Source organism: Exiguobacterium sp. s127, assembly GCF_018618695.1.
Taxonomy (GTDB): domain Bacteria; phylum Bacillota; class Bacilli; order Exiguobacteriales; family Exiguobacteriaceae; genus Exiguobacterium_A; species Exiguobacterium_A oxidotolerans.
On record NZ_JACSMO010000007.1, the window covers coordinates 1 to 57,671 of the forward strand.

Consider the following 57,671-nt stretch of genomic DNA (forward strand, 5'->3'; position numbering starts at 1 on the left):
GGTGAAGAACATGCAGAAGAATCGCAAGTTGAGCAAGTCCATCTCCGAGGTCAGTTGGTCGGAGTTCTTCCGCATGCTCGGATACAAGGCGGAATGGTACGGGAAGACCATCGTGAAAGTCGGCAAGACCTTCGCCTCTAGTCAACTGTGCTCCAGTTGCGGGCATCAACACAAAGACGTGAAACATCTTGGCTTGCGTGAATGGACATGCCCGAGTTGCGGGATCCATCACGACCGGGATGTGAACGCAGGATTGAATCTTAAACAAGAAGCTGAACGTCTCTTAGCTTCTTCAACCGTCGGGACGACGGGGTTAGCCTGATCAGGTTTCGACCGTTAGGTCGGATCACTCAGGAATCCTCCACCTCTAAGCGAAGCGTAGGTGGAGGTAGTTCAAAAAATGATTGACTACAGGAGGTACGTGATTCCGCTATGCGGTTTCCTGGACATCTTTTTTCGCTAGGAGATACGATGTCTTTAGTGCATGCTGTTGCAAGCGTCATAGTTTAATCGAATCGTAAATTGACATTTCAGTAAATGTAGGGATAATGGAGATTAGCGCACTTTACAGAAAATTTACGTGAAAATGAGGGCTTGAACATGCAAACGAGATCAGCAAGAAAGAGGCAACCGAGCGCTGGTAAGATGTTCATAAAAGTGGTAGCAGCACTTTTATTACTTCTAACAGTGATTGGTTCTGGTTATGCTGGAGCGGTTTTTATAAAAACACAAGAAACTTTAGCAAAAACACAGATTACAATCCCCGGCTCAAAAGTGAGTTCGAAATATGATGATGTCCCGTCCGAATCCTTCTTGATTTTAGGAACCGATGAAACAAAAGCAAGTAAAGATCGGAATGAACCGGCACGTTCTGACGTCATGATTGTCGGTATCTTGAATAAAGAGTCGGAGCAACTCGTTTTAACGAGTATTCCGCGTGATTCACTCGTCAACATCGACTACTCGAACTATGATGTACCTTATGGAAAAACAGGGGTCGAACAAGATAAGATTACCCACGCACATTATTTTGGTTCGATGGATCAATCGAACTCATACAACGGGATTAAGTTAGCGCGTGAGACAACGGAGAATCTTCTCGGGATTCAAATTGATCATGTCGTCAAAGTAAATTTCCAAGGATTCGTTCAATTGATCGATGCATTAAACGGTGTCGATCTTGACGTCCGTTATGCATTTAAAGAACAAGATTCTGCACGTAAGGCAGATACGATTACCGTGGAAAAAGGGATGCAGCACCTGACGGGAGAACAAGCACTCGCTTATGTTCGTAACCGACATGATGATCCACTCGGTGACATCGGTCGTGGACAAAAGCAAATGCAAGTCATCCAAGCCGTTGCAAAAGAAGCCGCAAGCTTCCGCTCACTCGGTGCATACCGTGATATTTTGAACGCAGTCGGAGATAATGTTGAGACAAACTTAGGTCCAAATGACTACACGCGCCTCGCGGACTACACGACAGCTTTACAAAATACGACGGAATACCAGCTTGCTGGAGAAGGCTATATCGGAATCAGTGGGAAATGGGAGTACCATCTGGATCCGAATCAATTAGAACTCGTCAAAAATAATTTAGCGCAAGCCATGCAGGGGCAAGAAGTTGCGCCGATTAAAGAGGAAACAGAGTTACCGGCGGAAACGGACCAAACGACAGAAACCGATTCGACGATTCAATAAGTGTAAGTTTGATTCTCGATAACGATTTAAAAGACCCTGCCGGCTTTTGCGGCAGGGTCTTTTAAACTGTAGGCAAACTCTTATGAAACGTAAAAATGTGATATCGAGAAGCAACAGTTCGCGCTTCCCTGTCTCGCCTCGTCTTCAAAGCGGCAATCTTCCGCGCCGCTACAGCAAAGCTGCAGGGTCGCGACCGATTACTTTTCGCGGTTCTAAGCGATTCGAGACGAATCGCGGCGCTCTAAACCGTCTTCATGCCCGGCCTTCCGTCACGGTATTACCTAAAAAGCGTCATGTTTCGTTGACTCCTACGGGAAAAAGTGCGTTTTTAACGCACTTTCAGAGGCAGGCAAGACTCTGCTCGTTGGCCGTGAGGGCCAAGGAGTAACGGCTTGCGCCTCGCCCGAGGAAAGCAACGAAAAAAGACACTTTTATTTTCAGATATCACTTTGTCTACACGCTGAAAGACCCTGCCGGCTTTTGCGGCAGGGTCTTTTTGTGATATTAAACATTAGCGGCGGCGTTCCATTTCAACAGTAAACGTATAGCGATCGCCCCGATAAGCAGAAATGACATACTCGAACGGTTGATCCGTCGCGAGGAAAGTCAATTGTTCAACCGACAAGACGGGCGCAGCTGTCGTCAGTCCGAGATGTTGCGCTTCTTCTTTTGTCGCGAGGCGTGATTCGAACGTCTGGCTTGCACGACCGAGGTTGAGTCCGCTTGCTTCAGCAAAAGCATAGAGTGACGCCGTCGCAACATCCTGATTCAATCCAGGTAACAACTGTTCCGGAATATAGACGGTTTCGAGCGCAAGCGCTTGTTCATCAGCGATCCGGAGTCGTTTCAATTCATACACGGTCGCGCCTTCACGAATTCCGAGTTTATTGGCAATCGTCATTTCGGCAGCAATCATCTGATACGACAACAATTCGCTTGCAGGTTCGAGCCCTAAATGTTCCATTTCTTCCGAAAAGCTTGTCAGTCCAGATAATTGCATGACGATTTTTTTATTCGCAACGAATGTGCCGCGTCCTTTTTGACGAATCAAATAGCCGGCGTTGACAAGATTCGTGATGGCTTGGCGGACGGTCATCCGGCTAATTTGATGGGCTTCAGCAAATTCGCGTTCAGAAGGAATTAAATCGCCGGGTTGCAACACCCCGCCTTCGATTTGTTGTTTTAATGCAGCTTCAATTTGATAGTAGATGGGGAGTGGTGAATTTTTATTGATGTGCTGAATCACGGCATTTCGTCCCTTCGCGGTCGATAGTCTTTCATCTAGTGTACTAGGAAATGGACAAGTCGACAAACGATACTAGGCGAAATATGGCATAATAGCAAATGAATAGATTGAGAAAGGTGGGGTAGACATGCGACTGGAGCAAATTTATCCTGCGGTCCGAAAGTTCGTGACACGCGTGACGGATGTTAAAGAAGAACACGGATACTGGGTTGCTTTAGAAGAAAGTTATTTTTATCCGGAGAGTGGCGGACAGCCGGCGGATCGAGGGACATTAAACGATTTGAAGGTTCGTGACGTTCAACTTAAAGCCGGTATCGTGTGGCATCAAGTTGATCAAAAAATCGAAGGTACTGTTACGGGCGTCATCGATGACGCCGTTCGGACGGATCATGCGGCACAACATACGGCGCAACACGTAATCTCAGCGATTTTGCAGGACGAGTTCAATATCAAGACATTAAGTTTTCGGACGGGCTCTGAAGAATCGACACTAGATATTGAAGCAGGTGAATGGAATGATGCCTTGCAAGCGCGTCTTGAAAAAAGATTGCGTCACGTCATTACATCGGCGTTACCGATTACGGCGACTGAATACGATGAAGCAGCAGCGCTCGCACTTCCGTTACGGAAAACACCCCAAGTGACAGGAAAGATTCGTGTCGTCCAAATCGGTGAACTGGACTATAGCGCCTGTGGAGGAACACACCTCGAATCGACAGCTGATTTAGAATTGATTATCTTGACAGGGCAGGAGCGGGTTCGGGGGAATATTCGACTGATGTACGTCGCGAAAGGGCGCGCATTTGAGTTGTTAACGAAGGAAAGACGTGCCTTGCGTGAAGCCGCTCAATTGTTATCGGCTAAAAAAGAGCAGCTGCCGCAAGCCGTCGAAGAATTAAAACAAGATGTCGTTCGCTTGAATCGGATGATTGAAACAGTTCAAGCCGCACATGTCCGTACGGAACTCAATAAACTACTGGCGTCGACGGAGGATTGGATTTTCGTAAACCATGCTGACGAGGCATTGCCATTCTCTGAAAGACTAGTCAAAGCGATTGCGGAAGCAGGACGTCTCGGACTCATTTGGAACGAATCAGCTAAAAAATTATTGATGCAAGGATCAAGTCCGGTCCACCTTGGGAAATTTGCCAAAGTCCATTTGAAGACGTTCAATGGACGTGGTGGTGGTAGCGAGCACGTCGCACAGGCGATGTTCAACACGCATGAGGATGCAGTTGCTTACATAGAACGATTGAAGGAGGAACAAGTAACATGACAGTGATTCAAGTAAAAACAGCAGAGCAGCACCAAGCAGTCCGAATGATTCGCGAACGGGTCTTCGTCGAAGAACAAGGGGTTCCTCGTAATCTTGAATATGATACCCATGACGAAACAGCGATTCACTTGCTTGTCCTTGACGAACAAAATCGCCCTGTCGCGACAGGACGGACACGTCCCTACGACGATCAACGGATGAAGGTCGAACGTGTTGCGACGCTAGCTGCGACACGTGGGAAAGGCTACGGCGGTGAGCTGATGCGAGCAATGGAACGCGTGGCGAGACGAGAGGGTCGGAGCATCTTGACGCTTGGTGCTCAAGTTCAAGCGATTCCTTTTTATCAAGGCTTAGGATACAACATCATGTCCGACGAATTTGATGATGCCGGCATCCCACACCGAACGATGGAAAAGAAAGTTTAATTGAGAAATTTTAAAGAAATCCTGTAAAAAGGGTTTCTTTTTTTGAAAGTCTATGTATATATATAATTAATAATGAATTTTTATACAGACAGATGAATTCGAAATCAGGGAGGAATTAATAATGACGAAACAAAAATTAATTTTAGCGTATTCTGGGGGACTTGATACATCGGTGGCAATCAAATGGTTGAGTAAGGATTATGATGTCGTCGCTTTATGTATGGACGTCGGCGAAGGAAAAGATTTGACTGTCATCAAAGAAAAAGCGTTGCTCGTCGGAGCCGTCGAATCGATTGTTCTTGATGTCAAAGAAGAATTCGCAAATGAATTCGTCTTACCAGCACTTCAATACGGCGCCCACTACGAAGGCGCGTATCCACTGATTTCGGCACTGTCTCGCCCGCTGATTGCTGAAAAGCTCGTCGAAGTTGCGCATCAACATGGCGCAACGGCCGTTGCACATGGTTGTACAGGAAAAGGAAATGACCAAGTCCGGTTTGAAGTTTCGGTCGCAGCACTCGATCCTTCACTGGAAGTCATCGCCCCTGTACGGGAATGGAAATGGTCACGTGAAGAGGAAATCGCTTATGCAAAAGACAACAATGTCCCGATTCCAATCAATCTCGACAGCCCATATTCAATCGATATGAACCTTTGGGGACGGAGTAACGAATGTGGTGTCCTTGAAAACCCTTGGACAGAACCGCCGCAAGATGCTTATGCACTGACGGTCGCACCGGAAGAAGCACCGGATCAAGCAGAAGAAGTCATTATCGGTTTTGAAGCGGGTGTTCCGACTTCAATCAACGGAACAGTCTACCCACTGGCGAAGTTGATTACAGAACTCAACATCATCGCCGGAGCACATGGTGTCGGACGGATTGACCACGTCGAGAACCGTCTCGTCGGAATCAAATCGCGGGAAGTGTATGAATGCCCGGGAGCAACGGTCTTGCTAAAAGCCCATGCCGCACTCGAGACCATCACATTGACGAAAGACGTCGCTCACTTCAAACCGATTTTAAGTCAACAATATGCAGAAACAATCTACAACGGTTTGTTCCACGCACCGTTAACGAAAGGTCTGAAAGCATTCTTAAAAGCGACGCAACAAGACGTCACGGGCGAAGTACGGGTCAAACTCTACAAAGGGAATGCGACGGTCACAGGACGTCAGTCACCGGTGTCACTTTATGACGAGAAGCTTGCGACGTATACGAAAGAAGATGCGTTCGATCATGAAGCAGCGAAAGGATTCATTAAATTGCACGGTCTTGCGATTGCGACACACGCAAGTGTTCATCGGCAGGAAGGCGTGACAAAATGACGAAACTTTGGGGCGGACGGTTTACAGAAGGGGCTTCCGCTCAGGCTGAAGCGTTTGGGGCATCGATTTCATTCGACCAAAAGCTTGCGGCAGTTGATTTAGAAGGAAGTCTCGCCCACGCCAATATGTTGTATCAACAAGGTATCCTAGAAGAGACGGAATGGAAAAAAATCGAAGCGGGTCTCAAGACGTTACAAGCTTCGATTGGAACACATGTCTATTCGCTTGCTGACGAAGACATCCACATGAATCTCGAACGGTTGCTGACGGAACAAATCGGACCGGTCGCAGGGAAGTTGCATACAGCGAGAAGTCGGAATGACCAGGTTGCGACGGATTTACATTTATGGATGGAACAACATGTGGTTGATTTAATCGAAAGCCTACGCAACTTGCAGACGGTGATTACGGAACAGGCGGATGCACACATCGAAACCGTCATGCCGGGGTATACCCACTTACAGCGGGCACAACCGATTTCACTTGCACACCATCTACTCGCGTATTTTTGGATGTTCGACCGTGACGTAGATCGTCTGACAGATAATTTGAAACGGATTCGGATTTCGCCGCTCGGTGCGGGGGCACTCGCCGGGACGACATTTCCGATTGACCGTTTCAAGTCAGCGGAACTGCTCGGATTTGAGCACGTCTATCCGAACAGCCTCGATGCTGTATCGGACCGTGACTTCGTCATTGAATATCTCGGGATTGCTTCGACGGTCATGATGCACCTCTCACGCTTTTGTGAAGAAATCATCATCTGGGCGTCGCAAGAATTTTCATTCATCGAATTGTCAGATGCATTTTCAACGGGTTCGAGCATGATGCCACAAAAGAAAAACCCGGACTTCGCTGAATTGATTCGCGGAAAAACAGGGCGTGTCTATGGAAACCTGATGGGGTTCCTGACGACGATGAAAGCATTACCGCTCGCTTACAATAAAGACATGCAAGAAGATAAAGAAGGTGTCTTCGATACGGCAGATACCGTTTTACAATCCGTTCAAATCTTTACGGGAATGCTCGAATCAGCAACGTTTAAGACAGAAGCGCTCAAGAAGGCGACAATGCAAGACTTCTCGAATGCAACGGAACTAGCAGATTATCTCGTCACAAAAGGTGTTCCTTTCCGGGAAGCGCATGAAATCGTCGGAAAAGCGGTCCTCCATTGTGTTCAGACGAATTGTTTCTTAAAAGATTTAACGCTTGAAACGTATCAAACGTTCCACTCCGTCATCGCGGAAGATGTTTATCCGCTCCTCGACCCGGTGCAAGCAGTGGCAAGAAGAGGAAGTTACGGCGGGACAGGTTTTGCTGCTGTTTCTGTACAACTCGATCAAGCGAAGAAAAAACTCACGGATTAACGGAAAAATGAAAAAATTTTAGCAAATGACTGGATTTAACAAAAAATGTTTGCTATAACTGTAACTAACAACCGACAGATAGAGGCGCGGATGACATCAGTAACATCATTTATTGAAGCGAGCATGCTGAGTGATGTGAAAGGGGAAATCCGCCGAAGTGAATGAGAAAGATGCTTCTTCTCATTTGCTGGTACAACGGTTAAGATCCGTTGTACTGCCGAAACCGATGTTTCGGAGCGCTATCTTACGTAAAAGAACGAAAGACTTTGTCTTCGTTTGTCCGATCGTGATAACGACGGGCCGTAGGAACGCTCCTACCGGCCCGTCGTTTTTTTCTGTTTCGGGACAAAGGAGATAGGATTGTGACAACTGTACTTAAATTTGGTGGTAGCTCGGTCGCGACTGTCGAACAGATTCAGTCAATTGCGAATTATTTAAAAAATCGGACAGAACAAGGTGAAAAATTAGTGGTCGTCGTCTCTGCGATGGGGAAGATGACAGACTCGCTCATCGCACAAGCGCAAGCAATCACGGATCGTCCTGAACGACGTGAACTCGATCGATTGCTCGCAATCGGCGAAGAACAAACGATTTCGTTACTCAGCATCGCCTTAAATTCCGTCGGAGTAAAAGCCTTATCACAAACAGGTGCGCAGGCAGGAATCAGCACGATGGGGGTTCATACGAAAAGTAAGATTAAACAAATTGACGGGGACTTGTTACGAAAGAAACTCGAAACCTATGATGTCGTCATCGTCGCCGGATTCCAAGGTGTCAACGAGCTTGGGGATGTTACAACACTCGGTCGTGGTGGGTCAGACACAACGGCTGTCGCCTTAGCGGCCGTCCTTGATAAGCGCTGTGAAATCTATACGGATGTCGACGGTGTCTATACGGCGGATCCGCGGATTCATCAAGCGGCACAGCCGATTCCACAAATTTCATATGATGAAATGATGGAAATGAGTGCACTGGGGTCGAAGGTAATGGAGATGCGCAGCGTCGAACTCGGGAAAAAATACGGCGTGCATATCTTTGTTGGGAAAACACTTGAATCGGAAAGAGGGACTTGGATCATGGAGGCAACAGAAACGATGGAACAAAAAGCAGTCACGAGCGTCAGTGTAACGAAAAATGTTTTGACGGTTTCAATCAAACACGTTCCACAAACCAATTCAGCAGTCGCCGACATTTTTGAATTGTTATCGAATCGCCATGTCAATATCGACATGATCAGTCAAACGACCTTTGATAGTGACGTGTTCCTCTCGTTCTCTTGTCCACTCGATGAAGAAGAGTTTCTCGAAGAGGCACTGAAAGATATCATCGATCGTTTTCCGACCGTTAAAGTCGATCGTCATAACGAGCATGCCAAGTTATCGGTCGTCGGAATCGGAATGCGTGACGCAACGGGCGTCGCATCAAAATTATTTGCGACGTTCCGTGCCGAGAACATCACGTTTTATCAAGTCACGACATCAGAAATCAGTATCTCGTATACAATCGCACAAGCAGATATCGAACGAACGGTCGCGGCGATCGCGAACGCGTTTAGCCTGTAAGGAGGAATGAACATGTACCACGTAGCAGTCATCGGTGCGACAGGCGCCGTCGGACAAAAGATGTTACAAGTCTTGAAGGAACTCGATTTTCCAGTCGGTCAACTGTCGGCGTATGCTTCAGAACGATCAGCAGGAAAAGTCGTTTCGTTTAATGGAACGGACGTGACGATTACAGCTTTATCGGAAGACATCATCCATCACGGGATCGACGTCGCATTATTCGCAGCCGGTGGAGCAATCAGTGAACAGTATGCCCCCTTGCTGGCAGAACACGGAACACTTGTCGTCGATAATTCAAGTGCTTTCCGGATGCAAGAGACGATTCCGCTCGTCGTACCAGAAGTCAATCCGGAAGCGGTCAGCAGCACCGACCGACTGATCGCTAATCCGAACTGCTCGACGATTCAATCCGTCGTTGCCCTGGCACCACTCAAACACTTAGGTTTTGAACGAATCACGTATACGACGTATCAAGCAGTCTCCGGTTCCGGTCAAAAAGGAATTGAGGACTTGGCGCGAGGCAGCCGCGGTGAAGAACCGGTCAACTATCCGCACCCGATCCATGATAATATCTTGCCGCATATCGATGTCTTCTTAGAAGACGGGTACACGAAAGAAGAGCAAAAAATGATTGACGAGACACGGAAGATTTTTAACCAACCGAACTTACCGGTCAGTGCGACGTGTGTCCGTGTTCCCGTCACAAATTCGCATTCGGTTGCAATCAACGTGACGTTTTCAAACGAGACGACGGTCGAAGCGATTCGCACAGCACTTGCTGACGCGCCAGGCGTCGTACTGGTTGATGATGTTTCGCGAAATCAGTACCCGATGCCGCTTGATGCAAGCGGGACGGACGAAGTGTACGTCGGGCGGATTCGTCAAGATCAAACGCTCGCGAACACATTCCATCTGTGGTGTGTCGCGGATAACATTCGAAAAGGCGCGGCGTCAAATGCAGTCCAGGTCGCGCGTCATGCTTTAGAAAACGGCATCCATTCTTAATCATACTAAGGAGGAATTTAACATGTTCAAAGGAGCAGGAACAGCACTAGCGACACCGTTCAATTCAGCAGGTGAACTCGACTTAGTCGTTTTTGAACAGTTGATTGAACAGCAACTTGCAGCCAATATCCAAGCGCTCGTCGTCGCCGGGACGACAGGTGAAGGATCGACGCTTTCAAGCGAAGAGTTCGAAACGTTACTTGAGACAGCAGTCCGTGTCACGGCAGGTCGTGTTCCGGTCATTGCCGGTACGGGAACGAACAATACGGCACAGACGATTGAAAAAACGAAAACGGCTCAGCGGCTCGGAGCGGATGCAGCGATGCTCGTGACACCGTATTACAATAAAACGTCACAAGCCGGTTTGATTGCTCACTTTACCGCAGTCGCGGATGCTGTCGAATTACCCATCATGTTATACAACGTACCTTCACGGACGGGTGTCGCGATTGCAGTTGAGACAGCTGTAACACTCGCGGAGCATCCGAACATTCAAGCATTCAAAGAAGCGAGCGGGGATGTCAGTTTCATGGGTGAATTGATGACGGCACTCCCCGAAGGTTTTGCAGTCTTCTGTGGCAACGACGATCAAATCCTGCCGTACATGGCATGGGGAGCACAAGGTGTCATCTCGGTCCTGTCGAACCCGTACCCGGCAGAAACACAAGCGCTTGCTGAAGCCGTGCTCGCAAACGACTTAGTGACGGCACGACGCATTCAAAGTGATTTAATGCCTGTCATCGCAGCCATCTTTAGTGACGTCAACCCGATTCCTGTTAAAGCAGCACTCGAAGAAGTCGGGTTTGCAGTCGGTGCACCACGCTTGCCGCTCGTTCGCCAATCCGAAGCCGGGCATGCACACTTACTCGAGACGATGCGTGCTTATAAAGGAGTGGTTCGATGAAGCTTGCCATTCATGGATATGGTGCGACAGGGCATTATGTCGAGGAATTGGCACCCGCTGAAGTTGTCGCCGTTATCGATCAGACGAAGTCAGCGGAGAAAATTCCTTCGTATCAAACGGTGTCCGAGCTAACAGAAGAAGTCGATGCCATCATCGATTTCTCTCACCCGAGCTTGTTGCCGGATTTACTGGCGTATGGCCTCAAAACGAAAACACCGCTCGTCATCGCGACGACCGGATTTTCGGAAGCGGAGTTACAAACGATAAAAGACGCTTCGACTGAAATTCCAATTTTTCAGTCGTACAACATGTCGTTCGGGATCGCGATGATGCAGCAATTGTTACAGGTGCTCGTACCACTCGCCAGTTCGTTCGATATCGAACTATTAGAAAAGCACCACAATCAAAAGGTCGATGCACCAAGCGGGACGGCAGAACTCTTATTGCGGACGATTCAAGAACTCCGTGACGTCCAGCCGGTCTATGAACGTGAATCGACACGGGAAAAACGCCAAGCGTCTGAGATCGGCATGCACTCGATGCGTGGTGGAACAATTTTCGGTGAACATGAAGTGTTGTTCGCCGGGGTCGATGAATTGATTGAAATCAAGCACACGGCATTATCAAAAAAAGTATTTGCTTCAGGTGCGATTAAAGCAGCCGAAGCACTCATTCAAAAATCGGCGGGACTCTACACGTTAGAGACGCTCTACTCACAGGAGGATTCACATGTTACTAACTGATGCTTACGAAATTGCGAAATTCATTAAAGATGCTAAAAAACAGACACCGGTCAAACTTTACGTCAATGGCGATTTAGCGGGCTTGACGATTGAAGGGGCGACAGCTTTCGGATCGGATGAATCAAAAATTTTCTTTGCAGATGCAGGACTTGCTGCGACTTTCTTAGAAAAGTATTCAGACCGAATCACGGACGTCCACGTCGAATACGATCGTCGGAACAGTGCTGTACCGATGCTTGACACACGTCACTTGAATGCGCGAATCGAACCGGGTTCGTGGATTCGGGATCATGTCGTCATCGGCGATAACGCCGTCATCATGATGGGTGCAATCATCAATATCGGTGCATCGATCGGAGATGGTACAATGATTGATATGAACGCCGTCGTCGGAGCACGTGGCACGATTGGGAAAAACGTTCATGTCGGCGCAGGTGCCGTGGTCGCAGGTGTCCTTGAGCCACCTTCAAAAACACCGGTCATCATCGAAGATGGTGTCTTGATCGGAGCGAACGCTGTCATCTTGGAAGGCGTTCGTGTCGGAAAAGATGCAGTCGTTGCAGCAGGCAGTGTCGTCACAGAAGACGTCCCTGCAGGTAGCGTCGTTGCTGGAACACCAGCACGCGTCATCAAACAGAAAGACGAAAAAACAGCAGAGAAGACGCAATTAGTGGATGATTTACGTTCACTCTGATTGACGTCGAAGAGGAGGAAAACACATGGCAGTGGATACACAGTATGGTGAAGCGATTTGGTTAGACGGGATTTTTCATGATCCAAAAGAAGCGAATACGAGCGTCATGTCACACGCGATTCATTACGGAAGTGGTTTTTTCGAAGGGATTCGTGCTTACGCGACGCCTGACGGTCCGGCAATTTTTCAATTGACGGAACACATCGAACGTCTCTTCCGGAGTTGCGCGTTCTATCACGTCACGATTCCATATACAGTGGAAGAACTTGTCCAGGCAACGATTGATCTCGTTGCGAAAAATGGCTTTGAGTCTTGTTACATCCGTCCATTCGTTTTCCTCGGAACACCGTGGCAAGCCTTGATGGCAAAAGATACGACGGTTCACGTCGGCATCTCATGTTGGGAACTTGGTGAATACTTCGATAAAGGTGTCGGCATTCGTGCGAAAGTCGCCTCTTACCGTCGGGTATCGTCAACGATGATGCCGATGCAAGCGAAAGCCGCTGCGAACTATATGAACTCACAACTCTTAAAAGGCGAAGCCCTTCGTGATGGATTTGACGAAGCAATCGCACTCGATATGAACGGTAATGTCAGTGAGGCAAGTGTCGCGAACTTATTCATGTTGAAAAACGGGACAATCTACACGCCGTCACTAGACTGTTCTGTCCTTGACGGCATCACGCGTCAAGTCATCATGCGCCTCGCGCAAGATCAAGGGTACCCAGTCGTCGAACGTCACATCGGGCGTGACGAGCTGTATGTCGCAGACGAGATTTTCTTAACAGGGACAGCGGCAGAAATCACGAGTGTTGGTGAAATCGACCATATTACAATCAACGGCGGAACACGGGCTGTCGCGGATGAATTGCTCGAGCTTTACCGACAAACGGTCTCAGGACAACTCCCGCAATATGCAGACTGGTTGACACACGTCACACCAGCGGTAGCTGAATGAATACACGTACACGCGTAACAATCGATCGGGAAGCGGTGCGACAAAATGTCGCATCGGTCTTCGCTCGATCGCAAAAACAGATTTTCGCCGTGGTGAAGAACAATGCCTATAACTTAGGTATGCTTGAAATGGTTGGGACATTGATGGAAGCGGGCGTGCATCATTTCGCTGTCGCTGAAGTTTATGAGGCAATTGAAATTAAAACGAATTTTCCAGACAGTTATGTCTTAGCGATGAATCCAGCGACTCAGTTCGAGGCTGCTCGAGACTATGGCATCGCGCTTGGAATCCCGTCGGTAGATTGGTTGAAGCGGTATCAAGCAGACCTTTCGAACATCGAACTCCATTTAAAGGTCAATGTCGGGATGAACCGTTTTGGTGTCAGTTCACTTGAAGAAGCGCAAGCAGTCCTTGAAGTAGTGCAGGAGCAACAGCTCCGTTTGACAGGGCTATATACACATTTTCCGCTCGCAGACGAGCCGGGAGCGGACCATGATGGACAAGTCGAGCGTTTCTTAGCGATTGCGAACGTCGTCCGGACACAACATGAATTTACGTACATGCATGCTGAAAATAGTGCGACGATCGTCAAACATGACGAACGCCTCGCCTTTTGTAACTATGTTCGTCCCGGTATCTTTTTGTTCGGTTATTCACCGATTGAAAAGATGGACTGGTTAGTACCTTCCATGCGGATGACAACAGAAATTGTTGAAATTCGTGAAGTAGGGGCGGACGAACACGTCGGATACGGTACGTCTTACACGACGGATCAACCGCTTCGTGTCGCTGTCTTACCGGTCGGCTATGGAGACGGGGTCGTCCGGGGGCGGTCCGCTTTACCTGTATTGATTCACGGGAAACCGTATTCAATCATTAGTAAATTATTCATGAGCCATACGTTCGTTGCCGTTGATTCGACAGTCGAAGTCGGGGATGAAGTCGTCTTGTACGGGGACGGAATTGAAATCGACGACATCACACGGACGGGAACGGCAAATAATTCGGAACAGATGTGTGCACGCTCATGGCGATTGGCACACCGTTATCTATAAGGAGGAACTATTTATGTACGGAAGCTCGTATTTGACGGAACAAGACAACACGCTTCAAATCGATGGTGTCGCAGCAACAGATTTAGCAGCACAATATGGAACACCCCTTTACGTGATGGCAGAGCGTGAACTGACAGACCGTTTAGCGACCGTACGAGATGGTTTCTTAACGAAATATCCGAATACGTATGCTTCCTTTGCTTCAAAAGCGTTGACGATTGGTGCCGTCTATCAGCAAGTCGTACGTCACGGACTCGGAATCGATGTCGTGACGGGGGGCGAGCTTTACATCGCGCGTCAAGCGGGCGTACCGGCAGAACGGATCTATTTCCACGGCTCGAACAAATCGACGCAGGATTTACGGTATGCCGTCGAAGAAGGCGTCGGAAAAATCGTCATCGACCATTACGGTGAGATTGCACAGCTCGAACAAATTGCAGCAGATGCTTGTCAGACGGTAAACGTATTGATTCGAATCGTCCCCCAGGTCATCGGTGGGGCACATACTAAAATTCAGACGGGCGGCGTTGATACGAAATTTGGATTCTCGACCCATGATGAATCGTATCTTGAAGCCGTTCGGGCAATCTTAGCGTCGGAACATCTTGTCCTGCTCGGTATTCATTGTCACGTTGGATCACAAATCCAAGATCTTTCGTTGTTCGAGCGGACGGCGCGGACGATGATGGGGTTTGTCGAAACGATTCGTCAAGAAACGGAATTCACGGCGAGCGAAGTCAACGTCGGCGGTGGATTCGGGATTGCGTATACGAAAGACGATGTCCCGCTTGATTTTGAACAGACGATGGAGCATGTCATGGCAATCATCGAGGAAGAGTCGACACGACTTGGAATCGAACGTCCACGGATTGGGATTGAACCAGGGCGGTGGGTTGTCGCGAATGCCGGGACGACACTCTATACGGTCGGGGCGATTAAAGAAGTCCAAGGGGTTCGGACGTATCTGTCTGTTGATGGCGGCATGGCAGACAATATCCGTCCTGCGCTGTACGGTGCAGTCTACGAAACAGTCATCGCCAATCGGGTGACAGGAACGCTGCGCGAAGTGACGGTCGTTGGTGCTGCTTGCGAATCCGGCGATTTAGTCGCAGAAAAAGCGCAATTGGCGGAACCGGCTAGCGGGGATACGCTGGCGGTCTTCGGGACGGGCGCCTATAATTTCTCGATGGCGAGCAACTACAATCAATTTTTACGTCCGGCAGTCGTCTTCGTCAATCAAGGGGAAGCGCGGGAAGTCGTCCGACGCCAAACATATGCGGATCTCGTTACGTGTGATCTCGGTCTAGAAAACGTACGATCTTAATAAACAGCAAGCCTTCCCCGTCGACCGAAACGAGGAAGGCTTGCTGTTTTAAATTTCAGGAAACAGGTTTATCTGCCGAAAGATGGTGTTTCGAAACGTTTTGAGGGAACATCAAGTCAAATTATTTGGATGGGATGACCAATACTTGTCCGATTGAAATCAAGCTGACATTCGTAATCTTATTCGCTGCTGCGAGCGAGCTGACTGTCACATTGTACTTACGGGCAATCGCATAAAGCGTATCTCCACTTTTGACGGTATAAGAAGTCGTTGTTGGGGGAGGTGTTGTTGACGTACCGGGAATTTTCAACACTTGACCAACAGAAATCAAATTGAGGTTAGTGATGTTGTTTGCTGAAGCGAGTGCACTGACGGAAACGTCGTACTTCCGAGCGATAGAATAGAGTGTATCCCCGCTTTTGACGGTATAAGAAGTCGTTGAGGTTGGGGGAGGTGTCGTCGACGTACCGGGAATCGTCAAGATTTGTCCGACAGAAATCAGGTTAAAGTTGGTGATGTTATTTGCTTTAGCTAAAGCGCTGACAGAAATGTTATAGAGGTTTGCGATTTTATAGAGCGTATCGCCAGACTTGACGGTATACGTTTTACTACCTGAAGTCGGGAGTTGCAGTAATTCAGAAACCGTAACGAACGTATACCCTTTAGCTTTCAGTTGCGTAATCATTGAAGGAAGGGCGGTTGGGGTTCCGGATGCACCGGCACCCGTATGCATTAAGACAATCGATCCCGGAACGATGTTCGGAATGACGCGGTTCAAGATTGCGGTAGAACTGATTCCTTTCCAGTCCGTCGTATCGATGTTCCATTGAATCGTTTTCGTGTAACCTGCATTACCGACGGCTGCTAAAACAGCACTGTTGCTTGCACCAAATGGAGCCCGGAAAATTGGTTTTGTTGTCTGTCCCGTTAATGAGTTAAGCAGACTTTCCGTCCGTGTCAATTCACTTGTCATCTGACTTGCAGACAAAGTCGTAAAATCGGGGTGACTGTAGGAGTGATTTCCAATTTGATGCGTCGGTGTTGCATTCGCGATATTTTTGATCGACTGTGGGTGATTCGCGGCACCGGCACCGGTCAGGAAGAAGGTTGCTTTGACATTGTTACTTTTTAAGATACTGAGAATTTTACCGATGTTTGTACCATCCGCCCCGTCATCGAACGTCAATGCCACCACTTTGTTCGTTGTCGAACCTTTCGTGATGAATGTTGAGCTAGCTGCTTCGACTGGTAGCTGATAACTGGATAATGGAATGAACATCAGTAACAAGACAACAAGTAACCGAAGCCATTTTTTTCGCATTATGATTTCCTCCTTTTCAGTCCGCTGACACTTCCGCAAACGCTTTACTTATCATTACCCTTTTTTAACAAAAAAACAGAACAATTCCCGTTTATTTCGAGATTTAAACAAAAAAACGAAAAATATTGTTTGAATTCAAAAAAAATAGGGAAAACATAATATATGGAAATAGTAAAAGGAGTGAAATATGGATGATCGAATTTAAAAATGTCGGGAAGCAATTTAAGGACAATGTTGTCTTAAAAGGCTTAACGCTAGAAATCAAAGCGGGTGAACTCGTTGTATTCATCGGTCCGAGTGGCTGTGGAAAAACAACATCGCTCAAGATGATCAACCGTTTGATTGAGCCCTCTTCAGGAACGATTTTAGTGAATGGGAAGGACATCATGAAGACGGATACGATTGAACTGAGACGCCATATGGGCTACGTCATTCAACAAACCGGTCTATTCCCACACATGACCGTTCGTGAAAATATTCAATTGATTGCCGGTCTTGAAGGAAAAGATCACGATCAAATGGATCAACGGACAGAAGAACTTCTCCAAATGGTCGGCCTCGACCCGAAACAATTCATTGACCGTTACCCAAGCGAACTCAGTGGTGGACAACAACAACGTGTCGGTTTTGCCCGTGCATTGATGAATGATCCAGATGTTATTTTAATGGACGAACCGTTTAGTGCGCTCGACCCCGTTACCCGCAACGACCTCCAAGAAGAATTATTTAATCTCCAAGAAGAAGTAAAGAAAACTATCGTATTCGTCACCCATGATATGGATGAAGCGATCAAGCTAGCCGATCGGATATGTATCATGCGTGATGGGGAAATTGTTCAATTTGATACACCCGAAGAAATTTTACGACATCCAAAAGATGAATATGTTGAATCATTCATTGGAAAAAATAAAATTTGGAGTAGTCCGGCGTTCATTAAAGCAGAAGATATCATGATTGAAGATCCCGTCTCAATCAGTGGTAAGCGGACGTTGCTGCAAGGGATAGAAATCATGCGTGGACGAAAAGTGGATAGCCTGCTGATTACAGATCGTGATCGTACATTACAGGGAATCGTTAAATTGAAAAACATCCAAACGGTTTCAGATAAGAGTCAACGAATTGAAGAAATCATGGAAGGTGAACTTGTTGCCGTCGATGAACAGGATTCACTGCTTGATGTATTAGAAGTAATGAACCATGAAGAAACAGGTTATTTACCTGTAACGAACAAAGCCGGTCAATTACGCGGCTTGATTACACGAAGTAGCTTGCTTTCCGTCTTGAGTGAGCAGTTCATTCAGGAGGAGGAAGTGCAATGAGTGGATTTTTTGACTATGTAAAAAATAACACTGATCAAATCTGGAACTTATTACTTGAGCACTTACAGCTGACCGTATTTGCGGTCGTCATCGCAGTTATCTTAGGGATTCCGCTCGGTATTTTAATTACACGTTATCAACGGTTCGCTAAACCAGTCCTCGCCTTGACGAGTGTCGTTCAGGCGGTTCCGAGTCTCGCGTTACTTGGTTTCTTGATTCCGTTCATCGGGATTGGATCGACACCGGCGATTATCATGGTCGTCTTGTATTCATTACTCCCGATTGTCAAAAATACGTACACAGGTTTATCAAGCATTCCGGGAGATATGTTGGAAGCTGCAAAAGGGATTGGACTGACCGAACGACAAGTTTTAGGAAAGGTTCAAATTCCGCTTGCCTTACCGATCATGATGGCCGGAATTCGGATTTCTGCCGTGACAGCGGTTGGATTGATGACGATTTCTGCGTTCATCGGTGCCGGTGGACTTGGTTATCTTGTCTTCTCCGGTATTCAAACCGTTGATAACAATCAGATTTTAGCCGGTGCGATTCCAGCAGGTATTTTAGCGCTTGCGATTGACTTCATCGTCAGCCGGATTGAATATTCGGTCGCACCAAACGGAATTAAGCTGGCAGACGGACGGGTCAAAAATCGGACACGTAAACGTCGCAAAGCGATGTCGGCCGGTAAGAAAATCGCAATTGCGAGTATCGTCGTTTTATTAATTGGTGGAACGGTTGCGTATTCGTTCTTGAAGCCGGATAAAATCGTCATCGGTTCAAAGAACTTTACGGAACAATTGATTTTAGGGAACATGTTGGCTGATTTAATCGAAGATAAGACCGATTTAGAAGTCGAACGTCAATTAAACCTCGGTGGTACAAAAGTTGCCTATGGTGCGCTTGAGACTGGAGAAATTGACGCGTATGTAGACTATACGGGGACGCTTCTGATCGATGTACTCAAACAAGAAGTAGAAACGGATCCAGAAGTCGTGTATGAAAAAGTTAAAAAAATGATTCCAGCGAAAAGTCAGGTCGATGTCCTCGATCCGATTGGTTTCAATAACACGTACGCATTAGCGATGACAAAAGAAGACATCGAAAAATATGATTTGAAAACAGTCTCTGATATGGCTGCTGTCAGTAATCGTCTGATTCTTGGTTCAACAATTGAGTTCGCGAATCGTGAAGACGGATACCTTGGCTTGAAAGAGAAATATCCGGACATGAAATTCAAAGATGTCCAGCCTGTTGATGGTGGGCTTCGTTATACGGCATTGACGAATGGAAAAACGAACGTCATCGATAGTTTTTCGACAGATGGATTGTTGAAGAAATTTGATTTGACGGTCCTTGAGGATGATAAAGAATTCTTCCCACCGTATTACGCGGTCCCAATCGTTCGTCAAGAAACGTTGGATGAACATCCAGAATTAAAAGAAGTTCTCAATATGTTAAAAGATAAAATCACGGATGAGAAGATGCAAGAATTGAACTTTAAGGCTGACGTCGAAAAAGAACGACCAGAAGATGTCGCACGTGAGTTCTTGATTGAAGAAGGTATGATTAAAAAATAATAAAAAGAGAGCCGAGGCGGGAATCCGCTTCGGCTCTTTATATGCGCGCTGACGCGCTATATCGTTTTGGAAAATAAGATCATTATTTTTTGATTCGACTAGCGAGCCAAGCGCGAACGGTGTTTTGCTGAATCATACACGTTCTTCCTCTCTTGGTTGAGTTGTTCCTGAACTCAAAGATTTTTGCTCGGCATCATTAACAATACGCTGTTGGACTTCAATCGTCAACCAATCTGCTTCGTGTTCAGGTAATGTAGGAAGACCATAACTTGGATTGCTCGTCGACAAAAATAAATCAGACATCAATCGCTCTGCGAATAATGGAATCATCTCATATCCCCCTCAATCTCGATTCATGTGCTACACCTTTAGTGTACGCGCAACATGTAAACGAACGAGAGGGGAAATGTTAAAAACAGGTGAATATTGTAAGTGTTTTCACAAGGCTGTCATATCTTCAGATAAAGGTACACAATCAGCAGCGTACTGTTGTCCGCGCTTGATATATTTTTTGACAGTCCGCTCCATGATGAACCGGTCGTGATCATTGATTTCGCGAATGACTTTTGCAGGGACGCCCATGACGAGCGAATTCGGAGGGACGACCATTTTAGGTGGAACGAGGCTACCGGCAGCGACGAACGAACCGGTTCCGATTTCTGCTTCGTCTAAAATTGTGGCTGACATGCCGATTAATGCGCCTTTTCGAATGATGCCTCCGTGAATCATGGCCATATGTCCAATCGTGACATCATCTTCGATAATCGTTGAGTATTCCTCATATTGATGAATCATCGAACCATCTTGAATGTTAACCCGCTCCCCGATTGAGATGAGCCCTTCATCCCCGCGGATGACGGTGTTGAACCAGACACTTGAATCTTTCCCGATCTCGACTTCACCGATGACTTTTGCACCGTCTGCGATATATACGCTTGGATCGACCTTTGGAATTAAGTTTCCGACGCGATACTTCATGATTGCTTGTCCTCACTTTCGATTAAGAATTACCTCTTTTATCTTGAACTCCCGAAAAATAAATTGCAACTGCTTACAATCTAATTGTAAGATGGTAAAAATACCGGTCATTATAGGAGGATATAGGATGGATACTACAGTTCGAGCACGACTTATCGCGATTGCTGCGAAAAAACAGAAAGCGGCAATTGTCTATCAAGGCATTCAGGTCATTGATGTGATGACACGTGAGACCTATCAAGCGGATGTCGCAATCGATTCAGGCTACATCGCCGCCGTTGGGGACGGCTATGAAGGTGAAGAGAACATTGATGGAACGGATCAATATATCGCACCGAGTTTCATCGATGGACACGTCCATATCGAATCTTCGATGGTGACACCGAGTGAATATGAACAGGCCATCTTACCGCTCGGAGTGACGACGGTAATCGCCGATCCACACGAAATTGCTAACGTCAAGGGAGCGGACGGTCTACAGTTCATGTTAGATGACGCGGAACAGCTTCGTCTTGATGTACGGATGATGTTACCGAGCTGTGTTCCGGCGACGTCGTTCGAACACGCAGGGGCGTCGTTAAAGGCAGCCGACTTAGTACCGTTCGTCAATCATCCGGGTGTCCATGGCTTGGGAGAAGTAATGGATTACCCGGCGGTCGAACGTGCCGATGCGGACATGCTACAGAAAATCGAGCAGATTGAAGCAGCAGGAAAGCTCGTTGATGGTCATGCAGCAGGTCTTGGTGCACGTGAAGTCAATATCTACGGGGTTGCCGGCATCCGGACGGATCATGAAGCGGTTACGAAAGAAGAAGCGCTCATACGTGCACGCAGAGGTTTGTATGTCGAAGTCCGTGAAGGATCGGCAGCCCGGAATTTAAAAGAAGTACTTGATGCCGTAACGGAAAGCAATGCGAGTCGCTTCTTATTCTGTACAGACGATAAACATTTGGATGATACATTACGTGAGGGAACGATCGACTACAACGTGCGCTATGCGATCGAGCATGGGATTAAACGGGAAACGGCATATGCGATGGCATCACTCCATGCAGCAAATGCCTATGCATTACAAGATCGCGGGGCAATCGTCCCAGGACGCCGGGCGGATTACGTTCTTTTGACGGATCCTGATCGTGTAGTGATTCGTGAAGTGTTCGTAAAAGGCGAACCGGTCGCTCGGGATGGTAAAACAATCATTACGTCTCCAAAAGTAACGGTCCCACCTAATTTGCGCGGTGAATTAAAAACGAAAGAAATCACGGACGCAGTGTTTGAACTGCCACTCGCGCACCCGAAAGCACATGTAATCGGAGTTATTCCGAAAAGCATTGTTACGAATCATCTCGTGTTGGATGTGCCCGTCGTCGATGGAATGTTTGTGCAGGATACAGCGCAAGATTTATTAAAGATTGCTGTCATCGAACGCCATAACGGAACAGACTTCTCAGCAGTTGGCATTGTCCATGGCTTCGGTATGAAACGTGGAGCGATTGCCGCGACGGTCGCCCATGATTCACATAACCTCGTCATCGTCGGTACTTCAGATGCGGAGATGAAGCTTGCAGCAGAGCGTCTCGTTAAAGCGGGAGGAGGCGTCATCGCGGTCAAAGGTGAGGACGTCTTGGCAGAACTGCCACTTGAGATCGCCGGTTTGATGACGAGTCGTCCGTTCGAGGAAGTCGGAGCTACGTTAGAAAAGTTAAACGATGCACTGGATGTACTAGAAGCGGATCGTTCATTCAATCCGTATTTGACGATGTCGTTCCTTTGCTTACCCGTCATTCCGAACTTGAAATTGACGGACAGCGGACTGTTTGACGTCAAAACCTTCCAACATATTAAGACGCAGGCCCCAAAATAAAGAAACACGAATTAAAAAAGGTGAACACTCACTACGACTAGTGTTCACCTGCTTTATTGATTTCCTTCCCGCCTCAAATCCCATCATTCCTTTACATTTGTTATTGAAACTTAATATTTTCCAAGTTGAATCATTATCTGATCCTTGTTATAGTTGTTTTTATATCATCTGTGAAAAACATCACTTTTAGTGAAACTTTTTAACCCTTGATTCGTAAAATATAAAAGAAAAAAGAAAGGAAGGATAGTATGGATAAATCGTATTTTGAAGGACATCAAGAACTGATTGCTTGCGTCTATCGCTCGTTTATCGACCAATTTCATGAGTTGCCAGAGCGGCGTCGAACAAAACGTCAACTGCGAAACCTTGCGTTTTCTGTCATCCGTCAAGCAGGTCCGACCTATCAAGAGCGAACGGTGTTGTATGAATTTTTCGCCGAGTTTTTCAGAGCAGTAGAAGAGGGACAACATGAAAAAATTGAATTCTATAAACAAATCGCACAGTAAAGACCCCAGACGGCTCCGGCAGAAGGGGTCTTTGTTGTTTTACAAAATAAAAAAATCCAAAAACCCACCGGAATGGATTTTTGGATTTCATATGTTACTTACTTAACTTCCATCCATTTAAAGCTCATGTCAGCACCAAATGGGTGGCGGTATAATTTGTCGATATTAGCCCGTTGCAAGTAAGCTTCACCTTTTTGATAGATTGGAGCAATTGCATAATCTTCTGCGAGAAGCATTTTTTCAGCTTCTTGAAGATCAGACCAACGTTTTGCTTCATCTGTTTCTTTTTTCGCATCTTTAACAAGTTGATCAAACTCTTTATTCGAGTAGTTCATCCGGTTAAAGCTTCCGTCCGTTAACCACATGTCGAGGAACGTCATTGGATCCTGGTAGTCAGGGCCCCAGCCGGCAGCGGAGATGTCATAGTCACCTTTTGACTCAAGATCAAGGAAGTTTTTGAACGGTTGTTGCTTGATTTTGACCGTCAAGCCAGGCAAGTTCTTCTCGAGATCACCTTTTAAGAATTCAGATACCTTTTTGAAGGCATCCTCATCTCGTGAAAGCATATCGAGTTCAACTGTTTTAACACCTAACTCTTTTAGACCGGCCTCCCAGGCTTTTTTCGCCTCTGCAGCGTCAAAGCTTTGAAGGTCTGGGTATTTCGCACGGAAGTCTTCGCCGTCCGGTGTGAACGTGAAATCTTTTGCGACGATGAAGTTCGCAGGTTCTGATCCATCGTTCAGGATGACATCTGTGATGCCTTGCTTCTCGAAACCAAGTGCAAGGGCTTTGCGGATGTTCTCATTTTGAAGTGCTTTATTTTTCTGGTTGAAGCGTAAGAAATTGATCCGTGCGTCTGGACGTGTTTTGTAGTCTTCTGACTGTTCGTATTGTGAAACGAATTCAGAAGTGATCGGTGCGAAATCAACTTCTTTTGACTCGAATAAGTTGACGCCGGTCGAGATTTCTTTTACGACCTTCACATCGATTTTATCCATTTTGACGTTTGCTTTGTCCCAGTAATCTGGATTCTTTTTGTATGTCCATCCGGCGTTCGATTGCCAATCTGACAAGATAAAAGGTCCATTGAAGTTCATCGATTCAACATTCATCGCGAATTTGTCGCCTTTTTCTTCGACGAATGATTGCTTAAGTGGTAAGTACGTAGGGAAACTCGTCAAACCAAGGAAATACGGTGCAGGTGCTTCGAGCTGAACTTCGAGTGTTTGTTCGTCGATTTTTTTGACGCCGAGTTCGTCGAGTTCTGCTTCACCCGCCATGATTTTATTGGCGTTCTTTAAATCCTGTAAGATGTACGCATATTCAGCACCTGTTTTCGGATCAAGTGCACGTTTCCATGAGTAAATGAAATCATCCGCTGTGACCGATGAACCATCCGACCATTTTGCGTCTTTGCGTAGTTTGAAGGTATATGTTTGTTTATCATCGGATACTTTAACACTTTCAGCCATCCCAGGCGTTGGTTTATTTTCACCATCCAGACGATAAAGGCCTTCGAATACGTTGTTTGTCACGATGATTGATGTCGAGTCCGTCGTTTTCGTTGGATCGAGTTGTGGGACATCCGTTGTAGAGATAAATGTCACTTCTTGTTTTTTGTTACCATCTGATGACGAGCTACCGTTCGATTCATTATCCTGACCACAAGCTGCTACTGCGAGTAGCGCCATGCTCGATAAGCCAGCAAAGGCGATTTTAGTCTGTTTCTTCATGTGAAAAATGACCCCCCGATTAATTTAAAATAATTTCAGAAAAGTTTGAACATAATGTAAATTTAAGTGAAAATGGATGAAAATGCAACATAAATTTTCTGATAATTCTCACTGATCAAGGTCTATTTGCCCAATTCCGAGCGATTTCAAGTAGTCATAAAGTATGAAAATCGTGACACGGTGAGGCGAGTACATCCGCAATGTCAATTGCTGTGGCGTGCCGCGTAAACGAATATTCGTAATCCGGACCCCTTGTTGTTCGAGCGCTTTTTTAACCGTTTCTGCATCGAGTGTTTCCGGTAAAGTCAAATGAGCGACGATGACGTTTGCTTCAAACCGGCTGTTGTTGAATCGTTTCATGATCCAGGTGATACTTTCGAGCGAAACGAATAGAAAAAGTACGAGAAAGCTTGACTCAATAATGAATCCTGCACCGACGGCAATCCCGATGCCGCTCGCTGCCCAGATAATTGCTGCTGTCGTCAAACCACTGACGATATCATGTGGACGTCGGAGGATGACGCCGGCTCCGATGAATCCAATTCCGGCGACGATTTGGGCGACGATTCGCATCGGATCCATCTGGACATGAGAAGCAATGTTTTCATAAAAAATAACGGAGTTGATTGAAACGATGGTTAACAGGCAACTGATCAGGGTAATTACGAGGCTAGTACGTATACCAACTGGCTTGTTTTTGACTTCACGTTCGAATCCGATAATGATTCCAAATGTTGCGGCAATCATTAATTTATATAAGTCCTCTAGTTGGAACGAATGCACCCATGCCATCATCATCAAATCCTTTCTTTACATTGAAGTGGGTTTTGTTATAATGAACTTTGTGTCTTCGAATGAATATACGTTTAATATGAATAGATATACAGATTTGGAGGAAGTGTTTACATCATGAATCAACAAAAGATTGGTTTTTTTGCATTAGCAGCAATGGTCATCGGTTCGATGGTTGGAGGGGGAGCCTTTAACCTGCCAGGAGCGATGGCTCAAAAAGCAAGTGCTGGTCCGATTTTAATCGGTTGGAGCATTACAGGGCTCGGTATGATTATGTTGGCATTAGTTTTTCAGCACTTGGCGAATAGTAAGCCGGAGCTTGAAGGTGGTATTTATGCGTATGCACGAGAAGGCTTCGGTCGTTTCGTTGGTTTCAATAGCGCTTGGGGGTACTGGGTATCCGCCTGGATCGGTACCGTTGCGAATATCACGTTAGTCTTTAACGCACTCAGTTATTTCTTCCCGATTTTTTCAGCGGAAAATCGACTATTTTTATTGATGATGAGTGTCGTCGTCGTGTGGGGACTGTTTTGGATTGTCTCGAGTGGGATTAAAGAAGCAACACTCGTTAACTTGATTACGACAATCGCTAAGCTTGTCCCCATCCTAATCTTCATTCTGCTCGTTGGGATTGCGTTTAATGTACGCACGTTCAATCTTAATTTTTGGGGAGAGGGAACGGAGCTTGGATCGATTTTTGAACAAGTGAAGGGAACGATGCTTGTCACGCTTTGGGCATTCGTCGGGATTGAGGGAGCCGTCGTCTTATCGTCACGTGCGAACAAGCGGAGTGATGTCGGTAAGGCGACCGTGACAGGTCTCGTCGGCGTACTCGTCATTTACATCTTGATTTCAGTGTTATCACTCGGTGTCCTGACGCAAGAGCAACTAGCCGGATTAAATGAACCGACAATGGCGTATGTTTTGGAAGCCGCAATCGGACCGGTCGGTGCAACCATCATCATGATTGGATTAATTATCTCGTTGTCTGGTGCTTTGCTCGGTTGGACGATTTTAGCTTCAGAGATTTCCTATCTTGTCGCAAAAGATGGAGCTTTTCCAAAAGTGTTCGCGAAGACGAACCGGAACGGAGCACCCGTCGGCGCATTGCTTATCACACAAATTGCGACACAACTCGTTGCGGCGGTTGCTTTGTTCTCGGCCCAATCGTATCTTGTTTTATCGAGTATTGCCGGGATCTGTGCACTTTTACCGTACTTGTTGTCGGCGATCTATAGCGTTCGTTTCTCTAAGGCGGAACGCAATACGAAGATGTTGATTTTCTCTATTATTGCTTCCTTCTATTCGATTTGGCTCGTGTATGCGTCGGGTATTTGGTACATCGTCATTGCAGCATTGGTTTATGCTCCGGGGATCATTGCCTACTCGTTAGCAGAACGTGAGCAAAAACGTAGTGGCATGTCACGTTACGAGATGATCGCGAGCGGTGTGCTCGTAATTTTAGCGGGGATCGCCATTTATGGTATGATCGCTGGTCAAATCCAGTTGTAATCGTAAAAAAGGGCTGACTTTTGAGTCAGCCCTTCCGACTGTAGACAACGTGCTATCGGGAGATCAAGCATCTTTTTTCGTTGCTTTCCTCGGGCGAGGCGCAAGCCGTTGCTCCTTGGATCCTAGCGGACAACGAGCAGGGTCTTGCCTGCCTCTGAACGTGCGTCAAAAACGCATTTTTCCCCATAGGAGTCAACGAAATGTGACGCTTTTTAGATAACACCGTGACGGAAAGCCGGGCATGGAGACGGTTTAGAGCGCGAAAGATTGCCGCTTTGAAGACGAGGCGAGACAGGGAAGCGCGAACGGATTGCATCTCGATACCGCATGTTTGCGCTTCTTAATAATTTGTCTACACGCTGAAGGGCTGACTTTTGAGTCAGCCCTTTTTGTATTGTTAAACAAGCGATATCAGCTAGTTGAGGAATTAAATCGTTTGTCGACCTCGTCGGCGGATAAAGGTTTTGCGAAGATGAATCCTTGCATCTGTTGACATGATGTTGTTTTTAGATACGCTTCAGCGCTGGAAGTTTCGACTCCTTCCGCAACTAAATTAAGGTTCAAATTCCGACCTAGTTGAATAATGGAATCTAATAATCCTACATTTCCAACGTCAATCCCATCAATAAAAGTTTTATCGATTTTGAGTTCATCAATTGGAAAAGCACTTAAATATTGAAGTGAAGAATAACCTGTTCCGAAATCATCGATGGACAGGCGGAAACCGAGTGACTTGATTAATTGCATCCGTTCGAGTGTTCGCTGCGTTTGTAGGATAGCGATGTTTTCTGTCATCTCAAGCGTCACTGAGCGAGGCGAGATTATTTTATTTGAAATCAAGTGTTGGAGCGTCCGGATAAAGGAATCGCTTTGGAACTGGTGGGGCGAAATGTTGATGGCCATCGTCAGCTTAGGGTCAATCGTTTGTTGCCACTTGGCTAGTTGTTCGCATGCCTCGAGTACGACCCAGTTATTGATGGGTGTGATGAGTGCTGCTTCTTCGGCAAGCGGAATGAACTCAGCCGGCGGAATACTTCCGAGTGCTGTATGATTCCAACGCAACAATGCCTCGAAGCCATTCACACGTCTCGTTTTCAAGTTGATGATTGGCTGATAAGCGAGTGAGAACGCGCCATCTTCCAAAGCTGTAAATAAAGAACGTTCAAGCTGTACTTTTCGTGTAAATTGTTGATCCATTTCATGTGTTAAATATTGAATCGTTCCTGTTCCGACAGCTTTTCCTGAGTATAGTGCCATTTCTGATCGCCGGAATAAATCTTCGAGTGAACTGGCCTCTGACGGATAGAGCGTGATTCCGAACGTACAGGAGATGATTAATGAATGACCATTAATGTAGTAAGGGCGTTGAATGACTTGTTGGAGCTTACGGACGAGTTGGAACAACATATTTCTGTCGGAAGCGGGAATGAGTAGACCGAATAAATCACTCATCGGATGAAAGGTTAAGGTACCTTCTGTCTGCTGTGAGAGACGAATGGCTAATGCTTGTAAAAGTTGATCACCGATGTGCGTTCCGAACGAATCATTGATGACTTTGAAACGATCGATATCAAATAAGATTAAAGCGAGCGGCTGAGTGGGTGAAGCGTGATCGAACATTGTTGCACCTTCTCTTAAAAATCCACGTCGATTGAGTAAGTGCGTCATTTCGTTATGGTGGACTAGAAAATCAAGTTCCTCTTCAAGACGCGTTGTTTCGGTCACATCAGTCCCGATAAATAGGTGTTGGAACCGGACACCGGCCGCATCATAAATCGGAATAAGTGTCGCTTGGAGAAACTTTTTTTCGGACGATGACGTTTCAATCGGTACTTTTCCGGACCAGGCTTTTTTTTGTTTAATTTGCGAGCGGATGGTCATCAATACTTCGTTTTCGGCTGCACTGAGCAACTGCGTCCAAGGGCGCTTGATTAGCTGATTCGGACAAAAACCTGTGAAATCGACCATGTTGGCGTTCGCATAAGCGATAGTGCCCCGTGCATCCAAAACGAGGACACAGGCGATTTGATCAAACGCATAGCGTAAGTCCATCAATCCTTGAAAGAGCGGTTTCGTACCAGATTGTTGAGCGGTTGAAGGAAGACTACAAAAAGAAGCACCTATGACGTATTTATCGCTATCGTCAAACAATGGCGTGATCAACATTGTCGAGGTCATGCTTGTACCTGTTTTGTGTAAAAAATATGTGTTCGGAAGTTGAATGGCCTGACGACGTTCTAAAAATGATTTCCAAATCTGTTCACTAAAAGCAACGTCTTCCGGATTTAATAACGGAAGTGTTCGACCTAACACTTCATCTGCAGACCATCCCCAATAGTCTTCAGCCGAAGGGTTCCAGATACGAACGGTTAAATCCAGATTTAAGATGAAGGCAGGTAAGGGGAACTTACTCATGACGACTTCATAGGAATCAATGGTCGAACGGTCCATTACATGCACACACTCCTTGTTACGCAAATTGATAGTTCAGTTGTCTTGTCTATTCCCAATATATTCAATCAACATGCAGATAAACCCTCTTAGATGTTTAATTTTTGTATGAAGATTATTTTGAGGAATCTGTTATAATCGATTTGAAAGCGTTTTCTAAAGAGTCAAAGGGGGACTATTTATGAATCAAACAGAAAAAATCATTCAACAGACAGAGCAATTCGGGGCACATAACTATCATCCACTTCCAATCGTCATTGCAGAAGCGGAAGGCGTCTTCGTCAAAGATCCGGAAGGACGTCAGTATATGGATATGCTCAGTGCTTACTCAGCCGTCAATCAAGGGCATCGTCATCCTAAAATCATCGAAGCTTTAAAACGCCAGGCTGATAAGATTACGTTGACGTCACGTGCGTTCCATAATGATCAGTTAGGTTTCTTCTATGAAAAAGTAGCGAAGTTGACGAATAAAGATATGGTTCTACCAATGAACACCGGTGCAGAAGCCGTCGAAACAGCAGTGAAAGCTGCACGACGTTGGGCGTATGAAGTAAAACGGGTTCCGGGCGACGCTGAGATTATCGTGTGCGAAGGAAACTTCCACGGGCGGACGATGACTGCTGTTTCCATGTCGACGGAAGCAGAATACCAACGTGGTTTTGGACCACTGTTACCTGGAATCAAAACGATTCCCTATGGTGACCTGGAAGCCTTAAAAGGTGCAATCACTGAAAATACGGCGGCGTTTATCGTTGAGCCGATTCAAGGGGAAGCGGGAATCTTGATTCCGTATGAAGGGTTCTTAAAAGACGCCCAAGCTGTCTGTAAAGAGCAGAACGTCCTGCTCGTGGCTGACGAAATCCAATCAGGTCTCGGACGTTCAGGCAAGTGGTTTGCTTCGGATTGGGACGAAGTGACGCCAGACATGTATATTCTCGGAAAAGCATTAGGGGGCGGAGTCTTCCCGATTTCATGTGTCGCGGCAAATCGGGACGTACTGAATGTCTTTAATCCAGGCTCGCATGGCTCAACGTTTGGTGGAAATCCATTAGCATGTGCCGTTTCAGTTGCTTCGCTTGAAGTACTTGAAGATGAGAAGTTACCTGAGCGGTCGCTCGAACTCGGAACGTATTTCATGGAGAAACTAAAACAAATTAAAAATCCAATCATTAAAGAAGTCCGCGGACGCGGTCTTTTCATCGGGGTTGAGTTGACAGAAGCGGCTCGTCCATATTGTGAAGCATTAAAAGAAAAAGGTTTGCTCTGTAAAGAAACGCATGAGACGGTCATTCGTTTTGCACCGCCACTCGTCATCACGAAAGAAGAGCTCGACTGGGCCTTTGAACGAATCGAACAAGTATTAGGCGCTTCAGTAACGCAATAATGGAGGGATCAAGACTTCCCAGTCGATAATGACGGGAAGTCTTTTTCTTTTTTATGTTTGATTCTTTTAGAGGTGGGAAAATACTATTATTCGCATAAAAAATAGGGGGTAATGAATATGTCAGATAACAGTGGTTTGAATAAAAAGCTCGATGGTGCAGTCGATAAAGCAGCAGGTAAAGCAAAAGAGGCACTTGGTAAAGCAACAGGGGATAAATCAACAGAACGTGATGGGAAGAAAGATCAACTAAAAGGCGGCGCGAAAAAGACAGTCGGAAATGTCCAGCAAGATCTTGAGGATACGAATCGTCATTAATGCATGGCTGAAAGTACCCGAACGTTCGGGTACTTTTTTTATGAATAAATTTGTATAAAGGTCTAGTCATTTAGATGTTTATATGAAATAATAACAATTGTAAAAGCGTTTTCATTGTTCTGTCACAAATCATTATTTACTTAAGAAAGGATGAAGTGTATGTTGCAATTTCTTCAACGGATTGGTAAAGCCTTAATGTTACCAATCGCCGTATTACCAGCCGCAGGGATTGTCTTACGACTCGGATCGGCAGACATGCTGGATATCCCATTGATGGTTGCAGCGGGAGGGGCAATTTTTGATAACCTGCCGCTCATCTTCGCTATTGGTGTCGCAATCGGACTTTCGATTGATGCCAGCGGGGCAGCCGGATTAGCTGGGGCAGTTGGTTATCTCGTTTTAAAAAATGGTGTTGATTCAATGAACAAAGATTATTCCAACGCCCAAATTCAAGCGAAGTATGATGCGATAGCGGCCATTGTCAATGACTCTTCGACGAAAGCTGACGGTGCGACCTTGAGTGCGATTGCGAATCAGGCGAGTCTCGGTTCGATGGTCAATATGGCTGTATTTGGCGGAATCATTGCCGGAATTACAGCTGGGTTGCTTTACAATCGTTTTTATAACATTAAACTTCCAGATTGGTTAGCATTCTTTGGTGGGAGACGGTTCGTTCCGATCATCACCTCTGCTGTCATGCTCGTTTTAGCTTTTATCTTTGGTTACTTATGGCCGTTCATCGAAGATGGGATCAATGGTGCAGGAGAATGGATGGTCAGCCTCGGAGCAGGCGGTGCCGCACTGTTTGGATTCTTCAACCGTCTCTTGATTCCTGTCGGTCTTCATCATGTCTTAAACAATATTTTTTGGTTCGTCTTCGGGTCGTATGAAAAAGCAGACGGGACGATCGTCAATGGAGACATTGCCCGTTTCTTTGCCGGAGATCCGACAGCGGGTATCTATCAGGCTGGTTTCTTCCCGATTATGATGTTTGCGCTACCGGCAGCTGCTGCTGCAATGGTGATGGCAGCACGAAAAGAAAATCGAAAAGCTGTTGCCGGAGCGATGATCGGTTTAGGATTGACTTCGTTCCTAACGGGGATTACGGAGCCGATTGAGTTTTCATTCATGTTCCTTTCACCCGTCTTGTACGTCATGCATGCCGTTTTGACAGGTCTTTCTATGGCCGTCGTCAATTTGCTTGGCATCTTACATGGGTTCTCGTTCTCAGCAGGGTTCATTGATTATGCCTTGAATTTTGGAATCGCTACAAAACCGTTGTTGCTGATTCCGGTTGGTCTCGCGTTCGCGGTCATCTATTACTTCCTGTTCTACTTCATGATTACGAAGTTTGATTTAAAAACACCAGGTCGTGAAGAAGAATCGCTCGTAACAGACACGGGTATCGTAACAGGTGTTTCAGATGATAAGTATGAGCAACAAGCAGCAAAAATCTTTGCAGGTCTACAAGGTACGGAAAATGTGACGGCGATTGATAATTGTGCAACACGTTTACGTTTACAAGTCAAAGATACAAGTGTAATTGATGAAGCAGCGATTAAAGCCGCTGGTGCAAAAGGTGTCATGAAGATGGGGGCGACAAACGTCCAAATCATCATCGGGACAGATGTTGAATTCGTCGCGGATGCCATGAAACGTCAAAAATAAGTAAACAAAAGACCATCGCTCATGAGCGATGGTCTTTTGTTTTGAAGGGAGGTACACTTTTAAGAAAAGTCACGTTGATTGTGCGACGCAGTGACTGTTTTTTGTTTTGGGGCGTGGGCATAAATCGGATAAAAAATACCGACTAAGATGATGATGATACCAATCCATTGCGAGCCCATTAAATGTTCGCCTAAAATGAGCACAGAACAGATAACTGCTGTTGGGAGCTCGGCAGCCCCGAGCAATGAGACGCTGGCAGGACTGAGATGTGGTGCACCTGCAGCAAATAAAAGTGGTGGTAAAATCAAAGCGAATAAGCCGAGTGGAAGGGCATAAAGCAACATTCCATTTTCAAAATTTGTTTCGCTCAAGAAAGTAGTAGGTGGATACATAATCATGACGAAAAGTAACCCACCTGTCATCATATAAAAGCTCTTTTTGATGACCGGAAGATGATTTGCGACACGTCCGCTCGCGAGTAAAAAGATGGAGAAGCTGACCGCTGCTCCTAATCCGAACAACGTTCCGCGGAAGTCAAGCGAACTCGTGTAAGCAGCACTTGCCAAAATGGCTCCGCCAATCAAGAGGATTGCTGACAAGAAGTGTGCCCGTGAAGGTAAGCGTTTCGAAATGATTGAATCGATAACAACACCAATCCACGTAAATTGGAACAATAAGATGATTGCGACGGAAGCAGATATTGTCTGCAGGCTCTGATAGTAAAGGTAACCTGTCGTCCCACTGGAGATGCCGATAATGACCAGTTTCATAGCGGTCGTAGGTGCGAGACGTAGATTTTTTGTAAATAGCGCAAGGATGAAAATCATGAGCCATCCGAAGAGAAACTGACTTCCTGAAACTGTAGCAGAGTCGAAGCCGGCAGCATAAGCTAGTTTGACAATCGTTGAAAGGACACCGTAACTGATAGCGCCGATTAAAACGAAAAGTGTTGCTTTTGATCGATTCATTTAGTTGCCTCCATGTTTTAGAACGCACAAAAAAGGTTGCAACAGGGCCTTGTCCAGGTTTTTTGGACAGGGTTTGGTTGCAACCTGTGTGAGTTATTTAATGTTGAGACCTACCTCTTTGTAAAAGGCGGGTTTTAATTCATTGTAGCGAGCAGTTAAACGATTAAAATCGTTTAACGTAGCTGTAGCCTGACGCGTAATACGATTTAAGTCGGCTGTTGCTTCATCAATCTTAACGAAGTTCGGTTTCTCGGTCAAGTAGGAGAGTAATTTTTCCTCCGCGTTCATTGAAGCGGTATACTGCTTAACGAACGTAGTGAATGCTTGTTCACGCTGTTCGATGACTTCAATCACGCGAGATCCTTCACGTTTCGGTCCGGTTTCGAGTTCTGCGACGTAATCTTTTAATTCTTGCATATCTAACTTGGCGAAAGCCTCTCGGCGCAACGATTGTTCTTGTTCAAGCAAAGAGGATCGTTCTTCGTTTAAAGCCATTAATTCCTCACGTTCATTTTGTGACCGCTTGATTTCCTCGGCTCCTGCATCGAGAACTGCTTGGTACGTGTTAACGGAAATTTCATCTTTTCTACTTCTAGACTCTGCGAGCGTGGTCGCGTCTTGTTCGTATGTTGCGTGCTCCTCGAGTTTGTCATAAAAGTCCATAGAGGAATCTGTTGAACAACCACTTAAAAGTAACGCAGCACAACTCGAGAGAAAAGTGAGAGACAGGTATATTTTTTTCATGAACGAAACTCCTTATAGATTGGATTGCTGAACAAAATTAAACGGAATATGGAAGTCTTCATCATAAATCGAAAACTGATAGCCTTTTTTCTTTAAACCGGCAACGATTGCCGGAAGTGCGCGTAACGTTTGTGGTTGTTCATGTAATAAAATAATTTCGAAGGGATCTTCTGCCCGGTCGATGACAGTTTTTGCGACTTCTTTTGCACTGTCTTTGTAATACCAATCCATCGAATCAATCGACCAGTCCCAGACACGTAGATTCGCAGACGCCACATCATTCGCAATCGTTTTTGAAATACCGGGAGACGAGCCATACGGAGGACGCGTCAGAAGAGGCGAATGTCCCGTTAACTGATTAATCTTTTTTTGGACGCTCAGCATCTCTTTGACATATTGTTTTTTCTTATAGAGCGTTTCATAGTCATGGGTCTCACTATGCAAACCGATGTAATGTCCTGCTGTTGCGGTATCTTTTACAAACGTCGGCTGGGCGTCGATGTTGCTTCCGATGAAAAAGAAAGTAGCTTTGACTTGTTGTTGCGCCAGTTCATTTAAAATGTCTGTGGTTAAGGCGCTAGGACCATCCTCAAACGTTAAATAGGCGACTTTTTTTGTCACACCATTCCATTGATCGACCCGGGATTTTTCCATGTTAGCAACAGGGACTTGTCCGAGCGTTGTGACCGTTACAGTAGCGAGCTGTTGTTTCGGCTTGATGTATTGATAGGCGATGAATCCACCGACAGAAAGTAAAAGTAAGGTGAATAAAATCGATAGCTTGCGAAGAAATTTGTTCTTAGAATGTCGTTTTCGTGGTCCAAGACCAATCGGATTTCCAGTGTTGTATGAATCCATCGCTGTTATAGCTCCTTTGCAGAAAATCGTATAGGTTAACTGTAACATTTTGTCTGTTTCATTTGTAACAAACATGTTACAAAAAGATAACTGAGTAAGATTTTTCAAATTATGACTCAGTAAGTTAGATTAAAACAGATGATATTTGATTTAAATTAAATATGAAAAAGAGGACAAGCAGACCCGTTTGGATCTGTTTGTCCTCTTTGTTATAGCTCACTTATTGTTCAGTGACTGTGCAATCCGTACATTCGGACTGGTAAGATTCGCATTGTTCATCCATCTCTTTTCCACAGGTAGCACAAGTTTTTGCAGGGAGTTGACGATAAAATTCAGCAGATGTCTCTTGGTAAAGTGGCTGTTCCATTTGTATCTCCTCCTAATGGCAATCAATGTGTATACAACGTTGTTTATATAATCTTATTGTATTAGTACAGATGATGAAAGTCAATAATTGTTTTATAACAGATGAAGTTAAGTAAGTCTTGTCATATGACAGTCGAGAAACAGGATGATACGATATCAAAGTAAATTAGATACTATTAAGGGGGATTACATCATGAACCAAACTTTTTCAGAAACACTGCAAACATTGAATGAACGACGTTCTGTTCGTCATTATGATGCGTCATTTACATTAACTGAAACGGAAGTAAAAGAATTAATCGAATTAACAACAGCTGCACCAAGTGCTTGGAACTTACAACATTGGCATTTTATCGCCTTCCACTCAGAAGAAGCGAAACAACAGCTCGCACCGATTGCTTACAATCAACCAGCCATCACGTCTTCTTCAGTCGTCATCGCCGTGCTGGGTGATACGCAGGCAAACCGTAATTACAATCCGGTCTACGGACCAGCTGTCGAAGCGGGCGGCATGACGGAAGAGTTATTTGACTCGATCAAAGGGCAAGTAGAAGGTGCCTACCAAAGTGCTGCATACGGCCGTGACGCGGCAATGTCGAATGCCAGCTTAGCTGCGATGCAGTTGATGCTCGTGGCAGAAGCGAAAGGGCTCTCGACGCTTGCGATGGGCGGTTTCGATCATCAAGTATTCGCCGATACGTTCATTACGGAAGAGCGTTTTGTACCTGTTATGTTGATTGCTGTCGGTAAAGCCGTTGAAAATGCGAAAAAACGCCCGGCACTTCGCTTACCAGTCGATCAAGTGACAACAATATTATAAAAACAAGGGGCTGACTCAAAAGTAAACATGTGCCACACCCATCTTGTTTAAAAGGAATCACTTGCTTCACGCGACGCTTGCAAAAAAAGCGCGTAAAAAGAAAGGTGATTTCTTTTTGAGTCAGCTCGACTGTTTTTTTATGAAAAAATTATTTTTTTTACGGAAACTACTTGCCAGCTGTTTAGTTTCTTGCTATATTAATAAATGTCCTAGCAAGTACATAACGTACTGCATCATGATTCTGTAGCTCAGCTGGGAGAGCGCTACCTTGACAGGGTAGAGGTCGCTGGTTCGAGCCCAGTCAGAATCATACTAAAAGTCCCGTTCATCATTTGATGAACGGGACTTTTTTAGTTTATTCGTTCGTTTGAAGTTCGTCTTCTGTCACCCACTTGTGATTTTTGACAGTGTCGCCGCCCGTCGTCGGTTTGAAGTCAACCATGTAAACGGTTGTTTGTTCAGCGCTGTCGATTGTTGCTTTGGCACCATTCATACCAGTCATATGATCAGCATCAATCGTCGTCGTGTCACCTTTTTTAAGTGGAGAAGATGGGACTGGTGTTAACTCTTCCTGGACGACCCATTTATGATTGGTCACTTTCTTTCCACCATCTGTTGGTGTGAAGCTCACGGCATAAACGGTCGTATCAAATGCACCGGCAATTGTCGCTTCCGCTCCATCCATTCCTTTCATATGCTTCGACGACATGATTGCTGTTGAGCCGACCTCGAATTTAGGATTTGCTGCTTTTTTAATACCCTCCGGTAAATCCCCGTCACTTGAATGCATCATTCCTTCATGTGAATCGTCCTGCATTTCACTCTGCATGTCATTGTGGTTTGCTTCTTTATCTTGATCATTCCCGCATGCACCAAGCAATAAGGCAGTCGATAATGTGAGGCTTGCTACGATTGTTTTCTTCATTTTAAATTCCCCCTGTATAATGTGATGACACGATTACTTTACCCATTATTCGTGCAGAAACCGTGCAGAAAGCGTGACATTTCTGCATCCTGTACCTTTCAGTTGAAGTCTAAAATCAATTGGTGTTTATAATGAACAAGAAGAGCATGGTATGAGGAGGGATGACTTGAAACGCATATCGCACTATATCGGAGTACTATTTTTGAGTGCTTTTTTAGTGACTGGAGGTATTTTGTTCGGTGCATTGTACTTGAATCTTGTCGAAGATCGTTCGGATGAAGTCATGTTAGGTCTGTTGAATCGGGGAGATACGCATCGTGATGTACTCGAGCAATCTTTTACGGAACAGACGATTCATCATGTCAGTTTGATGGAATCGACGTCCGAGTTCACGGTTGTCGTGACCGATCAATATGGACAAATCAAAAGTACATCTGACCGACTGACGGATGAGATGCGACAAAAACTTGTCCATACCGACTTTACATACCAAAAAAACAGTCGGATTGTTAATCCATCCGAGACGAAAGGGCACTATTTGATGACAGATAGCCCGATCACTGTATCGGGAAAACATGTAGGTCATGTGTTCATGTTCGCCCAGGCAGATTTAGTACAACGAGTAGTTGATCCGTTAACCCGGCAATTTATACGAATGGGAATCGTCGCACTCGTCTTGACGGTCTTTGTTGTGTGGTTCTTTACGCGGGTGATTTCACGTCCTTTAATCGAAATGGAACGGGCGACGGCAGAACTTGGTAGAGGGAACTTGTCTGCTGATTTGCCGGTCGAACGGCAAGACGAACTAGGCGCGTTGGCACGTTCGATTACAAAACTTGCGAAAGATCTCGATCTTCTGAATCGGGAACGTACCGAATTTTTAGCAAATGTTTCCCATGAATTGAGAACACCGTTAACTTATATGAAAGGTTATGCGGATATCTTAAGCCGACCTGATTTAACAGAATCTGAAAAAGCTTCGTATATTAAGATTATTCAAGAGGAAAGCATGCAGGTGACGGAATTGATTGAGCAACTTCTTCTATTAGCACGTTTAGATGAAAATGAATTCTTGATTAAACGGTTACCGGTATCACTTGAGCAACTCATTCCATCACTTGTCGAGAAAGTTCGTCCCGCGATTGAAGCGGAAGGATTAACACTAACGGTCATGGGTGACGCTGTAATGATTGAAGGAGATGACGTTCGTCTCGGTCAAGTCGTATTGAATCTTCTTGATAACGCACGGAAATATACAGAAACCGGATCAATTGAAATCAATTATGGTAGAAATTCAGGTGGGCCCTTTTTTGCGGTTCGAGATACGGGGATTGGGATAGAGGAAAATGAAATCAAGCGGGTCACAGAACGGTTGTACCGAAGTGAACCGTCGCGCTCTCGGAATCGTGGCGGATCAGGAATCGGTCTGGCGATTGCGAGTGCCATCGTCAAAGCGCATGGGGCTAGCTTAGAGATTAAAAGTCGAAAAAATCAAGGGACGACAGTAACTGTCCAATGGGAGGTGTAACAAAGATGGCACGTATATTGATCGTGGATGATGAAGCACGTATGCGGCAGTTGCTTCAGTTATATTTAAAGCCCTATGGACACATTTGTTTTTTAGCTGAATCAGCAGAAAAAGCCTTACAACTCGTTCAAACGGTTCCGATTGACTTAGCATTACTAGATGTCATGATGCCCGAAGTCGACGGTTGGAAATTATGTCAAACTATCCGGCAGTTCGCTGATTTTCCAATCATTATGGTGACAGCCCGAAATCAACGAGAAGATGTTTTGCGTGGTCACGAAGTCGGCGCAGATGACTATGTTTCAAAACCGATTCAAGAAGGAGAGTTGCTTGCTCGAATCGAATTGTTAATCGGGAAGTCTCGAAATGGAGAAATTAATTTTCATGGTCTTCAGTATAATTCTGCTGCCTATCGCTGTGAATACGAGGGTCAGCGAATTTCACTTACGAAAAAAGAATTTCAGTTACTCGGAAAACTGCTACATGCCAAGAACACGATCCTTTCGCGGGAACGTTTATTGGAATCTGTTTGGGGTTATGAAAACATGCTTGAACCTCGAACCGTCGATTCGCATATTCGACATGTCCGAGAAAAATTACGTGACGCGGAATTTCCGATTGATCGGTATTTAGAGACGGTTCGGGGAATCGGTTATCGGTTAACGGATTACCCGAATTGGTCAACATAAGGGGGAATATCATGACGACTATCTATCTTGTGCGCCATGCGCATTCAACGTATTCAACCGATGAACGAAATCGTCCGTTATCGGCGAAAGGAAAGCAAGATGCCGAAGCATTAGTTTCAGTGTTTCAAAATATTGCAGTAGATCATGTGTATACGAGTCCATACAGGCGAGCACGTGAAACAGTTCAACCTTTAGCAGCAAATCGGGGGCTCGCTGTTAAGGAACAGTCAAATTTCGCGGAGCGAGTGCTCGCTCCGGGGGCCTTGGCTGATTTTCAAGAAGCAGTCCGTGTCGTTTGGGAACATCCGGATGATAATCCGTACGGTGGTGAGTCGAATCAAGTGGCGACAGAACGTGTCGTTGCGAGTACGATCGAGTTACTGCGGACACATCAAAAAGAGGTGCTTGTCATCGGAACACATGGAAACATCATGGCCTTATTGATGCAGCATTTTGATGCGCAGTATGACTATGCCTTTTGGCAAACGTTACCGATGCCAGCGGTGTACCGACTCGACTTCGAAGGCGAATGCTATAGCGGAAGTCGGCAAGTCACAAGGTGAACTAAAAGAGGCAGTGACTTCCGTGTACGTACCGGAAATCACTGCCTCTTTTGTATAGGGTCACACTTAAACGTTGACGGCGCCTTCATGTTTCTTAATCAAGTCTGCCGTCAGTTGGCCGGACAATGTGACCATCGGCACACCGCCACCTGGGTGCGTCGAACCACCGACGAAGTAAAGTCCCTCGTACAGGTCACTTTTCGAAGGAATCTTAAAGCCGCCGTTCTTTTTCCGATCTGCAGCGACACCGTAAATCGAACCGCCATTCGGTCCATAGAGTGATTGTAAGTCTTCCGGTGTAAAACGATATTCGAATTCAATCGAATCGCGTAAACCGTCTAGTCCCATCCGTTCAAGTTTGTCGAGGACGACTTCGCGATACGCATCCCAATCCGTTTTACCAGCGGGGTTTTTCGTAAGGGGAGGAACGTGCGTCAAAACGAATAGATTGTCTTTTCCTTCCGGTGCCTGTGAAGCGTCAGATTTCGACGAGACACCAACATAAATCGTTGGATCTTCAGGTGGTACACCATCCTTGAACATTTGTGCAAATTCGCGTTCTGGATCTTCCGAGAAGAAGAAATTATGATGTTTTAATGATTCGTATTCACGGTTGACTCCGAGTAACAAGACGAGACCAGACACAGAAGGAACAAACGAATCATTTAACTTTTTCGCTTGTTTGCCTGCTTTTTTGTCCGGAACAAGGTTTTGATAAGTCGGAATGACTTCGAGATTCGAGACGACGACATCAGCCGGGTAAAACGTACCGTCTTTCGCTTCGACACCGACTGCGCGTTTTCCTTCGATGACGACACGTTCGACCGGCGTGTTGACGTGAACAGTGACACGCAATTCGTCAAGCAATGCTTGCATCGCTTCGGCAATCTTGTACATACCGCCTTTGACGTAATAGATGCCAATTCCCATTTGGACATAAATCATTTGGTTGAAGACGGCAGGTGCTTCGTATGGATTGGAACCGACATACATCACCATGTAATTAAACAATTGCTCGAGATGTTTGTTATTCAAATGTTTTTTTGTTCCACTCGCAACTGTATTCAACGGATCCATCTTAAGTAACTCGGACATCGTATGGTATTTCTTTAAATCTTTTAAGTCTTCAAGACTATATTTATAAAAGCTATCTAAACACAGGTCATACATTTTTTTAGAATAACTGAAGAGTTCAACAAAATCGGCTTGATCCGAAACTTTTTTAAATTCATCGAGCATGCCAGGTAAGTCACCTTTGACATCGAGTTCTGTCCCGTCTTCGAAAAACGTCCGCCATTGAGGTTCGATCCGTTCAATTTCTAAGTAGTCTTCGAGGCGACGATGCACGCTTGAGAAAAGTTGTTCGAGGACCCAAGGCATCGTTAAGATAGAAGGACCTGTATCAAACGTAAATCCTTTCCCGCTTCGTTGATTCAACTTCCCACCGACATTGCCGTTCTGCTCGAGCATCGTGACGGCATAACCGTCTCCCGCGAGACGGATCGCTGCTGACATTCCTGCTAAACCTGCTCCGACAACCACTGCTTGTTTTTTCAATAGAATCACTTCTCCTTAGAATTTAATAAATGAAAGGAATCAAACGTTTTCGTGTCGTCGCCCATTGCGTATAAGCTGGACCAAAACCGGCTGTGAGTAACGTTTCTTCAATTCGAATCCGGTGGCGCAACATAAAGAACATCACAAGACCGGCAACAATCGTAACGATCCAATTAGCAAAAAATAACGGGAAACCGATCGTGATAAACAATAGTCCAGTATAAAGTGGGTGGCGTAATGTCCGATACGGTCCCGTACTGACAAGACGGTCACCCGTATTTACCGTAACGTGCCGCGTAAATTGGTTCTTTAAGTGGAGAATGCCCCAGTAACGTAAAAAGACTCCGCCTCCTAAACAACCTAGTCCGATAATTTGTCGAGGGAGACTTTCGTCTGTTCGACTGAATAGCAACGAGAAAATAATTGTGAGAGACAACGTTATGAAAATTAAGTAGAAACTACGTTGTTCTGCGTATGGAGATGATTCTTTTTGACGATTTCGAAAGAGAAACAATTCGAGTAGCCAAAACAGTGATACGAGGATGAAGGCATAATCTAAAATTGACATCACAGATTCGCCCCTTACATGATTCATTATTTAGAAAAAGCACGTACATGTTATTTTACCCAAAGTTATAGAATTTCAATCGTCTAAAGTCTGCTAAAAGGTTTCATATGGATATAAAAATGGTAAATACTTGATGTATGCTTCGTCGTTCAGTTGTATCGGTCCGTCTGGTATGAAAGAGGTGGAAGCTGTGGCTAAAAAAGATGAAAAGCATCATATCATTACGTTAACGTTTGAAGAAGAATCAACATCGTATCAAGTGTTCAGTGAACTGAAGAAGTATCATGCGAACGGGCAAGTGGATTTTGAGCAAGTCGCAATCATTAAACGAAGCGAGAATGGAGCATTTTCGTTTGAGGATGCCGTTGATTTAAGTGGTTCGAATAAAGCGTTTAAAGGTTCATTGATTGGGATGGCCGTAGGTATACTGGGTGGTCCGTTCGGGATTCTCCTCGGTTCGATGACTGGTATGCTGATTGGTGGATCAAAAGAATTGAAAGAAAACCAAGCGATTCAAGAGACGTTTAAACGGACGTTAGGGGTCATACCACCCGGGAAGACAGGGGTGATCGCGATTGGTGAGGAATTTGAACCATCAGTTTTGGATGGCCTAGTCGCAAAACATAACGGAACGATTGAACGGACAGATGAATACCTTGAAAAATAAAGAAGTGACGAGACAAAGTGCCGTGCTTTCTTCCACTCGCTTTCTACCGGCAAGACCGCTTCACCCGAGGAAGGCAACGGAAAAGGAAGAGGATTCGTATTGTTATCTGTACACACTAAAAAACCCTTCTCGCACAGGCGAGAAGGGTTTTTCGTTACGCTTTACGTTCTTTTTTGATCTTTTTGAAGAAGAATAACTCATAGACGACAGGTACGATGATTAACGTTAAGAGTGTTGAAGTCGTTAAACCACCGATAACCGTCAACGCAAGACCTTTTGAAATCAGCGTTCCGGACGAAGTCGTCAGAGCAAGTGGAACGAGCGCCATAATTGTTGCGAATGCCGTCATCAAGATTGGACGGAGACGTGTTTTACCAGCTTCGATGAGCGATTCACGAATTGGTAATCCACGGGTGACATTTTGTCCGATACGATCGACGAGAACGATTGCGTTCGTCGTTACAATACCGATCAACATTAAGAATCCGATCATGACACTGACGGACAATGGTTCGTTCGCTAAGAAGAGTGTGACGAGTGAACCGATTGGTACGAAAATGAGCGATGACAAGATGATGAATGGGATACGCGCCTTGCCGAACGTAATCAGCATCGTCAAGTAGACGAGACCAATCGCAACGACGATTGCGATTCCGAGTGACTGGAAGATTTCGACCGTATCATCATTACCGCCACCACTGGTGAGAGATACACCATCGGGTAACTCAATTTTCTCGACATCTGCTTTAACGTCACTCGAAACCGTTTGGACGTTATCGCCTTTCACTTGTCCTGAGACACGTGCGTAGACTTTTCCATCGAGTTTCTGAACCGATGTGAACGTATCGACCGCTTTGACTGTAGCGACATCTTTTAAAGGAACAGGACCTGTCGCTGAGAACAATTGAACATCTTCAAGATCTTCACGTGATGTTAACTCTTTTGCATAAGACAATTGAACGTCTTGTTCCTTATCATCGAGTGTCAACGTGCCGACCGTGACCGGTTTCGTTTGGTCATTGACGGTACCGAGAATTTGGAAACCAGAGAGACCGAGGTCGCTTGCTTTCTCTGTATCAATTTCAACGAGGAATTGCTTTTGTTTTTCACTAAAGTTATTTGTAACATATTTTAAATCACTGTTTTCTTTCATATTGTCTTCGACTAATTTTGCTGCTGTTTGGAGCGCTTCGAGATCATTCGAGAACAAATCGATGTCCACGTTATTGTTCGAAGGAGGACCACCAGTCGAAAGTTCGGCGATGCTGATTTTAGCATCAACATCGTCTGCGGCTGCAATCTCATCCATTTGGGATTCAAGTGACTTGATTGTTTTTTCGACATCAGCATCTGCTTTTAAGTTAAGGAAGTAACTTGCCTTATTATCGAGACGAAGACCTGTCGTGAAGTCACGCGCTCCGACAGACGTCGTCACATCGTCAATCGCTTCTTCATCGTCAAACATCTCTTCCATCTTCAGTGAAACGTCACTTGTTTTTTCAAGTGATGTCGCAGCCGGAAGCTCAAGCGATGCTGTCAGTGTTTTAGAAGCTTCATTCGGAATAAACGTAAAGCCAAGTTGCGGTACGATGGCGAGTGATCCACCGAGTAATAAGAAAGAGACAATCAAGATAATCGCTTTATGGGATAATGATTTTTCAATCAATGTCCCGTACCAGCGTTGGAGGACGCCTTCTTTTTCTTCCGCCGGAACCTTTTTGAATGCGAACTTCGCTAAAATCGGAACAATCGTAATCGCGACGAGCAATGAAGCGAGTAGCGAGAAGATGATGGTTAAAGCGAATGGTAAGAAGAACTTACCAGTAATTCCACCAACGAATCCGATGGGTAAGAACACGACAACGGTCGTTAATGTCGATGAAGTAATCGCTTTTAAGATTTCCTTCGTCGACTGTTCGATGACTTCATTAGTCATCCCTTGTTCTGACTTGCGGACCCTTCGGAAAATGTTCTCGATGACGACGATACTGTCATCGACGACCCGACCGACCGCGACAGCCATCCCACCAAGGGTCATGATGTTCAGTGAAATGTCCTGCCAGTTCAAGAAGATCGCAGCAATCAATAGTGAAAGTGGAATCGAGACGATTGCGATGATGGTCGCACGAATATTACGTAAGAACAGAAGTACGGCAATCGACGCGAATAGAGCACCGAGAAGTCCTTCTTTGACGAGTGTCGAAACGGACTCTTCGATATCTTTTGCTGAATCAATCCCGATTGTATAATCGATTTGATCCTCATATTTGTTGAGAATTTTTGTGACTTGATCGGCAATTTCTACCGTGTTGGCATCTTGTTTTTTTGTGATTGCCATCGAGAGTGAATCTTTTAAGTTATAACGCGTTTTTTCGCTCTGTTTTGAGACAGATTCAATGTCCGCAATATCTTTTAAACGAATCGGTTCTGCTGGTTCTTGAGGTGCCTCCTGACCAGTTGCTTCAGTTGGTGCACCTGTTCCTCCGGTAGCACCAGTAGATGGTTCTGTTGGAGCAGCTGCGGTACCGATGGACGATGTTAATTGTAGATTTTTGATTTTGTCGAGATTTTCAAGTTTTTCTTCGACACGAATTGGAATCTTGGAATCACCTTCCGCAAGTTGTCCAGATGGGAAGGAGACGTATTTGGCATTGATTTGATCTTTAATACTTGAGAGCGACAGACCGGCTGCTGTTGCCTTCTTTTTATCAACGGTAATTTGGACGAGGTCATCTTTGTAACCACCGACCGAAACGCTGTTGATACCTGGGATTTTGTTCAATTCCGGCTCAATTTGATCTTTTAATAGTGATTCAATGTCTTCTCCGTCTTTGCTAAAGAAGGAGATATTATAGATGGGGAACGAACCAAAGGAGAAGCGGTTTAATTTAGTACTTGCTTCTTCAGGTAAGTTTGCATCCTGGATCGCCGCATCGATTTGTTGCTCGACTTGGTCCATGTCGGTATCAAACGGGAATTCAATATTGATAATCCCGATGCTTTCGTACGCAGAACTCGAAATTTTTGTTGATCCCTCAATCCCTTTGAGAGCGGTTTCGAGTTTTGAGACGACTTGTTGATCGACATCCTCAGGGGATGCACCAGGATAAACGGCTTCAACTGAAATTTGCGGGAATTCGATTTCAGGAAACTGGTCGACCTTGAGTTGGGTAAATGAATAGACCCCGCCTAACACTAAAAGAATAGCGATGATAAATACAGCGACAGAGTTTTTTAAGCTAAAACGTGTTAAAAAGTTCAAAAGATGTCCCTCCTTTATTTTTGTATGTGCTTAATTACATACTAGACGACGGTTTAAAGGGCTGCAACTTTAAAACGGTTTAATTTTTATGAAAAAGTTAGAAAAAACACTTTACACTTTTCGATATGCTGATATAATAAAGACATACCCAGCAACACGATATCATGATTCTGTAGCTCAGCTGGGAGAGCGCTACCTTGACAGGGTAGAGGTCGCTGGTTCGAGCCCAGTCAGAATCATACCGAAAACTCGTTCATCTTTTGATGAGCGAGTTTTTTTTGTCGTTAAAAAAGCTATTCCCTTAATTGAACGGGAATAGCTTATACTTTATTGGATTTCAAGGTGGAGATCGCCAACTTTTGTCCAACCGAACAATGTTGTCGCCCGGTAGAAGACGAATGTGAGGACGCCGGGTAAGAGAATGCCTGTAACAACGAAGACGGCGAACGCGTTAAACCCTTGATTGACGAAAATATTGAGTGGCGCAATCATCGAGTTCAATCCAAGTCCAGCTAACTCATATGGAACTTTTAATGACAACACGAGTGTTGCGACCGGCGCTGAGATCATAGCTGCTAAAAACGGTGCGGCTACAATTCGCGGATTCTTGACGATATTCGGAAACTGAACTTTTGGTGTCACGAAGAACGAGGCAATCAAACCGCCGGGATCGGTTTGGCGATAGGCCATCAAAGTAAAACCGACGAATTGTGCGGAACAGCCGATAAGCGCAGCGGCACTTGCGACGGGATCAAGCTGAAGCGCAATGGCGAGTGCTGCAGATGAAGCAGGAGACATTAAAATTACGCTAAAGATGAGTGCGATGACGAGTGAAGTCGCGATTGGCGATGTTTCGACAGAAGATGTGACCATTGCACTGAATTTTGTAAGTAAGGGTGTCGTTACGGCAGCAGCACCAAGACCAGTGATGCCTCCTGCAAGTACGGCACACATTGGAATCACCATCATGTCGAACTTCGTTTTGCCTGTCATTCGTTTTCCGACATAAACAGCGACGGCTGCAGCAATCAACGCACTGATCGGTTGACCGGGAATTAAGACGAGACCGGCTTCAGTCGGCTGGAGGGCAGCACCACCGATTGTTGCCGCAATCATTGCGCTGAAGAGAACGAGCGTATTACCACCAAGTTGATAGGCGATGCCGGCACCGAGCGCCGGGGCAAGTAAAACTTTTGCGATGCCGCCAATCGTCAGTAACACTTCGATATGTAATAAGTTTCCGAACGTCTCAATCAATAAGCCCACGCCAAGTGTAACGAGCACTGCATTCGCCATCCCGGCTGATACCTTTACCATTCGATCCATCGCATAATCCTTCACGCTTCTTCATCCTCTCTATTTTTCCATTAAAAAAACCTATCCGTTAACTGGATAGGCGCCATGAATAGTGCGGGCGCCTCATTCGATGCATCGAAAGGAGGGCCCAAAAATCGATTCCGGAAAATCTCGGAAAAGTTTTCAGTCCCTCGTGCATAGAATAATCAGTCGGCCCGCAATTTGTGGAAGGTACATCGTGTCGTGCTCCTCTCGCTTGAATTTTTCTAAGCCTAACATGCATTAAATGAATAATCAATATTTTCTGACAATTTATTTTTCAGTTCACTTTCAGCTTAAAAGAGGAAAGGAAGAAGAAACGTTAGTAAACCTGGAATGGAGGCGGTTACATGAAATTTGCACTTATTACAGATATTCACGGCAATGCGTCAGCCTTAGAAGCGGTCCTTGCCATACTCCACCGGGATCAAGAAATCGAGACGATTTACTGCCTCGGTGATTTGGTCGGAATTGGTGCGCAAACCAATGAAGTGATTGACTTGATTCGAAGTGATAAAAAAATTCGGACAATCAGTGGAAATCATGATGAAAATGTCTTGGCATTATTGAATGGGGAACGGTATCCGGACAGTTATCTTCATGCGAAAGCACATCACAGTTGGGTTGCGAATCAATTAACGGCAGAAAATCGAGTTTTTTTAGGGCGACTGCCGCGGACCATCTCAAAAGTAGTTAAATCACGGCGTATCCTGTTCACGCATTATGCCTATCGGGACGTGCGGGCAATGATTGGAGAAGAACCGCTTCGTCCGACGGTTGATGGTAATAAAGAAACACTTCCGCAGTTATTTGCTGATACGAGTGCCACCCTGATTTGTTTTGGGCATCACCATCCGCGACAGTTCGTTCAAGTAAACGGAACGACATATGTGAATCCGGGAGCGTTAGGGTGCCAACCGGAGGCAATCGCACCATTTGCGGTCGTGTCAGGAGATAGTGAGAACTGGGACGTAGAATTTATGGATGTACCGTATGATGACGCGGCGTACCTCGAATCATTTAATGCGTCAGACATGCCGTCAAAAGAGTTGTTACGGAAATTGTTTTTAGGGGGAAGAAGTTGAAGTCGATAGATAAAAGAGAGGGCGCCGAGAAAGACGACGCCGCTTTGACTTACGAAATAAAAAATCTTACGATGTACGCAATGATGAGGATGAAGAAGAGGACGAGCCCGATATTTCGTTTGAGGCGGTTGCGTTTCCAATGAAAGAGTAGTGACAGGATCGGGGCAAGCAGAAAGCCTGCAAACAGTGCGACTAGCGTCAAGATGAAAAACAGGAAGTCCGACGAGTTGCTGCTTGCCGTATAGGATTTCCACATATCAATCAGTGAAATGATGACGTAGACAAGCAGAACCAAGAGATAAAGCGGGAGAAGCATATACGATTGCATACAGGGTAACACTCCATTCAAGCAAGATAGTTTAAGTATACGATTAAACTCAAAATAAAGGGGTTCTGTAAAAGGAAATCATTGATTCATTTCGAATCAAACGAAGAGAGACAAGAATAGGTGGGAGTGGGTGAAGAAGCTGTATCAAAATGTTTTCTTGTTCAGGACGATGAAAAAGACATACCATTTAGTCAAACGGCATGCCACTAAGAAGGCAGTACTAGACAAAAAAAGAATGACTCTTCCTTAACAGGAGAAGTCATTCTTTTTGGTTACAGTAGCTTGAGCATGGCTTGACTGATGATTTTTAGGTCAAGCTCATCGCCGATCAATGGCCATTCGGCAATCAAAGCGATATACGTTCGAAACAGTAGAAACGCTGTTACATCAATCGGGATTCCAGAGGAACTGACATCTAGCTCGAGGCGTGTTTCGAGTAAGTTTTTAATATAGTCAACAACATGTTTTTCAATGCGGGTTCGTAACTCTTGCATCTCTTGTAGTTTTAAGTTGTGCGTCTCTTCTGTAATTTTTAAGATGAATAAATGTTGCTGCTGATGATTAACGATTGCATCGATCATCGCCTGTTTATTGGCTTCCACGCTTGCACCTTCGACGTAAGCATTCTCAGCTTCCGTTCGCATCTCTTGTAACACGAAGGTTACAAGAGATTCAAACAAATCAAGCTTACTTTCGAACAGCTGATAAACAGTTGGTTTTCCAACATGGGCCCGCTTTGCAACTCGTTCAATCGTCGTTCCTTTATAACCGAGTTCAGAGAAACAATCCATTGCCGCGTTTAGGATGACTTGTTCTTTTTCATGCTGCGTCATGTGATTTTCTCGCTTTCGTCGAAAGCAAAATACGTTTAGCGCTTAAAGCACCTACGAAGACAAGTACTAACGCTCCGGCTAGAATCGATCCGAGGACTAGGCTATTAGAAGCAAGAGCATCTGTGACACCGAGTCCAAGTGCTTCACGGAACCCACTGACTGAATACGTCATCGGTAGGAACGGGTGAATATACTGGAAGAAGCTTGGTGTCATTTCGACTGGGAACGTACCGCCACTACCACCGATTTGAAGGAGTAATAGCAGGAACGCTGCGAATTGTCCAACGCGGCCAAATAACATCGTCAAAGCGAATAGCAAGGTAATGAACGTCATCCCGGTCAAGGCGGCGAAGCCATAGAGGGCAGGGACACTCGCGACAGTCGAATCGAGGACGTAAACGATAGCGGTCGCGGCGGCAACCCCTTGCAATGCACCGATTGGTAAAATCAAAGAAAGTTTACCGACGAGGAAGCGCCATGATAACGTCTCTCCGTGTGCTGGACGAATCTGGTAGACCGAAGAGAACATCAACGCACCAGCGAATAACGCGATACTTAAGATATAAGCAGACAGTCCGGAACCGTAGTTGCTAACGGTCGAGTAGTCATGTTCTTTTAATACGACAGGCTCAGCGAGCATGTTGTCACGATCGTTTGATGGTTTGACTGTTGCGTCTTTTGCACCTTTACCGAGTTCATCAGTGAGTGTTTTTGCTCCGTCAGCCAGTTTAGAGTTACCATCTGCTAAGCGCGAAGCACCATCTGTCAATTGACCGGCCCCAGATGAAAGTGCTACCGCACCGTCTGTCAGTTGACCGAGTCCTGAGTTCAAACTTCCCATTGCCGTACTGGCATCGTTTGTCCCGGTCGCAATTTTTTGAGCACCGGCAGTTAACTGTGTACTACCGTCAGCTGCTTTATGAACACCATCTGTATACGTCGTTAATCCTTGATTAAAATCAGTTTGACCTTGCTCTAAGTCTTTTGCACCTGAAAGCAGTTTGTTTTGACCTTGCTCCAAGTCTTTTGCACCTGAAAGTAATTTTACTAGACCACCGTCAAGTTGCGAGACGGCGGATGCGATGTTTTGTCCACCGACTGCTAACTGATTAATTTTATCTGTCGCATCGTTGGCAGCGGCAAGACTAGCATCGAGAGCCGTTTCTTGTTGCGCGAGACTCTGAACATTTTGTTCCATCGTCGCAATCGATTCAAGTAACGTACGTTTTTCTTCTTCCGATAAATTCTCAGAAGAAGAAATGACCCCCTTGATTGTTGCGACGTTAGCTTCAATTGCTTCACGCCGAGCACTTAAATCTTGTTTTAAAGCTGCAGCGGCACTGTTCAAGTTTGTAATCGTCGCATCCACTTCCTGTGCTTTTTCATTCAGTTGATTGAGTCCGGCATTGAATTTCGGAAGATTGCTATCTAACTCTGATGCACCAGCAGAAGCACTCTCAATACCTTGACGCAGTTGAGTTGATCCGGCAGAAGCCGATTCAAGACCTTGACGAAGTTGAGTAGAACCAGCTTGCAGGTCAGTTGATCCTTTAATGAGTTTACCGCTATTGTCATCCAGCTGGTTCAGACCACTCGATAACTCACCAGATTTCTCAGCGAGCGTCTGAGCACCATCGTTAAGTGTGTTGAGACCTGTCGAGAGTTGAGACGAACCATCCGCTGCCTTTGCTAAGTTCGTTGACAAGTCGTTTGTACCATCTGTCAGTTTGCCGAGATTCGTCGTAAGCGTTTTGGCACCGTCTGTCGTTTTGTTGGCACCATCTTCAAGCTTCGACGAACCTTCTGAGGCATCTTCAAGACCTTGCGCAATTTTTTTTAGCGCTCCAAAGATGGCGCTACTATATTGCTTCGTTACGGATTTTCGAATTTTTTCATTTAACTGTTTAGCGGCATTACTTGAAATCTGTGTCCCTGAGTAGTTCTTAGCAGGGTTCAAGTAATACTCGAGTTCAATTTTTTTAGGATGTTCATCGAGTAAAGTTGTCGCATTCTTTGAAAAGTTTTTTGGAATGACGACCGTCATATAGATATCCCCGGAACGTAACTGTTTTTCGGCTTCTTTACTTGAAAGAAACTGCCAATCAAAGTCATCGTTCTTTTTTAATTTTTTGATGAATTGATCCCCGATATCAATTTTTTCACCTTCATACTTGATCGTCTTGTCTTCATTTACGATGGCCACTTTAATCTCTTCTGTCTGACCGTACGGGTCCCAGAATGCAGATAGGAAAATGGAGTTGTAAAGAAAGGGAACAAGAATGATTGCCAAGATGACAATCACCATCATCGGGCTTTTTAATTTTTTCCATTCTGAGCGAAACATGAATATAAATCCCCTTTTGAAAACTTAAAACTTATTTGAGTTTTCGGTTTTGATGAGATTTACTTTACTCTCTTTCAGAATAGAAAGCAATTCATTTAATCAAATCTTTACTATTTTGTAATGACTGATTGTGATTGATTTTAAAAGAGATAGTATTTAATGTAGGAAAAAATGAGACGTGCTTCAAAAAACGAGCGTCTTTAAGGAATCAAGAGGATTTTGCCTGTACTTTTTCGACTCTCAAGATAATCATGGGCACGTGCTCCCTCAGCGAGTGGGAATGAAGTTGGATCAGATACATGGAGCTGATTTGAAATCACCCAACTGAACAGCTCACCCGCCCGTCGAATCCGCTCTTCACGTGATGTGAGAACATTCCACAAATCACCGCCTGTAAGTGTTTTTGATGTATCCATTAAAAAGCGGAGGTCGACTGCGACGGGATCTCCACCGGCCATTCCGTAAAACACGACGGTTCCTCTTACTTTTGTGACGTCAAAACTGTTCATTAATGTTGTACCAATGGATTCATAGACGACATCGAAACCACGATTATTCGTTACTGTCAGAATTTGCTCAACCCAGTCGTCCGAATAAAGAAAAACTTCTTCGCAACCATTTTCTTTTGCGATGAGTGCTTTTTCTTCGGAAGAGGTCAGCCCGATTGGAACGGCTCCATGCGAATGAACGATTTGAGTCAGCAGTTGTCCGACACCTCCAGCTGCTGCGTGAATCAAAACAAGATCGCGTGGTTGAATCGCGTAGCTGTCACGTGTCAGGTAATGGGCTGTCAATCCTTGTAGGAGCAGGGAAGCACCGACTTCAAAGGAAATCTCGTCAGGGAGCGGCAACCTGTTCTGCGTTCGCATTCGGTACATCGGCAAAGGCAACACGCTGACCGACGTTAAGTCCGGAAACGTCTTCCCCGATCTGAGTGATGATACCAGCACCCTCATATCCTAAAATGTAGGGAGCGGCTCCTTCTAAGTGATAATTACCTTTTCTGCGATAGATGTCAGCGAAATTAAGACCGATTGCCTTCATTTCGATTAAAACCTCATGAGATTGAATAACGGGAGTTGGAGCTTCTTGATATGTGAGGACGGAGGAATCTCCGAATGAACTGAACGTAAGAGCTTTCATCTGAAACACATCCTTTTAGTAGTAATGGATTTAACTATAGATCATCTAAACTGATATAAGTGCAGGAATGCGTTAAAATGAAAAAAAGAGGGTGAAGTATTATGAAAAAAGTTATGCTTGGTGGCATTCATTTCTATCAAAAAGTGATTTCTCCGATGAAGCCGGCGACATGTCGCTTTTATCCGACTTGCTCGCATTACGGAAAAGAAGCGATTGAACAGCATGGTGCCATGAAAGGTGGATACTTGACGACACGTCGCCTGTTACGTTGCCAACCGTTCCACCCGGGTGGACTCGACTTTGTTCCGGAAACGTTTAGTTGGAAAGCACCGCTGCAGCGAGAGAATCCAAAAGAACGAGAGAATGATGAAGAAACGGTTGATTGAGAGCGGTCTCTGATTTTACATGCGAACGGTTGAGATGGATGATTCATACAAGTAAAAAGACCTAATTTCCTTTTAGGAATTAGGCCAACGTGTAAACAATGTGCTATCGGGAAATCAAGCGTCTTTTTCGTTGCTTTCCCCGTAGGAGTCAACGAAACGTGACGCTTTTTAGGGAATAGCGTGACGGAAATCCAGTCATGCAGACGGTTTAGAGCGCAATCCGTCTCGAATCGCTTATAAAGCGAAAAGCAATCGGTCGCGACCCTGCAGCTTTGCTGTAGTGGCGCGGAAGATTGCCGCTTTAAAGACGAGGCGAGACAGGAAAGCGCGAACGGATTGCCTCTCGTTATAACATGTTCACGCTTCATAAGAGTTTGTCTACACGTTGACCTAATTCCATTTTAGGAATTAGGGCTTTTTTGATGAAATAAGGTATTTGGAATTTACAACTTTCCGGTTAAGAATTGTGCCTCGCCCATTCCGAAACTCCAGTCAGCGGCATCGTTTTCAACAATTGACACCATCAAGTCACTTGGTGCGAGACCGCAGTTTGCTTCAAGTCGTTCCGCGAGTAAGCGATAGAGTTTTTGTTTTTTCTCCTGTGTCCGCGATTTACTCGTGACACTAATCAAAACAAGGTTTCGTGTCCGTTCGAAACCGAGTCCTGTATCTTGAATAATCATCTCGTGTTCTTTATGCGTGTGAACGATTTGGTAACGATCGCGTTCCGGTACATCAAAAGCTTCGACCATCGCATCATGCGCTGTATCGAGGAGCACCTTTAACTCTTCTTCATTTCGTCCTTCAATCACATCAAAACGTAATAGTGGCATTAGTAACACTCCTTTTAAATAGTATGTAAAAAAAATGCGGGCAATGCCCGCATTTTTTTTATTTTATTCGAAGAATGGTTTGTATTGGCGACGTTCGTGCATGACAGATACCCATTGAACCGTTGAGAACTCTTCGAGTACCCATTCACCGTTGAAACGACCAAGACCTGAGTCTTTTTCGCCACCGAACGGCATATGTGGTTCATCGTTGACCGACTGATCATTGATGTGAATCATTCCTGTTTCAACTTGAAGCGCAAATTCAGTCGCGCGTTCGATTGAAGAACCATGAACGGCACCGCTTAAACCATATGGAAGTGAGTTTGCGAGTTCAAGCGCATGTTCGTCATCTTTAAACGGGATGATGACTGCGACAGGTCCGAAGATTTCGTTTTTAGCGAGTGGCATATCGTTCGTTACACCAGTCACGACCGTTGGTGCGATGACATTCCCGTTTGCTTCACCACCGACACGAACTGTAGCACCTGCAGCTTTTGTTTTTTCGATATCTTCCATAATACGATCGACTTGTGATTGATTAATCAATGGACCGACTTGTGTACGGTCTTTTGATGGATCGCCGAACTGTAGTTCTTTAACACGAGCAATGTATTTTTCAACGAATTCATCGTGAATCGAATCTGCGACAAGAATTCGGTTCGTTGACATACAAATCTGACCTTGGTGGTAGAATTTGCTGTAGACAGCAGATTCGACGGCACGATCGAGATCAGCATCGTCAAGAACGACGAAGACATTGTTACCACCGAGTTCCAATGCAGTTTTCTTCAGGTGTTTCCCAGCAAGTTCACCGATATGGCGACCAACTTCAGTAGAACCTGTGAATGAGATTAAACGTGGAACTGGGTGTTCAACGATTGAATCGCCGATTTCAGAACCGCGACCGACGATGACGTTCAAGACACCTTTTGGAAGACCGGCTTTTTCAAACAGGCTTGCGAAGATTAACCCACCTGAGACGGGTGTATCAGTCGCTGGTTTGACGACGACTGCATTCCCGATTGCGATTGCCGTTGCGATCGAGCGGACCGCTAAGTGGAACGGGAAGTTCCAAGGGCTGATGACGCCGATAACGCCGAGTGCTTTGCGGTAGATGCGATTTTCTTTGCCTGGTACGACAGATGGGCGAATTTCACCATGCATCCGAAGTGGGAACGTTGCTGCTTCTTTAACGATTAAAACGGAAGCAAGGAATTCACCTTCAGCTTTAATTCGTGTACTACCTGATTCTTTAATTAACCAATCGATGATGGTTTCTTTTTCTTCGTACATGACTTTCAAGAACTGTTCAATCAATCCTTGGCGTTTAAGAGCCGGTGTTTTTGCCCACTCTTTTTGAGCGATTTTCGCTGCTTGATAAGCTTCGTCCAAATCGTCATTGTTTGCAGCTGAAATTTCAAATAGTGTTTCCCCTGTGAAAGGATTCGTATTTTCCATGTTGCTGTCACTTGCGCCTTTGCGCCACTGACCATCGATGAAGATTTTTGTGAAATCAGTTTTCAGAACGTTCTCGTTTGTCTGTTTCATGACTTTTCATCTCCAATTCTTTTTGATAACAATTAAGTTATTCACGTTATGAAAAGAAGTAAAACACAATCTGACACTTTCACAAAATAAAGTGACTCAGCTTTTATTGAAAAAGAAGAATGATAAAGGTTTCACTAAATGAAGAAACAGGAATTAAAAAATATAGCAATATATCAAGAATGGAGTTGGGTTGATGAAGCGATTGAAGCTGATTTATCAAGAGACAAACTGGTGGTGGCCCTTGTTATATGGGGTAGGTGGTGCCTTGTTGACGGCATGTGTCCTCGCGACTGATTTATATTTAAAAAACTACTTTCCGGACGATTGGAAAACAACGCTCGATTTAGGAAGAACGATTCATAGTTCTGTCTTCGCTGGTTTGTTGACGATGATGACGTTTACCTTCTCGACGATCTTAGTCGTCTTGACGACCTATTCATCACAGTTCTCACCACGAACATTACCGAACTTCATCGAAAATCGACAAGTTCAACATATTTTCGGAATCTTTATCGGGGCAGTTACGTATTCGATTACGATGTTGTTTTTCGTTCGTCCTTCTTTACGAGGAAGTGTCGTTGCTTCTGCCGTTGCTGTTCTCGTCGTCTTAATTTCAATCATTGCTTTCGTTGCTTTCATCCATATCGTTAGCCAATCGATTCGTGTGACGACATTACTGGATCGTTTGCACCGGGAAGGCAGTCAATTAATCGAGGAACAAATTGATAATTTGAAAGCGGAAAAACATCATTTTATTTCTGATGGTTATGATTCGCTACAATATCCAATCGTCGCATCAGAGTCTGGTTACTTGCAATTGCTTGATTACGGTGCATTGGCGAAAGAAGGAATGAATATTCAAGTCGATGTCACGATTGGGAGTTACGTGACAAAAGGACAAGCGATTGGTACTGCAAACGAAGAAGGTGTGGAATCCGGAATCATCATTGGACCAACACGTTCTTCCGTGCAAGATTTTACGTTTGTCATCCAAAAGTTATCTGAAGTCGGTTTACGCGCAATTTCTCCGGGGATTAACGACCCGAATACGGCGCGACACGCGCTTCGACAAATCGGTGACCTGCTACGCAATTTTGCGATGCTTCCGGATGGCAGTCTGTTAATCGGCGGCGAAGGCTCTGTCATCGTTAAACGCGTTACTTTCTCGGAATTACTATACGAGACGTTTTATCAACTGCGACACTACGGACAAGAAGATATTTCTGTGCTTGCAACGATGCTAGAGTCACTCGAGAGCGCGAAACGAAATGCTTTGTCCGAACATCGGGCAACAATTCAGACGTTTATCCC

General features: G+C 45.2%; 51 protein-coding genes, 2 tRNA genes, 1 pseudogene and 1 riboswitch (1 of these 55 running past the window's edge). Of the genes and pseudogenes, 32 read left to right on the forward strand and 22 right to left on the reverse strand.

The window, feature by feature from the left end:
• Both KNP98_RS10100 and KNP98_RS10105 read left to right on the forward strand, forming a co-directional pair.
• Nucleotides 1-322, forward strand: a 322-nt coding sequence (locus KNP98_RS10100) for an RNA-guided endonuclease TnpB family protein (RefSeq protein ID WP_214811374.1), incomplete at its 5' end; no start/stop codon positions are given.
• A 278-nt stretch (nt 323-600) separates the two neighbouring features.
• Nucleotides 601-1,701: an LCP family protein gene (locus KNP98_RS10105; RefSeq protein WP_088836298.1), complete on the forward strand. Its 1,101-nt coding sequence runs from the start codon at nt 601-603 to the stop codon at nt 1,699-1,701.
• A gap of 511 nt (nt 1,702-2,212) precedes the next feature.
• Here the strand turns inward: KNP98_RS10105 and phnF are convergent.
• Entirely contained in the window at nt 2,213-2,947 is a 735-nt protein-coding gene (gene phnF / locus KNP98_RS10110; protein ID WP_088836299.1) for a phosphonate metabolism transcriptional regulator PhnF, read from the reverse strand.
• 127 nt (nt 2,948-3,074) lie between these two features.
• On the opposite strand from phnF, the gene KNP98_RS10115 reads away from it, so the two are divergent.
• The 12 genes from KNP98_RS10115 to lysA all read left to right on the forward strand — a co-directional run bounded on the left by KNP98_RS10115 (nt 3,075) and on the right by lysA (nt 15,587).
• Nucleotides 3,075-4,223: an alanine--tRNA ligase-related protein gene (locus KNP98_RS10115; RefSeq protein ID WP_214811377.1), complete on the forward strand. Its 1,149-nt coding sequence runs from the start codon at nt 3,075-3,077 to the stop codon at nt 4,221-4,223.
• A complete protein-coding gene (locus KNP98_RS10120; RefSeq protein ID WP_088836301.1) occupies nt 4,220-4,648 on the forward strand; it encodes a GNAT family N-acetyltransferase in 429 nt (142 codons plus the stop codon). Before KNP98_RS10115 ends, KNP98_RS10120 begins: the two co-directional genes overlap by 4 nt.
• Before the next feature lie 121 nt (nt 4,649-4,769).
• Complete coding sequence (locus KNP98_RS10125) at nt 4,770-5,975, forward strand: argininosuccinate synthase (RefSeq protein ID WP_088836302.1); 1,206 nt, start codon at nt 4,770-4,772, stop codon at nt 5,973-5,975.
• Nucleotides 5,972-7,342: an argininosuccinate lyase gene (gene argH, locus KNP98_RS10130; protein WP_214811379.1), complete on the forward strand. Its 1,371-nt coding sequence runs from the start codon at nt 5,972-5,974 to the stop codon at nt 7,340-7,342. Before KNP98_RS10125 ends, argH begins: the two co-directional genes overlap by 4 nt.
• Before the next feature lie 71 nt (nt 7,343-7,413).
• A riboswitch (Lysine riboswitch) is annotated at nt 7,414-7,592 on the forward strand.
• Nucleotides 7,593-7,704: 112 nt separating this feature from the next.
• The gene (locus KNP98_RS10135) at nt 7,705-8,904 is read left to right on the forward strand and encodes an aspartate kinase (protein ID WP_029332620.1); all 1,200 of its coding nucleotides are present in this window, start codon (nt 7,705-7,707) and stop codon (nt 8,902-8,904) included.
• A 12-nt stretch (nt 8,905-8,916) separates the two neighbouring features.
• Nucleotides 8,917-9,909 carry an aspartate-semialdehyde dehydrogenase gene (locus KNP98_RS10140; RefSeq protein WP_088836304.1) on the forward strand — a complete coding sequence of 331 codons (993 nt, stop codon included), beginning with the start codon at nt 8,917-8,919 and terminating at the stop codon, nt 9,907-9,909.
• Nucleotides 9,910-9,931: 22 nt separating this feature from the next.
• On the forward strand, nt 9,932-10,813 hold the full coding sequence (dapA, locus tag KNP98_RS10145) for a 4-hydroxy-tetrahydrodipicolinate synthase (RefSeq protein ID WP_088836305.1): 882 nt from the start codon (nt 9,932-9,934) through the stop codon (nt 10,811-10,813).
• Nucleotides 10,810-11,556 (forward strand): 4-hydroxy-tetrahydrodipicolinate reductase, encoded by a 747-nt coding sequence (dapB, locus tag KNP98_RS10150; RefSeq protein WP_088836306.1) that lies wholly within the window; start codon nt 10,810-10,812, stop codon nt 11,554-11,556. Before dapA ends, dapB begins: the two co-directional genes overlap by 4 nt.
• Nucleotides 11,543-12,250, forward strand: coding sequence for a 2,3,4,5-tetrahydropyridine-2,6-dicarboxylate N-acetyltransferase (dapD, locus tag KNP98_RS10155; protein WP_088836307.1), 708 nt, complete (start codon nt 11,543-11,545; stop codon nt 12,248-12,250). Before dapB ends, dapD begins: the two co-directional genes overlap by 14 nt.
• A gap of 25 nt (nt 12,251-12,275) precedes the next feature.
• Nucleotides 12,276-13,208, forward strand: coding sequence for a branched-chain amino acid transaminase (locus tag KNP98_RS10160; protein WP_029332625.1), 933 nt, complete (start codon nt 12,276-12,278; stop codon nt 13,206-13,208).
• Nucleotides 13,205-14,263: an alanine racemase gene (gene alr, locus KNP98_RS10165; RefSeq protein ID WP_214811381.1), complete on the forward strand. Its 1,059-nt coding sequence runs from the start codon at nt 13,205-13,207 to the stop codon at nt 14,261-14,263. Before KNP98_RS10160 ends, alr begins: the two co-directional genes overlap by 4 nt.
• A gap of 13 nt (nt 14,264-14,276) precedes the next feature.
• On the forward strand, nt 14,277-15,587 hold the full coding sequence (gene lysA, locus KNP98_RS10170; protein WP_088836309.1) for a diaminopimelate decarboxylase: 1,311 nt from the start codon (nt 14,277-14,279) through the stop codon (nt 15,585-15,587).
• A gap of 121 nt (nt 15,588-15,708) precedes the next feature.
• Here lysA and KNP98_RS10175 read toward each other — a convergent pair whose 3' ends face one another.
• Nucleotides 15,709-16,908: a LysM peptidoglycan-binding domain-containing protein gene (locus KNP98_RS10175; protein WP_214805405.1), complete on the reverse strand. Its 1,200-nt coding sequence runs from the start codon at nt 16,906-16,908 to the stop codon at nt 15,709-15,711.
• Nucleotides 16,909-17,099: 191 nt separating this feature from the next.
• Here KNP98_RS10175 and KNP98_RS10180 point away from each other — a divergent pair, with 191 nt between their 5' ends.
• Entirely contained in the window at nt 17,100-18,227 is a 1,128-nt protein-coding gene (locus KNP98_RS10180) for an ABC transporter ATP-binding protein (RefSeq protein ID WP_088836311.1), read from the forward strand.
• On the forward strand, nt 18,224-19,807 hold the full coding sequence (locus KNP98_RS10185) for an ABC transporter permease/substrate-binding protein (RefSeq protein ID WP_088836312.1): 1,584 nt from the start codon (nt 18,224-18,226) through the stop codon (nt 19,805-19,807). Before KNP98_RS10180 ends, KNP98_RS10185 begins: the two co-directional genes overlap by 4 nt.
• Nucleotides 19,808-19,939: 132 nt before the next feature.
• Here the strand turns inward: KNP98_RS10185 and KNP98_RS10190 are convergent, their stop codons facing one another.
• Nucleotides 19,940-20,137, reverse strand: coding sequence for a hypothetical protein (locus KNP98_RS10190; RefSeq protein ID WP_088836313.1), 198 nt, complete (start codon nt 20,135-20,137; stop codon nt 19,940-19,942).
• A gap of 108 nt (nt 20,138-20,245) precedes the next feature.
• Nucleotides 20,246-20,785, reverse strand: a complete 540-nt coding sequence (locus KNP98_RS10195) for a gamma carbonic anhydrase family protein (RefSeq protein WP_088836314.1) — start codon at nt 20,783-20,785, stop codon at nt 20,246-20,248.
• Between the two features lie 127 nt (nt 20,786-20,912).
• Between KNP98_RS10195 and ade the strand changes: the two genes are divergently transcribed.
• Both ade and KNP98_RS10205 read left to right on the forward strand, forming a co-directional pair.
• Nucleotides 20,913-22,649, forward strand: a complete 1,737-nt coding sequence (ade, locus tag KNP98_RS10200; protein ID WP_214811383.1) for an adenine deaminase — start codon at nt 20,913-20,915, stop codon at nt 22,647-22,649.
• A gap of 248 nt (nt 22,650-22,897) precedes the next feature.
• Nucleotides 22,898-23,155: a hypothetical protein gene (locus KNP98_RS10205; RefSeq protein ID WP_088836316.1), complete on the forward strand. Its 258-nt coding sequence runs from the start codon at nt 22,898-22,900 to the stop codon at nt 23,153-23,155.
• Nucleotides 23,156-23,253: 98 nt separating this feature from the next.
• On the opposite strand, the gene KNP98_RS10210 is transcribed toward KNP98_RS10205, so the two are convergent.
• Nucleotides 23,254-24,888 carry a peptide ABC transporter substrate-binding protein gene (locus KNP98_RS10210; RefSeq protein ID WP_214811385.1) on the reverse strand — a complete coding sequence of 545 codons (1,635 nt, stop codon included), beginning with the start codon at nt 24,886-24,888 and terminating at the stop codon, nt 23,254-23,256.
• A 108-nt stretch (nt 24,889-24,996) separates the two neighbouring features.
• Nucleotides 24,997-25,680 carry an MgtC/SapB family protein gene (locus KNP98_RS10215; protein ID WP_088838422.1) on the reverse strand — a complete coding sequence of 228 codons (684 nt, stop codon included), beginning with the start codon at nt 25,678-25,680 and terminating at the stop codon, nt 24,997-24,999.
• A 114-nt stretch (nt 25,681-25,794) separates the two neighbouring features.
• On the opposite strand from KNP98_RS10215, the gene KNP98_RS10220 reads away from it, so the two are divergent.
• Entirely contained in the window at nt 25,795-27,192 is a 1,398-nt protein-coding gene (locus KNP98_RS10220) for a basic amino acid/polyamine antiporter (RefSeq protein WP_214811420.1), read from the forward strand.
• Between the two features lie 411 nt (nt 27,193-27,603).
• Here the strand turns inward: KNP98_RS10220 and KNP98_RS10225 are convergent, their stop codons facing one another.
• Nucleotides 27,604-29,643 (reverse strand): sensor domain-containing protein, encoded by a 2,040-nt coding sequence (locus KNP98_RS10225; RefSeq protein WP_214811387.1) that lies wholly within the window; start codon nt 29,641-29,643, stop codon nt 27,604-27,606.
• Nucleotides 29,644-29,824: 181 nt separating this feature from the next.
• Between KNP98_RS10225 and KNP98_RS10230 the strand changes: the two genes are divergently transcribed.
• The 3 genes from KNP98_RS10230 (at nt 29,825) to nagE (ending at nt 33,010) form a co-directional block, all read left to right on the forward strand.
• A complete protein-coding gene (locus tag KNP98_RS10230) occupies nt 29,825-31,027 on the forward strand; it encodes an ornithine--oxo-acid transaminase (RefSeq protein WP_214811390.1) in 1,203 nt (400 codons plus the stop codon).
• Nucleotides 31,028-31,144: 117 nt separating this feature from the next.
• On the forward strand, nt 31,145-31,342 hold the full coding sequence (locus tag KNP98_RS10235; protein WP_088836321.1) for a CsbD family protein: 198 nt from the start codon (nt 31,145-31,147) through the stop codon (nt 31,340-31,342).
• Between the two features lie 159 nt (nt 31,343-31,501).
• Entirely contained in the window at nt 31,502-33,010 is a 1,509-nt protein-coding gene (gene nagE / locus KNP98_RS10240; protein ID WP_214766719.1) for an N-acetylglucosamine-specific PTS transporter subunit IIBC, read from the forward strand.
• 59 nt (nt 33,011-33,069) lie between these two features.
• On the opposite strand, the gene KNP98_RS10245 is transcribed toward nagE, so the two are convergent.
• The 4 genes from KNP98_RS10245 to yhfH form a co-directional block, all read right to left on the reverse strand.
• On the reverse strand, nt 33,070-33,978 hold the full coding sequence (locus KNP98_RS10245) for an EamA family transporter (protein ID WP_029332642.1): 909 nt from the start codon (nt 33,976-33,978) through the stop codon (nt 33,070-33,072).
• A gap of 93 nt (nt 33,979-34,071) precedes the next feature.
• Entirely contained in the window at nt 34,072-34,722 is a 651-nt protein-coding gene (locus KNP98_RS10250) for a YkyA family protein (RefSeq protein ID WP_088836323.1), read from the reverse strand.
• Between the two features lie 12 nt (nt 34,723-34,734).
• Nucleotides 34,735-35,580, reverse strand: a complete 846-nt coding sequence (locus KNP98_RS10255; protein ID WP_088836324.1) for a polysaccharide deacetylase family protein — start codon at nt 35,578-35,580, stop codon at nt 34,735-34,737.
• A gap of 220 nt (nt 35,581-35,800) precedes the next feature.
• Nucleotides 35,801-35,947 carry a protein YhfH gene (yhfH, locus tag KNP98_RS10260; RefSeq protein WP_084157661.1) on the reverse strand — a complete coding sequence of 49 codons (147 nt, stop codon included), beginning with the start codon at nt 35,945-35,947 and terminating at the stop codon, nt 35,801-35,803.
• 192 nt (nt 35,948-36,139) lie between these two features.
• On the opposite strand from yhfH, the gene KNP98_RS10265 reads away from it, so the two are divergent.
• Together KNP98_RS10265 and KNP98_RS10270 are read left to right on the forward strand one after the other, a co-directional pair.
• Nucleotides 36,140-36,766 (forward strand): nitroreductase family protein, encoded by a 627-nt coding sequence (locus KNP98_RS10265; RefSeq protein ID WP_088836325.1) that lies wholly within the window; start codon nt 36,140-36,142, stop codon nt 36,764-36,766.
• Nucleotides 36,767-37,003: 237 nt separating this feature from the next.
• Nucleotides 37,004-37,076, forward strand: a tRNA-Val gene (locus KNP98_RS10270).
• Between the two features lie 45 nt (nt 37,077-37,121).
• On the opposite strand, the gene KNP98_RS10275 is transcribed toward KNP98_RS10270, so the two are convergent.
• On the reverse strand, nt 37,122-37,691 hold the full coding sequence (locus tag KNP98_RS10275) for a YdhK family protein (RefSeq protein ID WP_088836326.1): 570 nt from the start codon (nt 37,689-37,691) through the stop codon (nt 37,122-37,124).
• 166 nt (nt 37,692-37,857) lie between these two features.
• On the opposite strand from KNP98_RS10275, the gene KNP98_RS10280 reads away from it, so the two are divergent.
• From KNP98_RS10280 to KNP98_RS10290, 3 genes are read left to right on the forward strand one after another with little or no spacing between them, the layout of a single operon-like run.
• Nucleotides 37,858-39,219, forward strand: a complete 1,362-nt coding sequence (locus KNP98_RS10280) for a sensor histidine kinase (RefSeq protein WP_214811392.1) — start codon at nt 37,858-37,860, stop codon at nt 39,217-39,219.
• A 5-nt stretch (nt 39,220-39,224) separates the two neighbouring features.
• The gene (locus KNP98_RS10285) at nt 39,225-39,908 is read left to right on the forward strand and encodes a response regulator transcription factor (protein ID WP_214811395.1); all 684 of its coding nucleotides are present in this window, start codon (nt 39,225-39,227) and stop codon (nt 39,906-39,908) included.
• An 11-nt stretch (nt 39,909-39,919) separates the two neighbouring features.
• Nucleotides 39,920-40,471: a histidine phosphatase family protein gene (locus KNP98_RS10290; RefSeq protein ID WP_214802496.1), complete on the forward strand. Its 552-nt coding sequence runs from the start codon at nt 39,920-39,922 to the stop codon at nt 40,469-40,471.
• Nucleotides 40,472-40,537: 66 nt separating this feature from the next.
• Here KNP98_RS10290 and KNP98_RS10295 read toward each other — a convergent pair whose 3' ends face one another.
• Both KNP98_RS10295 and KNP98_RS10300 read right to left on the reverse strand, forming a co-directional pair.
• Nucleotides 40,538-42,028, reverse strand: coding sequence for a phytoene desaturase family protein (locus KNP98_RS10295; protein ID WP_214766709.1), 1,491 nt, complete (start codon nt 42,026-42,028; stop codon nt 40,538-40,540).
• A gap of 22 nt (nt 42,029-42,050) precedes the next feature.
• A complete protein-coding gene (locus KNP98_RS10300; RefSeq protein ID WP_088836331.1) occupies nt 42,051-42,596 on the reverse strand; it encodes a methyltransferase family protein in 546 nt (181 codons plus the stop codon).
• Between the two features lie 190 nt (nt 42,597-42,786).
• Between KNP98_RS10300 and KNP98_RS10305 the strand changes: the two genes are divergently transcribed.
• Nucleotides 42,787-43,263: a DUF456 domain-containing protein gene (locus tag KNP98_RS10305; RefSeq protein WP_088836332.1), complete on the forward strand. Its 477-nt coding sequence runs from the start codon at nt 42,787-42,789 to the stop codon at nt 43,261-43,263.
• A 154-nt stretch (nt 43,264-43,417) separates the two neighbouring features.
• On the opposite strand, the gene KNP98_RS10310 is transcribed toward KNP98_RS10305, so the two are convergent.
• On the reverse strand, nt 43,418-46,525 hold the full coding sequence (locus tag KNP98_RS10310) for an efflux RND transporter permease subunit (protein WP_214766707.1): 3,108 nt from the start codon (nt 46,523-46,525) through the stop codon (nt 43,418-43,420).
• Nucleotides 46,526-46,691: 166 nt separating this feature from the next.
• Here KNP98_RS10310 and KNP98_RS10315 point away from each other — a divergent pair.
• Nucleotides 46,692-46,764: transfer RNA gene (locus tag KNP98_RS10315), tRNA-Val, on the forward strand.
• Between the two features lie 88 nt (nt 46,765-46,852).
• Here KNP98_RS10315 and KNP98_RS10320 read toward each other — a convergent pair.
• A complete protein-coding gene (locus KNP98_RS10320; protein ID WP_088838424.1) occupies nt 46,853-47,851 on the reverse strand; it encodes a PTS sugar transporter subunit IIC in 999 nt (332 codons plus the stop codon).
• Nucleotides 47,852-48,210: 359 nt separating this feature from the next.
• Between KNP98_RS10320 and KNP98_RS10325 the strand changes: the two genes are divergently transcribed.
• Nucleotides 48,211-48,945, forward strand: coding sequence for a metallophosphoesterase family protein (locus KNP98_RS10325; RefSeq protein ID WP_214811398.1), 735 nt, complete (start codon nt 48,211-48,213; stop codon nt 48,943-48,945).
• A gap of 49 nt (nt 48,946-48,994) precedes the next feature.
• Here the strand turns inward: KNP98_RS10325 and KNP98_RS10330 are convergent, their stop codons facing one another.
• The 4 genes and pseudogenes from KNP98_RS10330 to KNP98_RS10345 all read right to left on the reverse strand — a co-directional run bounded on the left by KNP98_RS10330 (nt 48,995) and on the right by KNP98_RS10345 (nt 53,593).
• The gene (locus KNP98_RS10330) at nt 48,995-49,273 is read right to left on the reverse strand and encodes a hypothetical protein (RefSeq protein ID WP_088836335.1); all 279 of its coding nucleotides are present in this window, start codon (nt 49,271-49,273) and stop codon (nt 48,995-48,997) included.
• A 272-nt stretch (nt 49,274-49,545) separates the two neighbouring features.
• Nucleotides 49,546-50,106 carry a TetR/AcrR family transcriptional regulator gene (locus KNP98_RS10335; protein WP_088836336.1) on the reverse strand — a complete coding sequence of 187 codons (561 nt, stop codon included), beginning with the start codon at nt 50,104-50,106 and terminating at the stop codon, nt 49,546-49,548.
• Nucleotides 50,093-52,450, reverse strand: a complete 2,358-nt coding sequence (locus KNP98_RS10340) for a YhgE/Pip domain-containing protein (RefSeq protein WP_214770063.1) — start codon at nt 52,448-52,450, stop codon at nt 50,093-50,095. The genes KNP98_RS10335 and KNP98_RS10340 overlap by 14 nt, the downstream gene beginning before the upstream one ends.
• A gap of 200 nt (nt 52,451-52,650) precedes the next feature.
• Nucleotides 52,651-53,593: pseudogene (locus KNP98_RS10345) on the reverse strand (quinone oxidoreductase family protein).
• A gap of 101 nt (nt 53,594-53,694) precedes the next feature.
• Here KNP98_RS10345 and yidD point away from each other — a divergent pair.
• Nucleotides 53,695-53,979, forward strand: coding sequence for a membrane protein insertion efficiency factor YidD (yidD, locus tag KNP98_RS10350; protein ID WP_088836338.1), 285 nt, complete (start codon nt 53,695-53,697; stop codon nt 53,977-53,979).
• A 443-nt stretch (nt 53,980-54,422) separates the two neighbouring features.
• Here yidD and KNP98_RS10355 read toward each other — a convergent pair whose 3' ends face one another.
• The gene (locus KNP98_RS10355) at nt 54,423-54,812 is read right to left on the reverse strand and encodes a tautomerase family protein (protein ID WP_088836339.1); all 390 of its coding nucleotides are present in this window, start codon (nt 54,810-54,812) and stop codon (nt 54,423-54,425) included.
• A gap of 63 nt (nt 54,813-54,875) precedes the next feature.
• Nucleotides 54,876-56,360, reverse strand: a complete 1,485-nt coding sequence (locus KNP98_RS10360) for an aldehyde dehydrogenase family protein (RefSeq protein WP_088836340.1) — start codon at nt 56,358-56,360, stop codon at nt 54,876-54,878.
• A 193-nt stretch (nt 56,361-56,553) separates the two neighbouring features.
• Here KNP98_RS10360 and KNP98_RS10365 point away from each other — a divergent pair, with 193 nt between their 5' ends.
• Nucleotides 56,554-57,671, forward strand: the 5' portion of a protein-coding gene (locus KNP98_RS10365) for a DUF2254 domain-containing protein (RefSeq protein ID WP_088836341.1). Its footprint extends 88 nt past the window's final position; the window shows 1,118 of its 1,206 coding nt (coding positions 1-1,118); its start codon is at nt 56,554-56,556; its stop codon lies off the right edge, out of view.

What these genes read in the sequence shown, in the direction of transcription:
- KNP98_RS10105 (WP_088836298.1), top strand. Translation starts at nt 601, where the DNA reads ATGCAAACGAGATCAGCAAGAAAGAGGCAACCGAGCGCTGGTAAGATG.
- KNP98_RS10115 (WP_214811377.1), top strand. Translation starts at nt 3,075, where the DNA reads ATGCGACTGGAGCAAATTTATCCTGCGGTCCGAAAGTTCGTGACACGC.
- KNP98_RS10120 (WP_088836301.1), top strand. Translation starts at nt 4,220, where the DNA reads ATGACAGTGATTCAAGTAAAAACAGCAGAGCAGCACCAAGCAGTCCGA.
- KNP98_RS10125 (WP_088836302.1), top strand. Translation starts at nt 4,770, where the DNA reads ATGACGAAACAAAAATTAATTTTAGCGTATTCTGGGGGACTTGATACA.
- argH (WP_214811379.1), top strand. Translation starts at nt 5,972, where the DNA reads ATGACGAAACTTTGGGGCGGACGGTTTACAGAAGGGGCTTCCGCTCAG.
- KNP98_RS10140 (WP_088836304.1), top strand. Translation starts at nt 8,917, where the DNA reads ATGTACCACGTAGCAGTCATCGGTGCGACAGGCGCCGTCGGACAAAAG.
- dapA (WP_088836305.1), top strand. Translation starts at nt 9,932, where the DNA reads ATGTTCAAAGGAGCAGGAACAGCACTAGCGACACCGTTCAATTCAGCA.
- dapB (WP_088836306.1), top strand. Translation starts at nt 10,810, where the DNA reads ATGAAGCTTGCCATTCATGGATATGGTGCGACAGGGCATTATGTCGAG.
- dapD (WP_088836307.1), top strand. Translation starts at nt 11,543, where the DNA reads ATGTTACTAACTGATGCTTACGAAATTGCGAAATTCATTAAAGATGCT.
- KNP98_RS10160 (WP_029332625.1), top strand. Translation starts at nt 12,276, where the DNA reads ATGGCAGTGGATACACAGTATGGTGAAGCGATTTGGTTAGACGGGATT.
- alr (WP_214811381.1), top strand. Translation starts at nt 13,205, where the DNA reads ATGAATACACGTACACGCGTAACAATCGATCGGGAAGCGGTGCGACAA.
- lysA (WP_088836309.1), top strand. Translation starts at nt 14,277, where the DNA reads ATGTACGGAAGCTCGTATTTGACGGAACAAGACAACACGCTTCAAATC.
- KNP98_RS10175 (WP_214805405.1), bottom strand. Translation starts at nt 16,908, where the DNA reads ATGCGAAAAAAATGGCTTCGGTTACTTGTTGTCTTGTTACTGATGTTC.
- KNP98_RS10180 (WP_088836311.1), top strand. Translation starts at nt 17,100, where the DNA reads ATGATCGAATTTAAAAATGTCGGGAAGCAATTTAAGGACAATGTTGTC.
- KNP98_RS10185 (WP_088836312.1), top strand. Translation starts at nt 18,224, where the DNA reads ATGAGTGGATTTTTTGACTATGTAAAAAATAACACTGATCAAATCTGG.
- KNP98_RS10190 (WP_088836313.1), bottom strand. Translation starts at nt 20,137, where the DNA reads ATGATTCCATTATTCGCAGAGCGATTGATGTCTGATTTATTTTTGTCG.
- KNP98_RS10195 (WP_088836314.1), bottom strand. Translation starts at nt 20,785, where the DNA reads ATGAAGTATCGCGTCGGAAACTTAATTCCAAAGGTCGATCCAAGCGTA.
- ade (WP_214811383.1), top strand. Translation starts at nt 20,913, where the DNA reads ATGGATACTACAGTTCGAGCACGACTTATCGCGATTGCTGCGAAAAAA.
- KNP98_RS10205 (WP_088836316.1), top strand. Translation starts at nt 22,898, where the DNA reads ATGGATAAATCGTATTTTGAAGGACATCAAGAACTGATTGCTTGCGTC.
- KNP98_RS10210 (WP_214811385.1), bottom strand. Translation starts at nt 24,888, where the DNA reads ATGAAGAAACAGACTAAAATCGCCTTTGCTGGCTTATCGAGCATGGCG.
- KNP98_RS10215 (WP_088838422.1), bottom strand. Translation starts at nt 25,680, where the DNA reads ATGGCATGGGTGCATTCGTTCCAACTAGAGGACTTATATAAATTAATG.
- KNP98_RS10225 (WP_214811387.1), bottom strand. Translation starts at nt 29,643, where the DNA reads ATGGACCGTTCGACCATTGATTCCTATGAAGTCGTCATGAGTAAGTTC.
- KNP98_RS10230 (WP_214811390.1), top strand. Translation starts at nt 29,825, where the DNA reads ATGAATCAAACAGAAAAAATCATTCAACAGACAGAGCAATTCGGGGCA.
- KNP98_RS10235 (WP_088836321.1), top strand. Translation starts at nt 31,145, where the DNA reads ATGTCAGATAACAGTGGTTTGAATAAAAAGCTCGATGGTGCAGTCGAT.
- nagE (WP_214766719.1), top strand. Translation starts at nt 31,502, where the DNA reads ATGTTGCAATTTCTTCAACGGATTGGTAAAGCCTTAATGTTACCAATC.
- KNP98_RS10245 (WP_029332642.1), bottom strand. Translation starts at nt 33,978, where the DNA reads ATGAATCGATCAAAAGCAACACTTTTCGTTTTAATCGGCGCTATCAGT.
- KNP98_RS10250 (WP_088836323.1), bottom strand. Translation starts at nt 34,722, where the DNA reads ATGAAAAAAATATACCTGTCTCTCACTTTTCTCTCGAGTTGTGCTGCG.
- KNP98_RS10255 (WP_088836324.1), bottom strand. Translation starts at nt 35,580, where the DNA reads ATGGATTCATACAACACTGGAAATCCGATTGGTCTTGGACCACGAAAA.
- yhfH (WP_084157661.1), bottom strand. Translation starts at nt 35,947, where the DNA reads ATGGAACAGCCACTTTACCAAGAGACATCTGCTGAATTTTATCGTCAA.
- KNP98_RS10265 (WP_088836325.1), top strand. Translation starts at nt 36,140, where the DNA reads ATGAACCAAACTTTTTCAGAAACACTGCAAACATTGAATGAACGACGT.
- KNP98_RS10275 (WP_088836326.1), bottom strand. Translation starts at nt 37,691, where the DNA reads ATGAAGAAAACAATCGTAGCAAGCCTCACATTATCGACTGCCTTATTG.
- KNP98_RS10285 (WP_214811395.1), top strand. Translation starts at nt 39,225, where the DNA reads ATGGCACGTATATTGATCGTGGATGATGAAGCACGTATGCGGCAGTTG.
- KNP98_RS10290 (WP_214802496.1), top strand. Translation starts at nt 39,920, where the DNA reads ATGACGACTATCTATCTTGTGCGCCATGCGCATTCAACGTATTCAACC.
- KNP98_RS10300 (WP_088836331.1), bottom strand. Translation starts at nt 42,596, where the DNA reads ATGTCAATTTTAGATTATGCCTTCATCCTCGTATCACTGTTTTGGCTA.
- KNP98_RS10320 (WP_088838424.1), bottom strand. Translation starts at nt 47,851, where the DNA reads ATGGATCGAATGGTAAAGGTATCAGCCGGGATGGCGAATGCAGTGCTC.
- KNP98_RS10325 (WP_214811398.1), top strand. Translation starts at nt 48,211, where the DNA reads ATGAAATTTGCACTTATTACAGATATTCACGGCAATGCGTCAGCCTTA.
- KNP98_RS10330 (WP_088836335.1), bottom strand. Translation starts at nt 49,273, where the DNA reads ATGCAATCGTATATGCTTCTCCCGCTTTATCTCTTGGTTCTGCTTGTC.
- KNP98_RS10335 (WP_088836336.1), bottom strand. Translation starts at nt 50,106, where the DNA reads ATGACGCAGCATGAAAAAGAACAAGTCATCCTAAACGCGGCAATGGAT.
- KNP98_RS10340 (WP_214770063.1), bottom strand. Translation starts at nt 52,450, where the DNA reads ATGTTTCGCTCAGAATGGAAAAAATTAAAAAGCCCGATGATGGTGATT.
- yidD (WP_088836338.1), top strand. Translation starts at nt 53,695, where the DNA reads ATGAAAAAAGTTATGCTTGGTGGCATTCATTTCTATCAAAAAGTGATT.
- KNP98_RS10355 (WP_088836339.1), bottom strand. Translation starts at nt 54,812, where the DNA reads ATGCCACTATTACGTTTTGATGTGATTGAAGGACGAAATGAAGAAGAG.
- KNP98_RS10360 (WP_088836340.1), bottom strand. Translation starts at nt 56,360, where the DNA reads ATGAAACAGACAAACGAGAACGTTCTGAAAACTGATTTCACAAAAATC.